General features: G+C 60.2%; 50 protein-coding genes, 1 other RNA gene and 1 pseudogene (2 of these 52 only partly in view). 32 read left to right on the top strand and 20 right to left on the bottom strand.

Features of this window, described 5'->3' with window-relative positions:
* Positions 1–324: the 5' end (the start) of a GlxA family transcriptional regulator gene (locus C9422_RS15150; RefSeq protein WP_178082425.1), read on the bottom strand. It extends 597 nt beyond the left edge of the window; 324 of the gene's 921 nt are visible here — the first part of the coding sequence; the start codon lies at positions 322–324; its stop codon lies beyond the left edge, outside the window.
* Between the two features lie 221 nt (positions 325–545).
* Between C9422_RS15150 and C9422_RS15145 the strand changes: the two genes are divergently transcribed.
* Positions 546–1,682 carry an acyl-CoA dehydrogenase family protein gene (locus C9422_RS15145; protein WP_015096781.1) on the top strand — a complete coding sequence of 379 codons (1,137 nt, stop codon included), beginning with the start codon at positions 546–548 and terminating at the stop codon, positions 1,680–1,682.
* Positions 1,683–1,781: 99 nt separating this feature from the next.
* Here C9422_RS15145 and C9422_RS15140 read toward each other — a convergent pair whose 3' ends face one another.
* Positions 1,782–2,822, bottom strand: a complete 1,041-nt coding sequence (locus C9422_RS15140; RefSeq protein ID WP_007972574.1) for an NADP(H)-dependent aldo-keto reductase — start codon at positions 2,820–2,822, stop codon at positions 1,782–1,784.
* Positions 2,823–3,068: 246 nt separating this feature from the next.
* On the opposite strand from C9422_RS15140, the gene rplM reads away from it, so the two are divergent.
* The 7 genes from rplM to C9422_RS15105 all read left to right on the top strand — a co-directional run bounded on the left by rplM (position 3,069) and on the right by C9422_RS15105 (position 7,956).
* Positions 3,069–3,497, top strand: coding sequence for a 50S ribosomal protein L13 (gene rplM, locus C9422_RS15135; RefSeq protein WP_003228062.1), 429 nt, complete (start codon positions 3,069–3,071; stop codon positions 3,495–3,497).
* A 14-nt stretch (positions 3,498–3,511) separates the two neighbouring features.
* Positions 3,512–3,904, top strand: a complete 393-nt coding sequence (gene rpsI / locus C9422_RS15130; RefSeq protein ID WP_003228056.1) for a 30S ribosomal protein S9 — start codon at positions 3,512–3,514, stop codon at positions 3,902–3,904.
* Between the two features lie 268 nt (positions 3,905–4,172).
* Positions 4,173–4,766 (top strand): ubiquinol-cytochrome c reductase iron-sulfur subunit, encoded by a 594-nt coding sequence (gene petA / locus C9422_RS15125; RefSeq protein WP_007972576.1) that lies wholly within the window; start codon positions 4,173–4,175, stop codon positions 4,764–4,766.
* Complete coding sequence (locus C9422_RS15120; protein ID WP_007972577.1) at positions 4,766–5,977, top strand: cytochrome bc complex cytochrome b subunit; 1,212 nt, start codon at positions 4,766–4,768, stop codon at positions 5,975–5,977. The genes petA and C9422_RS15120 overlap by 1 nt, the downstream gene beginning before the upstream one ends.
* Positions 5,977–6,759, top strand: coding sequence for a cytochrome c1 (locus C9422_RS15115; RefSeq protein WP_116581189.1), 783 nt, complete (start codon positions 5,977–5,979; stop codon positions 6,757–6,759). The genes C9422_RS15120 and C9422_RS15115 overlap by 1 nt, the downstream gene beginning before the upstream one ends.
* A gap of 149 nt (positions 6,760–6,908) precedes the next feature.
* Complete coding sequence (locus tag C9422_RS15110) at positions 6,909–7,526, top strand: glutathione S-transferase N-terminal domain-containing protein (protein WP_007972581.1); 618 nt, start codon at positions 6,909–6,911, stop codon at positions 7,524–7,526.
* Positions 7,527–7,542: 16 nt separating this feature from the next.
* Positions 7,543–7,956 (top strand): ClpXP protease specificity-enhancing factor, encoded by a 414-nt coding sequence (locus C9422_RS15105; protein WP_007972582.1) that lies wholly within the window; start codon positions 7,543–7,545, stop codon positions 7,954–7,956.
* Between the two features lie 151 nt (positions 7,957–8,107).
* Here C9422_RS15105 and C9422_RS15100 read toward each other — a convergent pair whose 3' ends face one another.
* From C9422_RS15100 to C9422_RS15085, 4 genes are all read right to left on the bottom strand, one after another.
* Positions 8,108–8,686 (bottom strand): BON domain-containing protein, encoded by a 579-nt coding sequence (locus tag C9422_RS15100; RefSeq protein WP_102698528.1) that lies wholly within the window; start codon positions 8,684–8,686, stop codon positions 8,108–8,110.
* A complete protein-coding gene (locus tag C9422_RS15095) occupies positions 8,683–9,276 on the bottom strand; it encodes a phosphoheptose isomerase (RefSeq protein ID WP_007972584.1) in 594 nt (197 codons plus the stop codon). Before C9422_RS15095 ends, C9422_RS15100 begins: the two co-directional genes overlap by 4 nt.
* A 104-nt stretch (positions 9,277–9,380) precedes the next feature.
* Complete coding sequence (locus C9422_RS15090; protein WP_095965538.1) at positions 9,381–9,743, bottom strand: YraN family protein; 363 nt, start codon at positions 9,741–9,743, stop codon at positions 9,381–9,383.
* Positions 9,743–11,554 carry a penicillin-binding protein activator gene (locus C9422_RS15085; protein ID WP_116581188.1) on the bottom strand — a complete coding sequence of 604 codons (1,812 nt, stop codon included), beginning with the start codon at positions 11,552–11,554 and terminating at the stop codon, positions 9,743–9,745. The genes C9422_RS15090 and C9422_RS15085 overlap by 1 nt, the downstream gene beginning before the upstream one ends.
* A gap of 177 nt (positions 11,555–11,731) precedes the next feature.
* On the opposite strand from C9422_RS15085, the gene rsmI reads away from it, so the two are divergent.
* From rsmI to lpxC, 18 genes are all read left to right on the top strand, one after another.
* Positions 11,732–12,637, top strand: a complete 906-nt coding sequence (gene rsmI, locus C9422_RS15080; protein WP_165824778.1) for a 16S rRNA (cytidine(1402)-2'-O)-methyltransferase — start codon at positions 11,732–11,734, stop codon at positions 12,635–12,637.
* Between the two features lie 75 nt (positions 12,638–12,712).
* Positions 12,713–13,066, top strand: an RNA gene (gene rnpB / locus C9422_RS15075) — RNase P RNA component class A.
* A gap of 448 nt (positions 13,067–13,514) precedes the next feature.
* A complete protein-coding gene (gene mraZ, locus C9422_RS15070; RefSeq protein ID WP_007917012.1) occupies positions 13,515–13,970 on the top strand; it encodes a division/cell wall cluster transcriptional repressor MraZ in 456 nt (151 codons plus the stop codon).
* Positions 13,967–14,914, top strand: coding sequence for a 16S rRNA (cytosine(1402)-N(4))-methyltransferase RsmH (gene rsmH / locus C9422_RS15065; protein ID WP_008016693.1), 948 nt, complete (start codon positions 13,967–13,969; stop codon positions 14,912–14,914). Before mraZ ends, rsmH begins: the two co-directional genes overlap by 4 nt.
* A complete protein-coding gene (ftsL, locus tag C9422_RS15060; protein WP_007998257.1) occupies positions 14,911–15,204 on the top strand; it encodes a cell division protein FtsL in 294 nt (97 codons plus the stop codon). The genes rsmH and ftsL overlap by 4 nt, the downstream gene beginning before the upstream one ends.
* Complete coding sequence (locus C9422_RS15055; protein ID WP_177323526.1) at positions 15,204–16,943, top strand: penicillin-binding protein 2; 1,740 nt, start codon at positions 15,204–15,206, stop codon at positions 16,941–16,943. The genes ftsL and C9422_RS15055 overlap by 1 nt, the downstream gene beginning before the upstream one ends.
* A complete protein-coding gene (locus C9422_RS15050; RefSeq protein WP_116581186.1) occupies positions 16,943–18,406 on the top strand; it encodes a UDP-N-acetylmuramoyl-L-alanyl-D-glutamate--2,6-diaminopimelate ligase in 1,464 nt (487 codons plus the stop codon). The genes C9422_RS15055 and C9422_RS15050 overlap by 1 nt, the downstream gene beginning before the upstream one ends.
* Positions 18,399–19,766, top strand: a complete 1,368-nt coding sequence (gene murF, locus C9422_RS15045) for a UDP-N-acetylmuramoyl-tripeptide--D-alanyl-D-alanine ligase (protein WP_116581185.1) — start codon at positions 18,399–18,401, stop codon at positions 19,764–19,766. Before C9422_RS15050 ends, murF begins: the two co-directional genes overlap by 8 nt.
* On the top strand, positions 19,766–20,848 hold the full coding sequence (mraY, locus tag C9422_RS15040) for a phospho-N-acetylmuramoyl-pentapeptide-transferase (protein WP_008016698.1): 1,083 nt from the start codon (positions 19,766–19,768) through the stop codon (positions 20,846–20,848). The genes murF and mraY overlap by 1 nt, the downstream gene beginning before the upstream one ends.
* 6 nt (positions 20,849–20,854) lie before the next feature.
* The gene (gene murD / locus C9422_RS15035) at positions 20,855–22,201 is read left to right on the top strand and encodes a UDP-N-acetylmuramoyl-L-alanine--D-glutamate ligase (protein WP_104449359.1); all 1,347 of its coding nucleotides are present in this window, start codon (positions 20,855–20,857) and stop codon (positions 22,199–22,201) included.
* Complete coding sequence (ftsW, locus tag C9422_RS15030) at positions 22,198–23,415, top strand: putative lipid II flippase FtsW (protein WP_007972603.1); 1,218 nt, start codon at positions 22,198–22,200, stop codon at positions 23,413–23,415. The genes murD and ftsW overlap by 4 nt, the downstream gene beginning before the upstream one ends.
* Positions 23,405–24,475, top strand: a complete 1,071-nt coding sequence (gene murG, locus C9422_RS15025; protein ID WP_116581184.1) for an undecaprenyldiphospho-muramoylpentapeptide beta-N-acetylglucosaminyltransferase — start codon at positions 23,405–23,407, stop codon at positions 24,473–24,475. Before ftsW ends, murG begins: the two co-directional genes overlap by 11 nt.
* Positions 24,468–25,928 carry a UDP-N-acetylmuramate--L-alanine ligase gene (gene murC / locus C9422_RS15020; protein WP_057713364.1) on the top strand — a complete coding sequence of 487 codons (1,461 nt, stop codon included), beginning with the start codon at positions 24,468–24,470 and terminating at the stop codon, positions 25,926–25,928. The genes murG and murC overlap by 8 nt, the downstream gene beginning before the upstream one ends.
* A complete protein-coding gene (locus C9422_RS15015) occupies positions 25,925–26,908 on the top strand; it encodes a D-alanine--D-alanine ligase (protein ID WP_116581183.1) in 984 nt (327 codons plus the stop codon). The genes murC and C9422_RS15015 overlap by 4 nt, the downstream gene beginning before the upstream one ends.
* Before the next feature lie 4 nt (positions 26,909–26,912).
* Positions 26,913–27,779: a cell division protein FtsQ/DivIB gene (locus tag C9422_RS15010; protein WP_104449356.1), complete on the top strand. Its 867-nt coding sequence runs from the start codon at positions 26,913–26,915 to the stop codon at positions 27,777–27,779.
* Between the two features lie 15 nt (positions 27,780–27,794).
* Positions 27,795–29,054, top strand: coding sequence for a cell division protein FtsA (gene ftsA, locus C9422_RS15005; RefSeq protein ID WP_007972611.1), 1,260 nt, complete (start codon positions 27,795–27,797; stop codon positions 29,052–29,054).
* A 73-nt stretch (positions 29,055–29,127) separates the two neighbouring features.
* Positions 29,128–30,321 (top strand): cell division protein FtsZ, encoded by a 1,194-nt coding sequence (gene ftsZ / locus C9422_RS15000; protein WP_007972612.1) that lies wholly within the window; start codon positions 29,128–29,130, stop codon positions 30,319–30,321.
* 112 nt (positions 30,322–30,433) lie between these two features.
* Positions 30,434–31,345, top strand: coding sequence for a UDP-3-O-acyl-N-acetylglucosamine deacetylase (lpxC, locus tag C9422_RS14995; RefSeq protein WP_007939852.1), 912 nt, complete (start codon positions 30,434–30,436; stop codon positions 31,343–31,345).
* Positions 31,346–31,518: 173 nt separating this feature from the next.
* On the opposite strand, the gene C9422_RS14990 is transcribed toward lpxC, so the two are convergent.
* The 7 genes from C9422_RS14990 to C9422_RS14960 all read right to left on the bottom strand — a co-directional run bounded on the left by C9422_RS14990 (position 31,519) and on the right by C9422_RS14960 (position 41,223).
* On the bottom strand, positions 31,519–33,021 hold the full coding sequence (locus C9422_RS14990) for a sensor domain-containing diguanylate cyclase (protein WP_116581182.1): 1,503 nt from the start codon (positions 33,019–33,021) through the stop codon (positions 31,519–31,521).
* Between the two features lie 247 nt (positions 33,022–33,268).
* A complete protein-coding gene (locus C9422_RS14985; RefSeq protein WP_116581245.1) occupies positions 33,269–33,493 on the bottom strand; it encodes a hypothetical protein in 225 nt (74 codons plus the stop codon).
* 189 nt (positions 33,494–33,682) lie between these two features.
* Positions 33,683–35,047, bottom strand: a complete 1,365-nt coding sequence (locus C9422_RS14980) for a heavy metal sensor histidine kinase (protein ID WP_116581181.1) — start codon at positions 35,045–35,047, stop codon at positions 33,683–33,685.
* Positions 35,037–35,714, bottom strand: a complete 678-nt coding sequence (locus C9422_RS14975; RefSeq protein WP_116581180.1) for a heavy metal response regulator transcription factor — start codon at positions 35,712–35,714, stop codon at positions 35,037–35,039. Before C9422_RS14975 ends, C9422_RS14980 begins: the two co-directional genes overlap by 11 nt.
* Before the next feature lie 9 nt (positions 35,715–35,723).
* Positions 35,724–38,825 carry a multidrug efflux RND transporter permease subunit gene (locus C9422_RS14970; protein WP_116581179.1) on the bottom strand — a complete coding sequence of 1,034 codons (3,102 nt, stop codon included), beginning with the start codon at positions 38,823–38,825 and terminating at the stop codon, positions 35,724–35,726.
* On the bottom strand, positions 38,822–39,982 hold the full coding sequence (locus tag C9422_RS14965) for an efflux RND transporter periplasmic adaptor subunit (protein ID WP_116581178.1): 1,161 nt from the start codon (positions 39,980–39,982) through the stop codon (positions 38,822–38,824). The genes C9422_RS14970 and C9422_RS14965 overlap by 4 nt, the downstream gene beginning before the upstream one ends.
* A gap of 272 nt (positions 39,983–40,254) precedes the next feature.
* Positions 40,255–41,223, bottom strand: a complete 969-nt coding sequence (locus C9422_RS14960; protein ID WP_102698513.1) for a LysR family transcriptional regulator — start codon at positions 41,221–41,223, stop codon at positions 40,255–40,257.
* Between the two features lie 281 nt (positions 41,224–41,504).
* On the opposite strand from C9422_RS14960, the gene C9422_RS14955 reads away from it, so the two are divergent.
* The 4 genes from C9422_RS14955 to C9422_RS14940 all read left to right on the top strand — a co-directional run bounded on the left by C9422_RS14955 (position 41,505) and on the right by C9422_RS14940 (position 46,413).
* Entirely contained in the window at positions 41,505–43,004 is a 1,500-nt protein-coding gene (locus C9422_RS14955; RefSeq protein WP_116581177.1) for an efflux transporter outer membrane subunit, read from the top strand.
* A gap of 138 nt (positions 43,005–43,142) precedes the next feature.
* Complete coding sequence (locus C9422_RS14950) at positions 43,143–45,335, top strand: FUSC family protein (protein ID WP_116581176.1); 2,193 nt, start codon at positions 43,143–43,145, stop codon at positions 45,333–45,335.
* On the top strand, positions 45,325–45,525 hold the full coding sequence (locus tag C9422_RS14945) for a DUF1656 domain-containing protein (protein WP_116581175.1): 201 nt from the start codon (positions 45,325–45,327) through the stop codon (positions 45,523–45,525). Before C9422_RS14950 ends, C9422_RS14945 begins: the two co-directional genes overlap by 11 nt.
* A 24-nt stretch (positions 45,526–45,549) precedes the next feature.
* A complete protein-coding gene (locus C9422_RS14940) occupies positions 45,550–46,413 on the top strand; it encodes an HlyD family secretion protein (RefSeq protein WP_007972629.1) in 864 nt (287 codons plus the stop codon).
* Between the two features lie 121 nt (positions 46,414–46,534).
* On the opposite strand, the gene C9422_RS14935 is transcribed toward C9422_RS14940, so the two are convergent.
* The 3 genes from C9422_RS14935 to C9422_RS14925 all read right to left on the bottom strand — a co-directional run bounded on the left by C9422_RS14935 (position 46,535) and on the right by C9422_RS14925 (position 48,382).
* Positions 46,535–46,924: a DUF4440 domain-containing protein gene (locus tag C9422_RS14935; RefSeq protein WP_116581174.1), complete on the bottom strand. Its 390-nt coding sequence runs from the start codon at positions 46,922–46,924 to the stop codon at positions 46,535–46,537.
* Between the two features lie 135 nt (positions 46,925–47,059).
* Positions 47,060–47,884 carry an SDR family oxidoreductase gene (locus C9422_RS14930; protein ID WP_116581173.1) on the bottom strand — a complete coding sequence of 275 codons (825 nt, stop codon included), beginning with the start codon at positions 47,882–47,884 and terminating at the stop codon, positions 47,060–47,062.
* A gap of 33 nt (positions 47,885–47,917) precedes the next feature.
* Positions 47,918–48,382 carry a multidrug transporter gene (locus C9422_RS14925; protein ID WP_116581172.1) on the bottom strand — a complete coding sequence of 155 codons (465 nt, stop codon included), beginning with the start codon at positions 48,380–48,382 and terminating at the stop codon, positions 47,918–47,920.
* 174 nt (positions 48,383–48,556) lie between these two features.
* On the opposite strand from C9422_RS14925, the gene C9422_RS14920 reads away from it, so the two are divergent.
* On the top strand, positions 48,557–51,349 hold the full coding sequence (locus C9422_RS14920) for an RHS repeat-associated core domain-containing protein (protein ID WP_256589967.1): 2,793 nt from the start codon (positions 48,557–48,559) through the stop codon (positions 51,347–51,349).
* Between the two features lie 113 nt (positions 51,350–51,462).
* Here the strand turns inward: C9422_RS14920 and C9422_RS14915 are convergent.
* Positions 51,463–51,649 (bottom strand): annotated as a pseudogene (locus C9422_RS14915) (mannose-1-phosphate guanylyltransferase/mannose-6-phosphate isomerase); the annotation flags it as partial.
* 218 nt (positions 51,650–51,867) lie between these two features.
* Between C9422_RS14915 and C9422_RS14910 the strand changes: the two are divergent.
* Positions 51,868–54,576 carry an RHS repeat domain-containing protein gene (locus C9422_RS14910; protein WP_256589966.1) on the top strand — a complete coding sequence of 903 codons (2,709 nt, stop codon included), beginning with the start codon at positions 51,868–51,870 and terminating at the stop codon, positions 54,574–54,576.
* Between the two features lie 96 nt (positions 54,577–54,672).
* On the opposite strand, the gene C9422_RS14905 is transcribed toward C9422_RS14910, so the two are convergent.
* The 3 genes from C9422_RS14905 to C9422_RS14895 all read right to left on the bottom strand — a co-directional run.
* Positions 54,673–56,124, bottom strand: a complete 1,452-nt coding sequence (locus C9422_RS14905) for a mannose-1-phosphate guanylyltransferase/mannose-6-phosphate isomerase (protein ID WP_102698506.1) — start codon at positions 56,122–56,124, stop codon at positions 54,673–54,675.
* 205 nt (positions 56,125–56,329) lie between these two features.
* Complete coding sequence (locus C9422_RS14900) at positions 56,330–56,986, bottom strand: alginate O-acetyltransferase AlgF (protein ID WP_116581171.1); 657 nt, start codon at positions 56,984–56,986, stop codon at positions 56,330–56,332.
* 14 nt (positions 56,987–57,000) lie between these two features.
* Positions 57,001–57,671, bottom strand: partial view of an alginate O-acetyltransferase gene (locus C9422_RS14895; protein ID WP_116581170.1) — the 3' portion only. The gene runs 505 nt beyond the window's last position; the window shows 671 of its 1,176 coding nt (coding positions 506–1,176); its start codon lies off the right edge, out of view; it ends in the stop codon at positions 57,001–57,003.

The raw sequence follows: 57,671 nt of genomic DNA, 5'->3' as shown, positions 1-57,671 counted from the left end.
GTTGAGCAGCCCGGCTTCGGCCAGCCAGAATACACCGGTGGCCTCGCCGCACAGCACGGCGCCGCGCGCATGCTGTTGGCGTAACCAGGGCAGGACTTGCGGGTAGCGTTTGCACAGGCTTTCGAAATCGTCCCAGAACGCGGGAAGAATGATGATGTCGGCGTTTTCCAGCCCGCCGTCCACCGGAATCATCACATCGCTGAAGGTGCTGACCGGTTTGCCATCGGGACTGACCAGGCGGGTTTCGAACGCCGGTGTCAGGCCCTGGCCCAGCTGTTTGCCGTAGCGCAGGCTGGCGAGGTGGAAGAAATCCTTGGCTTGCATGAGGGTGGAAGCGAAAACCCGGTCGATGGCCAGGATGCTGACGCGCCGCAGGGGCGTGGAGGCTTGGTTAGACATAATTCAACTTTATTTTTATAGGGGGAAGTGGTCACCAGACGGCTGGATCGTCTTATTTTTTGTCGGATGTGTCCAGTGTCCTGTATCGGAAGCGAGGCATAGTCTCTGAAGGTCAACTCCTTCTAAAAACAAAGAAAAGGTGCCGCATGATCCCCAGAACCTTGTTCAGTTCCGAGCACGAGCTTTTCCGCGACAGCGTGCGGACGTTTCTCGAAAAGGAGGCGGTGCCCTTCCATGGGCAATGGGAAAAACAAGGCTATATCGACCGCAAGCTCTGGAACAAGGCAGGGGAGGCGGGAATGCTCTGCTCACACCTGCCGGAAGAGTACGGCGGCCTGGGGGCGGACTTTCTCTACAGCGCGGTGGTGATCGAAGAAGTGGGGCGGCTTGGCCTGACCGGCATCGGTTTCTCCCTGCACTCGGACATCGTGGCGCCGTACATCCTGCATTACGGCAGTGAGGCGCTGAAGCAGAAGTACCTGCCGAAACTGGTGTCCGGCGAGATGGTGACCGCGATCGCCATGACCGAACCGGGCGCCGGTTCCGATCTGCAGGGCGTGAAAACCACGGCCGTGCTTGATGGTGACGAGTACGTGATCAACGGCTCCAAGACTTTCATCACCAACGGCTACCTGGCTGATCTGGTGATCGTCGTCGCCAAGACCGATCCGAAGGCCGGCGCGAAGGGCACCAGCCTGTTTCTGGTGGAGGCCGATACGCCGGGCTTCGACAAGGGCAAGCGCCTGGAGAAGGTCGGGATGAAAGCCCAGGACACCTCGGAGCTGTTCTTCCAGGACGTGCGTGTGCCCAAGGAAAACCTGCTGGGCCAGGCCGGGATGGGCTTTGCCTACCTGATGCAGGAGTTGCCTCAGGAGCGCCTCACGGTGGCCGTTGGCGGGCTGGCATCGGCCGAAGCGGCGCTGCAATGGACGCTGGACTACACCCGCGAGCGCAAGGCGTTCGGCAAGTCGATCGCGGACTTCCAGAATACCCGGTTCAAACTGGCGGAGATGGCTACGGAAATCCAGATCGGCCGTGTCTTCGTCGACCGCTGTCTGGAACTGCACCTGCAAGGCAAGCTCGACGTGCCGACGGCGGCGATGGCCAAGTACTGGGGCACCGACCTGCAGTGCAAGGTGCTGGATGAGTGTGTGCAGTTGCACGGTGGCTACGGATTCATGTGGGAATACCCGATCGCGCGGGCATGGGCCGATGCGCGCGTGCAGCGGATCTATGCCGGGACGAACGAGATCATGAAGGAGATCATTGCGCGGTCGCTTTGATTTATTTTTGATGGCTGAAAAGATCGCAGCCTGCGGCAGCTCCTACAGGGTTTACGCCAATCCCATGTAGGAGCTGCCGCAGGCTGCGATCTTTTTAAATTATGGCGCAGGATTCGGATGATCCTTGTGAATCGCCTCGATCCCTTCCAGCACTTCCTCCGACAGCTTCAAGTCGAAACTGGCGATGTTGCTCTCCAGTTGCTCCATGGTGGTCGCGCCAATGATGTTGCTGGTCACGAACGGCTGCTGCGTCACGAACGCCAGGGCCATTTGCGCCGGGTCCAGGCCGTGTTCGCGAGCCAGGGCCACGTACCGGCTGCAGGCCGCTTCCGACTGTGGGTTGAAATAGCGGCTGAAGCGGCTGTAGAGGCTCAGGCGAGCTTTTGGCGGACGGGCGCCACCTTCGTACTTGCCTGACAGGAAACCGAACGCCAGCGGCGAATAGGCGAGCAGGCCGCACTGCTCGCGGATGGCGATTTCCGCCAGGCCGACTTCGAAGCTGCGATTGAGCAGGTTGTACGGGTTCTGGATCGATACGGCGCGCGGCCAGCCACGGGCTTCGGCCAGGGCCAGGAAGCGCATGGTGCCCCACGGCGTCTCGTTGGACAGGCCGATGTGGCGGATCTTGCCGGCGCGGACCTGTTCGTCCAGCGCTTCAAGGGTGTCCTCCAGCGGGGTCAGGTTGGCTTCGGTCTGGTGCTTGTAGCCCAGTTGCCCGAAGAAGTTGGTGCTGCGCTCCGGCCAGTGCAGCTGGTACAGGTCGATATAGTCGGTTTGCAGGCGCTTGAGGCTGGCGTCCACGGCTTCGGTGATGTGCTGCCGATTGTGCCGAAGGTTCTTGTCGCGGATGTAATCGATGGTATTGCCGGGGCCGGCGATCTTGCTGGCCAGGATCCAGTCGGCGCGATCGCCGCGGCTCTTGAAGTAATTGCCGATGTAGCGTTCGGTGGTGGCGTAGGTTTCGGCCTTGGGCGGCACCGGGTACATCTCGGCGGTGTCGATGAAGTTGATCCCGGCGCTCTTGGCTCGTTCAATCTGGGCGAAGGCGTCTGCCTCGCTGTTTTGCTCGCCCCAGGTCATGGTTCCGAGGCAGAGAGCACTCACGTTCAGATTGGTTCGGCCTAGCTGGCGATAGTCCATCGGGATGCTCCTTGGGCAAAACAATCATAAAAGCAGGTTGAATTATTTTTCGCAATCTGCATAATTGCGCACCTCTTTCTGCAGTGGAAGTGATGCGCCGCCGCCGAAGAATCTTGCCGTTGAACGGACGCGCCGACCCGAGCCCCCGAAAGCGTCTGTATCCGGCTGCCTTTGACTTGTCAAAGTACGCACTATTCAGTAAGATCCGCCGTCTAATTTACAGGGCGGCCCCTGAGGCTATAAAGAATGAAAACTTTTACTGCTAAACCGGAAACAGTAAAGCGCGACTGGTTTGTCGTCGACGCTGCTGGTCAGACCCTGGGTCGTCTGGCCACCGAAATCGCGAGCCGTCTGCGTGGCAAGCACAAGCCTGAGTACACTCCTCACGTTGACACCGGCGACTACATCGTCGTAATCAACGCTGAGCAGATCCGTGTTACCGGTGCTAAAACCACTGACAAAATGTACTACTCCCACTCCGGTTTCCCGGGCGGCATCAAGTCGATCAACTTTGAAAAGCTGATCGCCAAGGCCCCTGAGCGCGTGATCGAGACCGCGGTCAAAGGCATGCTGCCTAAGAACCCGCTGGGTCGCGACATGTACCGTAAGCTGAAAGTCTATGCGGGCGCTGCACACCCTCATACTGCTCAGCAGCCCCAAGAACTGAAGATTTAACGGAATAGTTCATTATGTCGGCGACTCAAAATTACGGCACTGGCCGTCGCAAGACCGCAACCGCACGCGTTTTCCTGCGTCCGGGTACTGGTAACATCTCCATCAACAACCGTTCGCTGGATAATTTCTTCGGCCGCGAAACTGCCCGCATGGTAGTTCGTCAGCCGCTGGAATTGACTGAGACTGTCGAGAAGTTCGACATCTACGTCACCGTGATCGGCGGTGGTGTGAGTGGTCAAGCTGGCGCAATCCGCCACGGCATCACCCGCGCTCTGATGGATTACGACGAGACTCTGCGCAGCGCCCTGCGTAAAGCCGGCTTCGTAACCCGCGATGCTCGTGAAGTTGAACGTAAGAAAGTCGGTCTGCGTAAAGCGCGTAAGCGTCCGCAGTACTCGAAGCGTTAATTCGCTTTCACGTTCAAAAAAGAACGCCCAGTTTCCTCACGGAGCTGGGCGTTTTTTTATGCCTGCGATTTATCAAAGAATTGCGCTGTGACAACTTGCCACATCCGTAGACGCCCTATACTCCAAGGCTTGAGGGTGGTGGGCTCCGGTAATTACCTTGTCAGAATTGGGGCTTTTCATTACCATTCGGCAAAATTTTTATAAGTACATAGTTTTACTTAGTAGATGCCTGATTTAACAGGCCACAAAGCTGATGGGAGAGGACTGAATGAGCAATGACGGCGTGAATACAGGCCGGCGTCGCTTCTTGGTAGCAGCCACATCCGTGGTGGGTGCTGCAGGAGCGGTGGGGGCTGCGGTCCCGTTCGTGGGGTCATGGTTTCCCAGTGCCAAGGCGAAAGCCGCTGGTGCACCGGTGAAAGTGAATGTCAGCAAAATCGAGCCAGGTCAGCAGATGATTGCTGAGTGGCGCGGTCAGCCGGTGTTCATCGTCCGCCGTACGCCGGAAATCCTGGGGAATCTGAAAAAGATCGAAGGCGATCTCGCCGATCCTGATTCCAAGCAATCGACGCAACCGGCCTATGTCAACCCGGAAACACGTTCGATCAAGCCAGAAGTTCTGCTGCTGATCGGCATTTGCACACACTTGGGTTGTTCGCCTACTTTCCGTCCGGAAGTGGCACCTGCGGATCTTGGTCCGAAATGGGTAGGTGGATATTTCTGCCCGTGCCACGGCTCCCATTACGATCTGGCTGGCCGCGTCTACAAGTCGCAACCTGCGCCTTTGAACCTGCCAGTTCCCCCGCATTCCTATGAGACCGATGAGATCATTGTCATTGGCGTCGATACGGAGAAAGCGTGATGAGCAAGTTCATGGATTGGGTTGATGCGCGCTTTCCCGCGACCAAGATGTGGGAAGACCATCTCAGCAAGTATTACGCTCCGAAAAACTTCAACTTCTTCTACTTCTTTGGCTCCCTGGCATTGCTCGTTCTGGTCAACCAGATCGTTACCGGTGTCTGGCTGACCATGAGCTACACCCCGTCGGCGGAAGAAGCGTTCGCTTCCGTCGAGTACATCATGCGCGACGTCGAGTACGGTTCGATCCTGCGTCTGCTGCACTCCACCGGCGCTTCGGCGTTCTTCATCGTGGTCTATCTGCACATGTTCCGTGGCCTGCTCTACGGTTCGTACCAGAAGCCGCGCGAACTGGTGTGGGTCTTCGGCATGCTGATCTACCTGGCGCTGATGGCCGAAGCCTTCATGGGTTACCTGCTGCCGTGGGGCCAGATGTCCTACTGGGGTGCCCAGGTGATCATCTCGCTGTTCGGTGCGATCCCGGTCATCGGCAACGACCTGACCCAGTGGATTCGTGGTGACTACCTGATTTCCGGCATTACCCTGAACCGCTTCTTCGCCTTGCACGTGGTTGCCCTGCCGATCGTCATCCTCGGTTTGGTGGTGCTGCACATCCTGGCGTTGCACGAAGTCGGTTCGAACAACCCGGACGGCGTGGACATCAAGAAGCACAAGGACGAAAACGGCATACCGCTGGACGGCATCGCCTTCCATCCGTACTACACCGTGAAAGATATCGTCGGCGTGGTGGTGTTCCTGTTCATCTTCTGCTCGATCGTGTTCTTCTTCCCGGAAATGGGTGGCTACTTCCTCGAGAAGCCGAACTTTGAAGTGGCGAACGCCTTCAAGACCCCAGAGCACATCGCTCCGGTCTGGTACTTCACCCCGTTCTACGCCATTTTGCGTGCGGTTCCGGACAAGCTCTTTGGTGTCATCGCCATGGGCGCGGCCATTGCCGTGCTGTTCGTCCTGCCGTGGCTGGACCGCAGCCCGGTCAAGTCGATGCGCTACAAGGGCTGGCTGAGCAAGATCTGGCTCTGGGTGTTCTGCATCTCGTTCGTGATCCTGGGCGTGCTGGGTGTTCTCGCCCCAACCCCTGAGCGTACGTTGCTGTCGCAGGTATGTACCTTCCTGTACTTCGCCTACTTCATTCTGATGCCGTTCTACACCAGGCTCGAGAAGACCAAACCGGTTCCGGAAAGGGTGACTGGCTGATGAAAAAACTATTTGCTGTATTGATGCTTGCTGCGCTGCCGGTTTTTGCTTTCGCAGCCGAACACGGTGGTCCTGAGCTGGAAAAAGTCGACATTGACGTTTCCGACAAGGCAGCCATGCAGGACGGCGCGCGTACGTTCGCCAACTACTGCATGGGTTGCCACAGTGCCAAGTTCCAGCGCTATGAGCGTGTTGCCGACGACCTGGGCATTCCCCATGAGTTGATGCTGGAGAAGCTGGTCTTCACGGGTGCCAAGATCGGCGACCACATGAGCATCGGCATGCAGCCTGCGGATGCCAAGGCCTGGTTTGGTGCCGCACCTCCGGACCTGACCCTGGTTGCCCGTGTTCGCGGCACCGACTGGCTCTACAGTTACCTGAAGTCGTTCTACGAGGATCCTGCGCGCCCATGGGGTGTGAACAACAAGGTCTTCCCGAACGTGGGCATGCCTAACGTCCTGGCCGGCCTGCAAGGTCGCCAGGTCGTGGGATGCAAACAGGTTCCGACCGTCGAAGGCGGCAAGCGGCAATATGATCCGCTGACCACCAACCCGTTGACTCATGAAGCGTGCGATCAGTTGACCATTGTGCCGAAAAGCGGTGCTCTGACTGAAGAGCAGTTCGATGAGAAGGTCAAGAATCTGGTAACCTTCCTGGCTTACTCGGCTAACCCGGTTAAGCTGCAACATCAGCGCATCGGTACGTACGTATTGTTGTACCTGGCGTTCTTCTTCGTATTCGCTTACCTGCTCAAGCGCGAATACTGGAAAGACGTGCACTGATAAAGCTTCAAGCTATTGCTGTTAATCGCGCGCGCCCAAGGGCGCCTCTGAATAGGTAGCGAACTGGTGATCCAGTCGTTACGGGAGGCGCCCTCTGGGCGCGCTCGTTTTTCCGCTTTCGATAATTTCTACAAGCGAGGAGGATCGCCATGGGCGTGACCAATCGGTTGGCCTGTTACTCCGACCCCGCCGACCACTATTCCCACCGAGTGCGCATCGTACTGGCAGAGAAGGGTGTCAGCGCCGAGATCATTTACGTGGAAGCTGGACGCCAGCCACCTAAACTGATTGAAGTGAACCCTTATGGCAGCTTGCCCACCCTGGTCGATCGCGACCTGGCGTTGTGGGAGTCGACTGTGGTGATGGAATATCTGGATGAGCGTTACCCGCACCCGCCGCTACTGCCGGTTTATCCCGTGGCGCGTGCCAACAGTCGCCTGCTGATACACCGCATTCAGCGAGACTGGTGTGGTCTGGTGGACCTGATTCTGGATTCGCGGACCAAGGAGGCGGCCCGTGCCGTGGCTCGCAAAGAGTTGCGCGAAAGCCTGACGGGTGTGTCGCCACTGTTTGCCGACAAGCCGTTTTTCCTCAGTGAGGAACAAAGCCTGGTCGACTGCTGCCTATTGCCAATACTCTGGCGATTGCCGATTCTGGGTATAGAACTGCCGCGGCCGGCCAAGCCGCTGCTTGATTATATGGAGCGCCAGTTTGCGCGTGAGGCTTTCCAGGCGAGTCTGTCTGGTGTCGAACGCGACATGCGCTAAGGCTTAAGGAGCCGCTATGAACTCCAGTCGACCTTATCTGGTCCGCGCGCTCTATGAGTGGATTGTGGACAACGATTGCACCCCGCATATGCTGGTCAATTCCGAGTATCCGTCGGTGCAGGTGCCTCAAGGCTTTGCCAGTGACGGGCAGATCGTCCTGAACGTATCGCCACAAGCCGTTCGCCACCTGCACATGGATAACGAGGCGGTCAGTTTCGAGGGGCGCTTCGGTGGTGTGCCGCACACCTTGTACGTGCCTATCGCATCGATCCTGGGTATCTACGCCCGGGAGAACGGCCAGGGCATGGTGTTTGATCTGGAATCGCCGATGGGCGAGGACGACGACATCGAACCGGATGACGACCTTCCGCCACCGGACAGCGAGCCACCGCGCCCCAGCGGTCGCCCCAGTTTGAAGGTGGTGAAGTAATAAAAAAGGCGATCCGGATGGATCGCCTTTTTTATTACTTCACCACCTTCAAACGTAGGAGCTGCCGAAGGCTGCGATCTTTTGATCTTGTTTTTTGGAAGATCAAGATCAAAAGATCGCAGCCTTCGGCAGCTCCTACGCCGCGTGCAGGTCAGTCGATGTACTCGAACAGCTTCACAATCTTCTGCACGCCGGAAACGCCTTGCACCAGGTTGGTCGCCTGCGCAGCTTCCTGTTTGGTCAGCAGGCCCAGCAAGTAGACGATGCCGTTTTCAGTGACGACCTTGATGCGCGAACCAGGGATGTTCGCGTCAGCGAGCATCTGGGTCTTGATCTTGGTGGTCAGCCAGGTGTCATTCTGGCGCGCCAGCAGCGAGGAGGGGGCCATGATTTGCAGCTCGTTGTGCACCTGCTTCACGCGCTGGACCGCGGCGGCGGCCTGTTCGGCCTTGGCCTTGAGGTCTGCGCGTGGCGTTTGCCCGGCGAGCAGCACGACGCCGTTGTAGCTGGTGACGACGATGTGCGAGTCCTTGTCCAGGGCCGGGTCGGCCTTGGCGATGTTCACGCCAACCTTGGTGTCGATCAGGGAGTCGTCGATCTTGCTGCCCAGTGTGCGAGTGCCGCGGTCATCTTCAATGGGGGCTTCACGGCTGGCGGTCACCACCGAGGTGCAACCGCTGATGCCGAGGCACAGAGTCAAGGCCAGTAGGCCAAGGCGATTAGGGGTCATTCTTCACTCCCGAACAATTGGCTGTCGATCAAGTCGCAAAGGCAATGGATCGCCAGCAGGTGGACTTCTTGAATACGAGCGGTGACGTTGGCCGGTACGCGAATCTCCACGTCCTCGGGCAACAGCAGCGACGCCATGCCGCCGCCGTCACGTCCCGTCAATGCTACGACAATCATTTCGCGATCATGTGCGGCCTGGATCGCTTGAATTATGTTGGCCGAGTTGCCGCTGGTGGAGATAGCCAGCAACACATCGCCCGGTTGGCCCAGTGCGCGGATCTGCTTGGAGAAGATTTCGTTGTAGCTGTAGTCGTTGGCGATCGAGGTGATCGTCGAGCTGTCGGTCGTCAAGGCAATGGCCGGCAGGCTCGGGCGCTCGCGCTCAAAGCGATTGAGCAGCTCGGACGAAAAGTGCTGGGCGTCGCCGGCGGAGCCGCCGTTGCCGCAGGAAAGCATTTTGCCTTCGTTGAGCAGGGCGTTGACCATGACCTGGCTGGCTTGCTCGATGTGCGGTGCAAGAACTTCCATCGCCTGTTGCTTGGTGTCGATACTGGCCTGAAAAAGCTGGCGAATTCGGGATTGCATGTCCATCTGTGTGACCTTAATTAGCGCGGCTGTTCGGCACGTGAATGTGCAGCCCGCAAAGCAAAGAGCAAAAGTGTTGGGTGGTAGTGTCCGGTTCGTGATGCCGGTGATCAGCCGTCGAAGGCATTCTGTAGCCAGTTCAGCTGATCGAGGTGGCTGTCGATGGCAATCACGTCGAAGCGGCAAGGGGAATTGGCCCAGCGCGACTCGCGCTGAAGAAAATATTGCGCGGCGAAAATCAGCTTTTGCCGTTTGCGCTCATCGATGCTATCGAGCGCGCCACCCCATTGAGTGTCTTTTCGGTAGCGGACTTCAACGAATACTACTGTATCGCCATCTAGCATGACCAGATCAAGCTCGCCGCGTTTGCACAACCAGTTCTGCGCCAGCAGGCGCAGACCCTGTTGTTGAAGATGCTCGAGCGCGTGGCGCTCGGCATCCATACCGCTTTGCTGGCGTGACCTGTCAGGCATCAGCGCGCGGTGTCCGGCAGGCGCTGGATCTGGCCATTGGCGAACTGGGCCCATGGCAACTGGCGCACGACCCGCTGGCTTTGAGTCATGCCGAGGCTGCCCGACTCACCGTCGATGCGGCTGTCCGGCAGAGACTTCAGCTGGCCCAGGCGCGGCGCCAGTCGATAGGCGTCCACGCCCATGGCGTACAGACGTCCCAGGCTACCGGCGGCTTGTGGCCACTGGGCGGTGACCTGGCGGCGCAGTGGGTCGTTGGCGTCCAGCAACCAGGGTGTTTCGCAGAAGCGAATGCCGTTCATGTCGTTGTACTGGTTGACGTCGCCGCTGGCGCTGAACACGTGAGAGGTGGCGTAGACCGGTACATCGCCTGCGTACTGGAAGTTCAGGGTCGGTTTGATCTGTTGGGCCTGTTGCGGCGTTGCGGCGAGGAAGATGAACTCGATGTCCTGGCGACGCGACGGCTGGGCCGCTACTTGCGAGCCGACAGTGCTTTGCAGGCTCTTGGCGCGACCTTCGCTCTGGCGCAACTGGAACATGTCGGCAATCTGCTGGGCCAGCTGGACCGGTTGGTCGACGCGTTCGGTGGCGACGATGGTGCCGCCATTGGCTTGCCAGTCCTGGCTGAACGCCTTGAGCACGCGGTCGCCCCATTCGCCTTTCGGCACCATGATGGCTGCGCGATGCAGGCCGTCGGCACGAGCGCGGCGCGACACTTCGCGGGCTTCGTCTTCAGCTGCAAGGCCGAACTGGAACAACTGCGCCGGGCCTTGATCGCCTTCGCTGTAGTTCAGCGCCAGGGTGGTGATCGGGAGTTGCGGGCGAGTGCTCAGCTGTTTGACCAGCGGCTTCTCCAGCGGGCCGACGACCAGTTGCACGCCATCGGCCTGGGCCTTGCGGTAGAACTCATCCATGGACGTCAGGCGCGAGCTGTCATAAAACTCGATGGCGGGTGGTTTCTGTCCGGCCTGTTGTGCCTGGTAGTGGGCAGCCATGAAACCGTCGCGCAATGCTTTGCCAACCGAGGCCAACTGGCCATCCTGAGGCAGCAGCAGGGCAATCTTGTTCAGGGGCTGGCTGGCCAGTTCCTTGAGTTGGGTCAGTGGCTGCGGCAATTGAAGGGCAGCCGGGTGTTTCGGGTTCTGCGCGCGCCAGTTGTCGATGGCGGCCTGTTGCTGCTCCAGGGTGCCGGCAGATTTCACGGCCAGGGCCAGGGCCATCCAGCCGCCGAGATCGTCGTTGGAGCTCGGCTGCAACTGCTCGGTCGGCAGCGAGGCGATCAGGGTCCAGATCGCTTCGTGGTTTTTGCTCGCGGCTTCACCTTTAAGCATCGGGGCAATGAAGATGCGCTCGCGAGCGGCGGCGAGGGTCTGGCCATCGGCTTCCAGGGCACGGGCGTGAACAGTTCCGGTGCGGACCTGTTGCTCGACGGGCAGCTCGCTCAGGTATTGCATGCTTGGGTGGCTCAGGGCAGTCAGTGCTGCCTTGGGCTGATTGCGGGTCATGGCCAGTTCAGCCGCCAGGGTGTTGGCGAAAATCTGTGGCCCTGGCTTGAGCTGCTCGACCGGGACCTGTTGCAGGATTTGCGCGGACTGGCCGGCATTGCCCTGACGATAGGCCAGGTCGGCAGCGCTCAAGCGCAGCAGGGCGGCATCTTCCGGTGATTTGCTTTGGGCGGCCTTCTCAAGCAACTGCTCGATACTGGCGTCCGGTGTCCGTGGAAGTTCGCCAAGGCTGGACGAGGGCGAGCTGGCGCAAGCCGCCAGCAAGGCAGCGAGGCAGAGGGCAGATAACAGCCGCAGGCAAGCGATCATGTAAGCGTTCCTGATACTCGATCAAATTAGCGTGGAATTGTACCCAAGCACTGGCCGGGGCGCGATGTTACTGGCGTGAATCGATCAATTTAGCTGGTGTAAATGTTGCGCCAGCGCACAAACAGTCGCCGATACCTCGTTTGCTTGTGGGTATCGTGAGTCTCGCTACGCGCTACAATGGCGACTTTTACCGATCATGAGGTGTGCGCTTTGACTGCTCCAGGTCCTTTGAATTCCGCTGCTGGCTCGCTTTATGTGGTGGCGACGCCCATCGGCAACCTGGATGACATCAGTGCGCGGGCGCTGAAGATTCTGCGTGAAGTGGCCTTGATCGCCGCGGAAGACACCCGTCATTCCCAGCGCCTGATGCAACACTTCGGCATTTCGACGCCACTGGCCGCCTGCCATGAGCACAACGAACGGGATGAAGGTAGTCGCTTTATTACGCGTCTGCTGGCCGGTGACAACGTGGCATTGATCTCTGACGCCGGGACGCCGCTGATTTCCGATCCGGGTTATCACCTGGTGCGACAGGCTCGCGCGGCAGGCATCAATGTGGTGCCGGTTCCGGGTGCCTGCGCCTTGATTGCGGCGTTGTCGGCGGCGGGGCTGCCATCCGATCGTTTCATTTTCGAGGGGTTTCTGCCGGCCAAGGCAGTGGGGCGGCGAGCGCGCCTCGAGCAGGTAAAGGAAGAGCCTCGCACATTGATCTTCTATGAGGCCCCGCATCGCATACTCGAATGCCTGCAAGACATGGAACTGGTGTTCGGCCCCGAGCGCCTGGCACTGCTTGCCCGTGAGCTGACCAAGACCTTTGAAACCCTCAAGGGGCTGCCTCTGGCCGAGCTGCGCGAGTTCGTCGAGTCGGACAGCAATCAGCAGCGTGGCGAGTGCGTCGTGTTGGTGGCGGGCTGGTCTGCCCCCGAGGAGGAGGGCGCGGTCAGCAGCGAGGCGATGCGCATCCTCAATCTGTTGCTCGAAGAAATGCCGCTCAAGCGTGCGGCGGCGTTGGCAGCGCAAATCACTGGCGAACGAAAGAATGTGCTGTATCAGATCGCGCTGGATAAGCAGAAGGACGAGTAAAACCCGACGCGCAGGCGTGCGCACCGGCGCTTAACGCTTGTTCTTCGGGCGCTCTGCCGGTAACCTTCGCGGCGGAGAGTCGATCGGACAGTCGCTGCCCTCTATGAAAATTAGGGGGGGGAGGAAAGTCCGGGCTCCATAGGGCGAAGTGCCAGGTAATGCCTGGGAGGCGTGAGCCTACGGAAAGTGCCACAGAAAATAACCGCCTAAGCGCTTCGGCGCCGGTAAGGGTGAAAAGGTGCGGTAAGAGCGCACCGCACGTCTGGCAACAGTTCGTGGCTAGGTAAACCCCACTTGGAGCAAGACCAAATAGGGTCCCAAGGCGTGGCCCGCGCTGGGACCGGGTAGGTTGCTAAAGATGTCCAGTGATGGCCATCGTAGACGAATGACTGTTCAAGACAGAACCCGGCTTACAGATCGACTCTCCACCTTTTTCTCCCCTCTGCTTAAATCATTGAGCAAGGGGGATGGTGATAGCAATTTCCCTCCTTGCACAAACGTTGGGAGAAGCGGTTTTGTGATATCGATTAGCCCGCGCTTGTAGGAATCGCATAAACTCCACGCAGCACCGGTTTCCCTCCTTGCACATTCATCCGCAGAACCTCTTTTGTAATACCAAAAAAATCTTACTCTTAATAAATTACATTAACTTCCGAACGCAGCCTCCTGTGCTGATTCAAGTTATCGGGCAGTTTCATGTGCCGGATTCTCGTTGCCCCTCCGTTAATGCTCCTAAATCTCAGTTCTGTAAGGGTTTTCCTTTACTCCGCGCCTTGACGGTGTGGTGGGCGCATTCCTATAGTGTGCGCAAGTGGCGGAAAGTGGCATGAAGTGGGTTTTTTGAGCTCAAAACGCTAGAATTTGGAGAAACGCTGACGTGTTTCGCGGAGCCAACGCTATCAGTCTCGATGCAAAGGGCCGTCTCGCCATGCCGAGCCGGTACCGTGACGAGCTCGATTCGCGTAGTTCCGGTCAATTGATCGTAACAATTGATGCCGTTGATCCTTGTTTGTGTGTTTACCCCCTCGATGAGTGGGAAATTATTGAAACCAAACTGCGCGCACTGCCTTCGCTTCGCGAAGAGAACCGCCGCCTGCAACGTTTACTGATTGGTAATGCCGTCGATCTCGAGCTCGATGGCAGTGGTCGTTTTCTGGTTCCACCGCGTCTTCGTGAATATGCCAAGTTGGATAAGCGCGCGATGTTGGTAGGCCAATTGAACAAGTTCCAATTGTGGGACGAGGATGCCTGGAACGCGGTTTCTGCCGCTGACCTGGCTGCTATTCAACAACCGGGCGCGATGCCTGATGAACTGCGTGATTTGATCCTGTGACTATTGATAGCGGCTTTAACCACATCACCGTACTGCTTGACGAAGCCGTCGAGGCTCTCGCCGTACGTCCTGATGGCTGCTATCTGGACGGTACGTTCGGGCGCGGCGGGCACAGCCGGTTGATCCTCAGCCAGCTCGGTCCCGATGGTCGCTTGCTCGGATTCGACAAGGATCCACAAGCGATTGCCACCGGGCAGACGCTAGCGGCCGAAGACGGCCGCTTTGTCGTTGTACAGCGCAGCTTTGCCGAGCTGGGTTCGGAAGTCGCCGAACGCGGTCTGGCCGGCAAGGTCAGCGGCGTCCTGCTGGATCTGGGCGTGTCTTCGCCACAGCTTGACGACCCTGAACGCGGTTTCAGCTTCCTCAACGACGGCCCGCTGGACATGCGCATGGATCCGTCCCGTGGCATCAGCGCTGCCGAATTCGTCAACACCGCGCCCGTGGAAGAAATCGCCCGGGTGTTCAAGGAATACGGCGAAGAGCGTTTCTCCGGCCGCATGGCCCGTGCCGTGGTCGAGCGCCGCGACATCAAGCCATTCGAGCGCACCGGTGACCTGGCAGAAGTCCTGAAGGTCGCCAACCCGGCATGGGAAAAGGGCAAGAACCCCGCCACCCGTGCATTCCAGGGCCTGCGCATTCACGTCAACAACGAACTGGGTGATCTGGAAACCGGCCTCGAAGCCGCGCTGGAGTGCCTGGAAGTGGGCGGTCGCCTGGTGGTGATCAGCTTCCACTCGCTGGAAGACCGTATCGTCAAACTGTTCATGCGCAAGCTGGTGAAAGGCGAAGCCGACAACCTGCCGCGCAACCTGCCGGTTCGGCATGTCGCCTTCGAACCGAAAATCAAAGTCCATGGCAAAGCGCAGACGGCCTCCGACGCCGAACTCAAGGCCAACCCACGTTCGCGAAGCGCTGTCATGCGTGTGGCGGAGAAGCTGCGGTGAGCAAGCTTTTCGCCAAGCCATTGCCCGGCGGAAGCTTTTTCATGCTGCTGCTGTTTGTCGGCGTGCTCGTTTCGGCCATCGGCGTGTCCTACAGCGCGCACTGGAACCGTCAGCTATTGAATTCGCTGTACAACGAATTGAGCGTGCGCGACAAGGCGCAGGCGGAGTGGGGGCGGTTGATTCTGGAGCAGAGTACCTGGACCGCCCACAGCCGTATCGAAGTGCTGGCCACCGAACAATTGAAAATGCACATCCCCGGTGCCGCTGACGTGAAGATGGTGGCGCCATGATGAAACTCGAAGGTGCACTCTTTCCTTGGCGGTTCCGCGTGGTGCTGGGTTTGCTCGGCATCATGGTGGCTGCGATTGCCTGGCGCATCATCGATTTGCAAGTGGTCGACCGTGCCTTCCTTAAAGGTCAGGGCGATGCCCGCAGTGTTCGTCATATTCCGATTCCGGCTCACCGTGGCCTGATCACCGACCGTAACGGCGAGCCTTTGGCCGTGAGTACTCCGGTCACCACCCTTTGGGCCAATGCCAAGGAAATGCAAACGGCCAAAGAAAAGTGGCCGGCGCTGGCGGCTGCCTTGGGGCAGGACCCGAAAGCCCTGGCCGAGCGACTCGAAGCCCAGGCCAACAAGGAATTCATTTATCTGGTGCGCGGGCTGACCCCGGAGCAGGGCCAGGCTGTGCTCGATCTGAAAGTGCCGGGTGTTTATGGCATCGAAGAGTTCCGGCGCTTTTATCCTGCCGGCGAAGTCACCGCCCATATGGTCGGGTTTACCGATATCGACGATCACGGTCGTGAAGGCGTCGAACTGGCCTACGACGAATGGCTGGCCGGGGTTCCCGGCAAGCGTCAGGTGATCAAGGACCGGCGCGGCCGGCTGATCAAGGATGTCCAGGTCACCAAAAACGCCAAGGCCGGCAAGCCCTTGGCGTTGTCCATTGACCTGCGCCTGCAATACCTGGCCAACCGCGAATTGCGCAACGCGATCATCGAGAACGGCGCCAAGGCCGGCAGCCTGGTGATCATGGATGTGAAGACCGGCGAGATTCTCGCGATGGTCAACCAGCCAACTTACAACCCGAACAACCGTCGCAACCTGCAACCGGCGATGATGCGTAACCGCGCGATGATCGACGTGTTCGAGCCGGGTTCGACCATGAAAGCGATCTCGATGAGCGCCGCCATCGAAACCGGTCGCTGGAAACCGAGCGACACCGTCGAGGTGTATCCGGGCTCCTTGCAGATTGGCAAATACACCATCAAGGACGTCTCCAAGACTGAAGGCCCGGTGCTCGACCTGACCGGCATCCTGATCAACTCCAGTAACGTCGGCATGAGCAAGGTCGCGTTCGATATCGGCGGCGAAACCATTTTCCGTCTGGCGCAGAAAGTCGGCCTCGGCCAGGACACCGGCCTGGGCTTCCCGGGTGAGCGCGTCGGCAACCTGCCGAACTACCGCGAGTGGCGCAAGGCGGAAACCGCCACGCTGTCCTATGGCTACGGTATTTCCGTGACCGCGATCCAGTTGGTTCACGCCTTTTCGGCCCTGGCCAACAACGGCCGCCTCGCGCCGCTGACCCTGATCAAGACCGACAAGGCACCGCAAACCACCCAGGTGCTGCCGGAGGCCGTGGCGAAAACCATGCAAGGCATGCTGCAGCAAGTGATCGAGGCCCCGCGCGGTGTGTTCCGTGCGCAGGTGCCGGCGTATCACGTGGGCGGCAAGTCCGGTACTGCGCGTAAAACCTCGGTCGGCACCAAGGGTTACGCCGAGAACTCCTACCGTTCGCTGTTCGCCGGTTTCGGCCCGATGAGCGATCCACGCTACGCCATCGTGGTCGTCATCGATGAACCGACCAAGGCCGGCTACTTCGGTGGCCTGGTATCCGCGCCGGTGTTCAGCCGTGTGATGTCGGGCACCCTGCGCCTGATGAACATCACGCCGGACAACCTGCCACCTACTCAACAAGCGAACGCAACACCGGTCGTTCCGCTGAAAGCCAATGGAGGGCGCGGCTGATGTCTCTGAGCCTGAACAAGATTTTCCCTCACGCCGGCCACGATCTACTGATTCGCGAGCTCGCCCTGGACAGCCGCAACGTGCGCGCGGGCGATCTGTTCCTCGCCGTGCCGGGCGGGAAGTTCGATGGGCGTGCGCACATTGCCGACGCCTTGCAACGCGGCGCGGCTGCGGTGGCCTATGAAGTGGAAGGCGCCACTGTGCTGCCAATCACCGAGGTTCCATTGATTCCGGTCAAAGGGCTGGCCGCTCAGTTGTCGGACATCGCCGGACGTTTTTATGGCGAGCCAAGCCATCATCTGAACCTGATCGGCGTGACCGGCACCAACGGCAAGACCAGTGTCACTCAACTGGTCGCCCAGGCGCTGGATCTGCTTGGCCAGCACTGCGGCATCGTCGGCACCCTCGGTTGCGGTTTCTACGGTGCATTGGAAAGCGGCCTGCACACCACGCCGAACCCGATTGCCATGCAGGCAACGTTGGGCGACCTGAAAAAGGCCGGTGCCAAAGCCGTGGCGATGGAGGTTTCTTCCCATGGTCTGGACCAGGGCCGCGTGACGGCACTGGCCTTCGACGTGGCGGTGATGACCAACCTGTCTCGCGATCATCTGGATTACCACGGCACCATGCAGGCCTACGGTGAAGCCAAGGCCAGGCTGTTCGCCTGGAACGATCTGAAATGCCGGGTGGTTAACCTCGACGACGACTTTGGTCGGCAACTGGCTGCTGAAAAACGTGAATCGCGGTTGATCACCTACAGCCTGCTCGACAGCAGTGCCTACCTCTATTGCCGTGAAGCGCAGTTCGACGACGAAGGCGTGCGTGCCACGCTGGTCACGCCGCAGGGTGAACACCATTTGCGCAGCACCTTGCTCGGCCGTTTCAACCTGAGCAATGTGCTCGCAGCGGTTGGCGCCTTGCTTGGCCTGGATTACGCACTGGACGAAATTCTCAAGGTACTGCCGAAACTCGAAGGCCCGGCCGGTCGCATGCAGCGCCTCGGTGGCGGCACTCAACCGTTGGTGGTGGTCGATTACGCCCACACCCCGGATGCCCTGGAAAAAGTCCTGACGGCCCTGCGCCCACACGCCAGGGGCCGATTGCTCTGCCTGTTCGGCTGTGGCGGTGACCGCGATCGCGGCAAGCGCCCGTTGATGGCCGAAGTGGTCGAGCGCCTGGCCGATGGCGTGCTGGTGACCGACGACAACCCGCGCACTGAAGATCCATCGGTGATTTTCGATGACATCCGCGCCGGTTTCACGGCTGTGGATAAAGTGGAGTTCGTTGCCGGTCGCGGTCAGGCGATTGCCCGGCTGATCGCCAGTGCTTCGGTGGATGACGTGATTGTCCTGGCCGGTAAAGGTCACGAGGACTATCAGGAAATCAATGGCGAGCGTCATGCCTTTTCCGATCTGGTCGAGGCCGATCACGCCTTGACCGCATGGGAGGTGGCCCATGCTTAAGGCCTTGCAACTGAGCGAACTGACCGGCGCGCTGAATGCTCGCCTGGTGTCGACCGATGCCGGTTTCGACGGCGTCAGCATCGACAGCCGCGCCATCAAGCCGGGTCAGCTGTTTATTGCCCTGACCGGTCCGCGCTTCGATGGTCATGATTATCTGAATGAAGTCGCTGCCAAGGGTGCCGTGGCCGCGTTGGTCGAGCGCGAAGTCGCCGACAGCACGCTCCCGCAGTTACTGGTCAGCGATACTCGCCAGGCCCTCGGGCAGTTGGGTGCGCTCAATCGCGCCGCCTACACCCATCCGGTCGCGGCTGTCACCGGCTCGAGCGGCAAGACCACGGTCAAGGAAATGCTGGCGAGCATCCTGCGCACCCGTGGCCCGGTACTGGCGACCCGTGGCAACCTGAACAACGATCTCGGTGTGCCGCTGACCTTGCTCGAACTGGCGCCGGAGCATACGGCGGCAGTGATCGAGCTCGGTGCATCGCGCCTCGGTGAAATTGCCTACACCGTTGGCCTGACCAAGCCGCACGTGGCCATTCTCAACAATGCCGGGACCGCCCATGTAGGCGAGTTCGGTGGCCCGGAAAAAATCGTCGAAGCCAAAGGCGAGATCATCGAAGGGCTGGAGGCCGATGGCGTCGCAGTGCTCAATCTCGACGACAAGGCATTCGGTATCTGGAAGACGCGTGCCGGTGCTCGCAAAGTGCTGACGTTTGCATTGAGCAACACCAGTGCCGATTTCTACGCCAGTGACCTGACCACCGATGCCCGTGGCTGTCCGGCGTTCAATCTGCACAGCCCTGAAGGTGTAGAGCGCGTTCAACTGAACCTGCTCGGCACCCATAACGTCGCCAATGCCATGGCCGCCGCCGCTGCCGCCCATGCCCTGGGTGTGTCGCTGTTCGGTATTGCCACCGGCCTTGGCGCGGTGCAACCGGTCAAGGGTCGCACCGTCGCGCAATTGGCCAGCAATGGCATGCGCGTGATCGATGACACTTACAACGCCAACCCCACCTCCATGTGCGCTGCCGTTGATATACTGGCCGGCTTTTCCGGTCGCACCGTCCTGGTGCTCGGGGATATCGGCGAGTTGGGCGAATGGGCGGAGCAGGGGCACCGCGACGTGGGCGAGTACGCCCGTGGCAAGGTTTCTGCGCTGTACGCCGTCGGGCCAATGATGGCTCACGCCGTGAACGCATTCGGTCCAGAGGCTTTTCACTTCAGCACGCAGGCTGAACTGATCAACGCCCTGGGCGCCGAGCAAGACACAAACACCACCATTTTGATCAAGGGGTCGCGCAGCGCTGCGATGGAAAACGTCGTCGCCGCCTTGTGCGGGTCCAGTCTGGAGAAACATTAATGCTGCTGCTGCTAGCGGAGTATCTGCAACAGTTCTACAAAGGCTTCGCGGTCTTCCAGTACCTGACCCTGCGCGGGATTCTCGGTGTACTGACCGCGCTGGTCTTGTCGCTGTGCTATGGCCCGTGGATGATCCGCACTTTGCAGAACCGTCAGATCGGTCAATCCGTTCGCAATGACGGCCCGCAGTCGCACCTGTCCAAGTCGGGTACACCGACCATGGGCGGCGCGCTGATCCTGTCGTCCATCGGTGTCAGTACCCTGCTTTGGGCTGACCTGACCAACCGTTACGTCTGGGTCGTACTGCTGGTGACCTTACTGTTCGGCGCCATCGGCTGGGTCGACGACTACCGCAAGGTGATCGAGAAAAACTCCCGTGGCCTGCCGAGCCGCTGGAAATACTTCTGGCAGTCGGTGTTCGGCCTGGGCGCGGCGATCTTCCTTTATATGACTGCCGCCACGCCGGTGGAAACCACGCTGATCCTGCCGATGCTCAAGGACTACAGCATTCCGCTGGGCGCAGGCTTCATCGTCCTGACCTATTTCGTGATCGTCGGTTCGAGCAACGCGGTCAACCTGACCGACGGCCTCGACGGCCTGGCGATCATGCCGACGGTGATGGTGGGCGGTGGCCTGGGCATTTTCTGCTACCTGTCGGGTAACGTGAAATTCGCCGAATACCTGCTGATTCCTTATGTACCGGGCGCGGGCGAACTGATCGTGTTCTGCGGCGCACTGATCGGCGCCGGCCTGGGCTTCCTCTGGTTCAACACCTATCCGGCACAAGTTTTCATGGGCGACGTCGGCGCACTGGCGCTGGGCGCGGCCCTGGGCACCATCGCGGTGATCGTCCGTCAGGAAATCGTCCTGTTCATCATGGGCGGCGTGTTCGTGATGGAAACCCTGTCAGTGGTCATTCAGGTTGCCTCCTTTAAGCTGACCGGTCGCCGCGTATTCCGCATGGCGCCGATTCACCACCACTTTGAACTCAAGGGTTGGCCCGAGCCGCGTGTGATCGTCCGTTTCTGGATCATCACCGTGATTCTCGTGCTGATCGGCCTTGCCACTCTGAAGCTGAGGTAGAAACTCGTGTCTCTGATCGCTTCTGACCACTTCCGCATCGTTGTCGGCCTCGGCAAGAGCGGCATGTCCCTGGTTCGCTTCCTGGCGAACCGGGGCGTGGCGTTTGCCGTGGCCGATACGCGGGAAAACCCACCGGAACTGGCCACGCTCAAGCGTGACTATCCGCACGTGGAAGTGCGTTGTGGCGAGCTGGACGTCGAATTCCTGTGCCGCGCCGACGAGCTCTACGTGAGCCCCGGCCTGGCGCTGGCGACCCCGGCCCTGCAGGCCGCCGCCGCACGTGGCGTGAAATTGTCCGGTGACATCGAGCTGTTCGCGCGTAACGCGAAGGCGCCGATCGTGGCCATCAGCGGTTCCAACGCGAAAAGCACCGTCACCACCCTGGTCGGCGAAATGGCGGCGGCGGCGGGCAAGCGTGTGGCCGTCGGCGGCAACCTCGGTACACCGGCGCTGGACCTGCTGCGCGACGACGTCGAGCTGTACGTGATGGAATTGTCGAGTTTCCAGCTGGAAACCACCGATCAACTCAACGCCGAAGTGGCGACCGTGCTCAACGTCAGCGAAGACCACATGGACCGTTACAGCGGTCTGCCGGCCTATCACCTGGCCAAGCACCGGATCTTCCGTGGTGCCCGGCAGTTCGTGGTCAATCGCCAGGATGCCCTGAGCCGTCCGTTGATCGGCGAGGGCCAGCCGTGCTGGACCTTCGGCCTGAGCAAACCGGATTTCAAAGCCTTCGGCATCCGTGAAGAAGACGGCGAGAAATACCTGGCCTTCGAATTCCAGAACCTGATGCCGGTGCGCGAATTGAAGATTCGTGGTGCCCACAACCAGTCCAACGCCCTGGCGGCCCTGGCCCTGGGCCATGCGGTCGGCTTGCCGTTCGATGCGATGTTGTCGAGCTTGCGCACCTTCGCCGGTCTCGAGCATCGCTGCCAATGGGTCCGCGACCTCGACGGCGTGGGCTACTACAACGATTCCAAGGCCACCAACGTCGGTGCTGCACTGGCGGCCATCGAAGGCCTGGGCGCGGACATCGACGGCAAGGTCGTGCTGATCGCCGGCGGTGACGGCAAGGGTGCCGAGTTCAAGGACCTGCGCGATCCGGTGGCGGCCAACTGCCGCGCCGTGGTGCTGATGGGCCGAGACTCCGACAAGATCGGCGAGGCCATTGGCGACGCCGTTCCGCTGATCCGCGTCGCTTCCCTGGTCGAAGCCGTCGAGCAATGTCGCGCCGCCGCCCAGCCGGGCGACGTGGTGCTGCTGTCGCCAGCCTGCGCCAGCTTCGACATGTTCAAGAACTACGAAGACCGTGGTCACCAGTTCGTCCAAGCCGTGGAGGATCTGGCATGAGCCTCAAAGGCATCATCAAGCCGTATCCATCGCCGCTCATCACCGGCCGCGGTATCGACCTCGACTTCCCGATGCTCGCCGGTTGCCTGACGCTGCTCGGCCTGGGACTGATCATGATTGCCTCGGCATCGACCGAAGTGGCGGCCGTGCAGTCGGGCAGCGCGCTGTATTACATGATCCGCCACCTTATTTATGTGGTGCTGGGCCTGGGTGCCTGCATCGTTACCATGATGATCCCGATTGCTACTTGGCAACGCCTCGGCTGGCTGATGCTGCTGGGGGCGTTCGGCTTGCTGGTGATGGTGATCATTCCAGGGATCGGCCGTGAGGTTAACGGCTCGATGCGCTGGATCGGCTTCAGTTTCTTCAACGTCCAGCCTTCCGAGATCGCCAAGGTGTTCGTGGTGATCTACCTCGCCGGTTACCTAGTGCGCCGCCAGAAAGAAGTGCGCGAAAGCTGGATGGGCTTCTTCAAGCCGTTCATCGTACTGCTGCCGATGGCGGGCCTGCTGCTGATGGAGCCGGACTTCGGTGCCACCGTCGTGATGATGGGCGCTGCGGCGGCGATGTTGTTCCTTGGCGGCGTGGGGCTGTTCCGTTTTTCCCTGATGGTGGTGCTGGCCGTCGGCGCGGTGGTGCTGTTGATTCAAATGCAGCCCTATCGAATGGCGCGTCTGACCAACTTCGCCGATCCGTGGGCCGACCAGTTCGGTGCCGGTTATCAGTTGTCCCAGGCATTGATCGCTTTCGGTCGCGGCGAATGGCTGGGCGTTGGCCTGGGCAACAGCGTGCAGAAACAGTTCTACCTGCCGGAAGCCCACACTGACTTCGTGTTCTCGGTCCTGGCCGAAGAGCTGGGCGCAGTGGGCTCGTTGTGCACCGTGGCACTGTTCGTCTTCGTGTGTATTCGCGGTATGTACATCGGATTGTGGGCCGAGAAGGCCAAGCAGTTCTTCGCCGCCTATGTTGCCTACGGTCTGTCGTTCCTGTGGATCGGCCAGTTCCTGATCAACATCGGTGTGAACGTCGGCCTGTTGCCGACCAAGGGCCTGACCCTGCCATTCCTCAGTTACGGCGGCAGTTCGTTGGTGATCTGCTGCGCCTGTCTCGGCTTGTTGCTGCGCATCGAGTGGGAGAGTCGTACCCACCTGGGCAGCGAGGAGATGGAGTTCCATGAGAGCGACTTCGCCGAGGAGCCGCACCATGGGCGCTAACGTGATGATCATGGCCGGCGGCACCGGTGGCCACGTGTTCCCGGCGCTGGCCTGTGCCCGCGAATTCCAGGCGCGCGGCTATACCGTGCACTGGCTTGGCACCCCGCGTGGCATCGAGAACGATCTGGTGCCGGCCGCCGGTATCGAGCTGCACCGGATCAACGCCAGCGGTCTGCGGGGCAAGGGCAAGCTGTCGCTGCTCAAGGCACCGTTCATGTTGTTCAAGTCGGTCTGGCAGGCACGGGCGATCATTCGCCGTCTGCAACCGGTCTGCGTCGTGGGCTTTGGTGGCTTTGTGACCGGCCCTGGTGGTGTCGCAGCCAAACTGGCCGGCGTGCCGGTGATCGTTCATGAACAGAACGCCGTGGCCGGTACCGCCAATCGGTTGCTGGTGCCGTTGGCCGCCCGAGTCTGTGAAGCGTTCCCCGACACCTTTACCCTGTCGAACAGCCGCCGGACCACCGGTAACCCGGTGCGCACCGAGCTGTTCCTCGAGACATCGCGACCTGCCCTGGCCGGTCGCAAGGCGCGTTTGCTGATCCTGGGCGGAAGCCTGGGCGCAGAACCGTTGAACAAGTTGCTGCCTGAAGCCCTGTCGCAAGTCGCTGCCGATTTGCGCCCGGAAGTGTTCCATCAGGCCGGCAAAAACCACGATGAAGTGACTGCAGAGCGCTATCGCGCGGCTGGCGTCGAGGCGCAGGTGCAGCCCTTCATCAAAGACATGGCCCAAGCCTACAGCTGGGCCGACCTGGTGGTCTGTCGCGCAGGCGCGCTGACCATCAGTGAACTGGCCGCCGCCGGTCTGCCCTCGATGCTGGTGCCTTTGCCCCACGCCATCGACGATCACCAGACCCGCAACGCCGAATATTTGGCCCGTGAAGGCGCAGCCTTCCTGATGCCACAAAGAACGACTGGCGCAGCGGATCTTGCCGCACGCCTGACAGAGGTCCTGATGCAACCACAACGACTCAACGAAATGGCTACCGCGGCACGCCGCCTCGCCAAACCCGATGCCACCCGTAACGTCGTCGATAGCTGCCTGGAGGTGGCCCATGGTTGAGAGTCAGAAAGCCATGCCACAACCGGAAATGCGCCGCATCCGTCGCATCCACTTCGTCGGTATCGGCGGTGTGGGCATGTGCGGGATCGCCGAAGTGTTGCTGAACCTGGGATATGCCGTATCCGGTTCAGACCTGAAGGCTTCGCCGGTCACCGAACGCCTGGAGTCCTTCGGCGCGCAGATCTTCATCGGCCACCGTGCCGAGAACGCCGCTGCCGCCGACGTGCTGGTGGTGTCGAGTGCCGTGAACACCTCCAACCCGGAAGTCGCGACCGCACTGGAACGCCGAATTCCGGTGGTGCCGCGTGCCGAGATGCTGGCCGAGCTGATGCGTTATCGCCACGGTATCGCCGTTGCCGGTACCCACGGCAAAACCACCACCACCAGCCTGATCGCCTCGGTGTTCGCCGCCGGTGGCCTGGACCCGACGTTCGTCATCGGTGGCCGCCTGAATGCTGCGGGCACCAATGCCCAGCTTGGCACCAGCCGCTACCTGATCGCCGAGGCCGACGAAAGCGACGCCAGCTTCCTGCACTTGCAGCCGCTGGTGGCCGTGGTCACCAACATCGACGCCGATCACATGGCGACCTACGACGGTGACTTCAACAAGCTGAAGAAAACCTTCGTCGAGTTCCTGCACAACCTGCCGTTCTACGGTCTGGCAGTGGTGTGCCTGGACGATCCAGTGGTGCGTGAAATCCTCCCGCAGGTCAAGCGTCCGACCGTGACCTACGGCTTCGGCGAAGACTGCGACGTGCGCGCCATCAATGTGCGCCAGCAGGGCATGCAGACTTTCTTCACCGTGCTGCGCCCTGACCGCGAGCCGCTGGATGTGTCGGTAAACATGCCGGGCAACCACAACGTATTGAACTCGCTGGCAACCATCTGCATCGCTACCGACGAAGGCGTCAGCGATGAAGCCATCGTCCAGGGCCTGTCCGGCTTCCAGGGTGTCGGCCGACGCTTCCAGGTCTACGGCGAACTGCCGGTGGACGGCGGCAACGTGATGCTGGTCGATGACTACGGTCACCATCCGACCGAAGTCGCGGCCGTGATCAAGGCCGTACGCGGTGGCTGGCCGGAGCGCCGCCTGGTGATGGTCTACCAGCCGCACCGTTACAGCCGCACCCGTGACCTGTACGACGATTTCGTCAATGTGCTGGCCGACGCCAACGTACTGCTGCTGATGGAAGTCTATCCGGCCGGCGAAGAGCCGATTCCGGGAGCCGACAGCCGCAAACTGTGCAACAGCATCCGTCAGCGTGGCCAGCTCGACCCGATCTACATCGAGCGTGGTGTCGACCTCGCGCCAGTGGTCAAGCCGCTGCTGCGTGCCGGCGACATCCTGCTGTGCCAGGGCGCCGGTGATATTGGCGGTCTTGCACCGAAACTGTTGAAAAGCGAGTTGTTCGCCGGTGCCGTTGCCGCACCGGAGAAGGGGAAGTTGAAATGACTGCTGCCTACGCCAACCTGGTCTCCACGATCGCACCGAAAGACTTCGGCCGCGTCGCCGTGCTGTTCGGCGGCAAGAGTGCCGAACGCGAGGTGTCCCTGAAGTCGGGCAATGCGGTTCTCGACGCGCTGCTAAGCGCCGGTGTCGACGCGTTCGGCCTCGACGTGGGCGATGACCTGCTGCAGCGTCTGCAGAGCGAAAAGATCGACCGTGCCTTCATCATCCTCCACGGTCGTGGCGGTGAAGACGGCAGCATGCAGGGCTTGCTCGAATGCCTGGGCATTCCGTACACCGGCAGCGGCATCCTGGCGTCGGCCCTGGCCATGGACAAACTGCGCACCAAGCAGGTCTGGCACAGCCTGGGCATTCCGACGCCACGTCACGCAGTCCTTTGCAGCGAGGCCGATTGTATTTCGGCAGCGACGGAACTGGGCTTCCCTTTGATCGTCAAACCGGCCCATGAAGGTTCAAGTATCGGTATGGCCAAAGTGAGTTCCGCGTCCGAATTGATCGACGCATGGAAAGCGGCCAGTACCTACGATTCGCAAGTGTTGGTCGAGCAATGGATTCACGGTCCGGAGTTCACCATCGCCACCCTGCGTGACCAGGTGTTGCCTCCGATTGCCCTGGGCACGACGCACAGCTTCTACGACTACGACGCCAAGTACATCGCCAACGATACCCAGTACCGCATTCCGTGCGGTCTGGACCGCGTGAAGGAACAGGAACTCATGGACCTCACGGCGAAAGCCTGTGAAGCGCTGGGTATCGCCGGTTGGGGCAGGGCAGACGTGATGCAGGACGCCGAAGGGCAGTTCTGGTTCCTGGAAGTCAACACCGCACCGGGCATGACCGATCACAGCCTGGTGCCGATGGCGGCCCGTGCCGCCGGTCTGGATTTCCAGCAACTGGTCCTGGCCATTCTGGCCGAGAGCGTTGCCGGCAATGCTGCCGGTCACCAAGAGTCGACGAGAGGTTAAGGCCATGCAAGGCGCTCAGCTCAGACATCAGCCTCCCGCACCCGGCCGCAAGCCGGTGCCACGGGGTGCCAGCCGAATGGTGGCCAAAGAGCCGATGTCCGCGCGCCTGCCGAAAGCCAACTTCGGTTTTCTCAAAGCGTTGTTCTGGCCGGTGCTGCTGGTGGCCTTGGGGTTCGGTACTTACGAAGGCGCGACACGCTTGTTGCCGTATGCCGACCGGCCGATCACCAAGATCAACGTGCAGGGCGACCTGAGTTACATCAGCCAGCAAGCGGTGCAGCAGCGGATCGCCCCGTACGTGGCGTCGAGCTTCTTCACCATCGACCTGGAGAGCATGCGCACCGAGCTTGAAACGATGCCATGGATTGCCCATGCCGAAGTGCGTCGGGTGTGGCCGGATCAAGTGGTGATCCGCCTGGAAGAACAACTGCCGGTGGCCCGTTGGGGCGACGAGTCGCTGTTGAACAACCAGGGCCAGGCCTTCACCCCGCGCGAGCTGGCGAACTACGAACACTTGCCTCAACTGTTCGGCCCACAGCGGGCCCAGCAGCAGGTGATGCAGCAGTACCAGGTGTTGAGTCAGATGCTCCGGCCTCTGGGCTTCTCGATTGCGCGCCTGGAGTTGCGTGAACGCGGCAGCTGGTTCCTGACCACCGGACCCGGCAGTGCCGGCCCGGGGATCGAACTGCTGCTCGGACGCGGCAACCTGGTGGAAAAGATGCGCCGCTTCATCGCCATCTATGACAAGACGCTCAAAGAACAGATTACGAACATTGCGCGCATCGATCTGCGCTACGCCAACGGCCTCGCTGTTGGCTGGCGGGAACCTGTAGCGCCCACGGCAGCCCAACCCGCTGTCGCGAAGAATTAAGAAGAGGCAGGACCCATGGCAAACGTGCAAAGCGGCAAAATGATCGTCGGTCTCGATATCGGCACCTCCAAGGTGGTGGCGCTGGTAGGCGAGGTCGCGGACGACGGCACGCTGGAAATCGTCGGGATCGGTACCCATCCGTCCCGTGGCCTGAAAAAAGGCGTGGTGGTGAATATCGAATCCACCGTGCAATCGATCCAGCGCGCCATCGAAGAAGCGCAGCTGATGGCCGGTTGCCGCATTCACTCGGCATTCGTCGGCGTGGCCGGCAATCACATCCGCAGCCTGAACTCCCACGGCATCGTGGCGATTCGTGATCGCGAAGTCAGCTCGGCCGACCTCGAGCGCGTGCTTGACGCTGCCCAGGCCGTGGCGATCCCGGCTGACCAGCGTGTGCTGCACACCTTGCCGCAAGACTACGTGATCGATAACCAGGAAGGCGTCCGCGAGCCGCTGGGCATGTCCGGCGTGCGTCTGGAAGCCAAGGTCCACGTGGTCACCTGCGCCGTCAATGCCGCACAGAACATTGAAAAATGCGTGCGTCGCTGCGGCCTGGAAATCGACGACATCATTCTCGAGCAACTGGCTTCCGCGTATTCGGTACTGACCGATGACGAGAAAGAGCTGGGCGTGTGCCTGGTGGACATCGGTGGCGGTACCACCGACATCGCGATCTTCACCGAAGGTGCGATCCGTCACACCGCGGTCATCCCGATTGCCGGCGACCAGGTGACCAACGACATCGCCATGGCGTTGCGCACTCCGACCCAGTACGCCGAAGAAATCAAGATTCGCTACGCCTGCGCCCTGGCCAAGCTGGCCGGTGCCGGTGAAACCATCAAGGTGCCAAGCGTTGGCGACCGTCCGCCACGCGAACTGTCCCGCCAGGCCCTGGCCGAAGTGGTTGAGCCGCGCTACGACGAACTGTTCACGCTGATCCAGGCCGAACTGCGCCGCAGCGGCTACGAAGACCTGATCCCGGCCGGCATCGTGCTGACCGGCGGTACCGCGAAGATGGAAGGTGCCACTGAACTGGCCGAGGAGATCTTCCACATGCCGGTGCGCCTGGGCGTGCCGCATGGCGTGAAAGGTCTGGATGACGTGGTCCGCAATCCGATCTATTCCACCGGCGTCGGCCTGTTGATGTACGGCCTGCAGAAGCAGTCCGATGGCATCTCGTTCTCGGGCATCGGCAGCCGCGACAGCTACAGCAACGAAGAGCCACAGGCTCCGCTGCTGGACCGCCTGAAGAAGTGGGTCCAGGGCAATTTCTGAAGATTTACCGCAACACCGTTACACCGAAGCACGCAGTAGGCGAAAAAACTAGAGAATGTAAAGGAGAGGGAAAATGTTCGAACTCGTAGACAACATCCCCGCAAGCCCGGTAATCAAAGTTATCGGTGTCGGCGGTGGCGGCGGCAACGCTGTCAACCACATGGTCAAGAGCAACATCGAAGGCGTCGAGTTCATCTGCGCCAACACCGATGCTCAAGCGCTGAAAAACATCGGCGCGCGTACCATCCTGCAACTGGGCACCGGTGTGACCAAGGGCCTGGGCGCTGGCGCCAACCCTGAAGTCGGCCGTCAAGCCGCTCTGGAAGACCGTGAGCGCATTGCCGAAGTCCTGCAGGGCACCAACATGGTGTTCATCACCACTGGCATGGGCGGCGGTACCGGTACCGGTGCTGCGCCGATCATCGCCGAAGTGGCCAAGGAAATGGGCATCCTCACCGTTGCGGTGGTGACCCGTCCGTTCCCGTTCGAAGGCCGCAAGCGTATGCAGATCGCCGACGAAGGCATCCGCATGCTCTCCGAAAGCGTCGACTCGTTGATCACCATTCCCAACGAGAAGCTGCTGACCATCCTCGGTAAAGACGCCAGCCTGCTGTCGGCTTTCGCCAAGGCTGACGATGTATTGGCCGGTGCCGTTCGCGGTATCTCCGACATCATCAAGCGTCCGGGCATGATCAACGTCGACTTCGCCGACGTGCGTACCGTGATGAGCGAAATGGGCATGGCGATGATGGGCACTGGCTGCGCCAGCGGTCCGAACCGTGCACGCGAGGCCACCGAAGCGGCCATTCGCAACCCGCTGCTGGAAGACGTGAACCTGCAAGGCGCTCGCGGAATCCTGGTAAACATCACCGCCGGTCCGGATCTGTCCCTCGGCGAATACTCCGACGTGGGTAGCATCATCGAGGCGTTTGCTTCCGAGCACGCGATGGTCAAGGTCGGTACCGTTATCGATCCGGACATGCGCGACGAGCTGCACGTGACTGTCGTTGCAACCGGCCTGGGCGCTAAAATCGAGAAGCCTGTGAAGGTCATCGACAATACCGTTCACACTTCGATGGCTGCACAGCCACAACAACAGGCCCCTGTTCGTCAGGAAGCTCCAGCGGTGAACTACCGTGACCTGGACCGTCCGACCGTCATGCGCAACCAGGCCCAGGCCGGTGCTGCGACTGCTGCGAAGATGAATCCGCAAGATGACCTGGACTACCTGGACATCCCGGCTTTCCTGCGTCGTCAGGCCGATTGATGAAATGTATCAGGGCTATGAAGGTGATTGGTGTTCAGCAAAGGCGTGGTCTGCTATCATCGCCAGCCTTTGTTGATACCAGTTCGCAATTTGCGCTGAAGCGGCCCATGCCATGATTAAACAACGCACCCTGAAGAATATTATCCGTGCCACAGGTGTCGGCCTGCACTCCGGGGAGAAGGTCTATCTGACCCTCAAGCCAGCGCCTGTCGACACCGGCATTGTGTTTTGTCGCGCCGACCTCGATCCCGTGGTGCAGATTCCTGCCCGCGCGGAAAACGTCGGTGAAACCACTATGTCGACCACGCTCGTTAACGGTGACGTCAAAGTGGACACGGTAGAGCACTTGCTCTCGGCCATGGCAGGCCTGGGCATCGATAACGCCTACGTCGAGCTCTCCGCGTCCGAAGTCCCGATCATGGATGGTAGCGCCGGACCTTTCGTATTCCTGATTCAATCGGCTGGCCTGGAAGAACAGGACGCCGCCAAGAAGTTCATCCGCATCCTGCGTGAAGTGACAGTGGAAGATGGCGACAAGCGCGCTACTTTCGTCCCTTTCGAAGGGTTCAAAGTGAGCTTCGAGATCGATTTCGATCACCCGGTTTTCCGTGACCGCACCCAAAGTGCAAGCGTGGATTTTTCCAGCACTTCGTTCGTAAAAGAAGTCAGCCGCGCCCGTACCTTTGGTTTCATGAGTGACATCGAGTACCTGCGCAAGCACAACCTCGCACTCGGCGGCAGTGTTGAAAACGCTATTGTGGTCGACGCCGATGGCGTACTGAACGAAGACGGTCTTCGTTATGAAGACGAATTCGTGAAGCACAAGATCCTCGATGCAATTGGTGACCTCTACCTGCTGGGCAATAGCCTGATTGGTGAGTTCAAGGGCTTCAAGTCCGGCCACGCACTGAACAACCAGCTGCTGCGCAAGTTGATTGAGCAGACAGATGCCTGGGAAGTCGTGACGTTCGAAGACGCCAGCACTGCACCGATCTCTTACATGCGCCCGGTTGCGGCCGTGTAAGCAAAAAACCTCTCTAGTTTTTTAAAGGCTACCTTCGGGTGGCCTTTTTTTATGTCCGAAGTTTGTAGTGCCTGGGCTGGCCTCATCGCGAGCAAGCTCGCTCCCACAGTTGATTGCATTCCCCTGTGGGAGCGAGCTTGCTCGCGATGGCGTCCTCCCATCCAATGAAAATCCTATTCGGCACAAACCACCCGGTTACGCCCCCTCTCCTTGGCCTGATACAGCGCCTTGTCCGCACTGAACAGCAACTGTTCCAGGGTGATTTCGCTGGCCGCCGTCCAGGTGGCAATACCGATGCTCACGCTCATCGGTTGCTCACCGGCATCGACCAGTGGCAGTTTTTGCACAGCCTCACGAATATGTTCGGCAATCTGCCGTGCACCGTCACTGCCTGTTTCGGCCAGGATCACCGAAAACTCTTCGCCCCCGTAGCGCGCCACCAGGTCTGTGGGGCGGTGGACATTGGCATTGATGACCTCGGCCAATGCCCGTAACGCTTCGTCGCCGGCCTGATGCCCGTGCCGGTCATTGAAGGCCTTGAAGTGATCGGCATCGATCATCAGCAACGACAACGGCTTGCCACTGCGCTGCGCGCGAAACCATTCATGGCGCAGGGTCTGATCAAGGGAGCGGCGGTTGGCCACGCCGGTCAAGGCATCGGTGGCTGCCAGTTGCGACAATTCCTGCTCGGCACTCTGGCGCAGGCGCAACTCGCGGCAGAGCAGCCAGGTCAACCACAGCAAACCGATGCACAAAACCCCGGTAGCACCGCTGATCACATAGGCCGTACGGTTCCAGGTGGCGAACACCTCATCCACAGAAAGCGCCACGATGACAGTCAGCGGCAGGTTGCCGACCCGGGTAAAGGTGTACAAGCGCCGTTGATGGTCGACGCTCGACACGCTTTCGAAGGTGCCATTGCGCTCCTGCAGCATGCGTACGACGTTGGGGCGGCTGGAGAAGCTTTTGCCGATGGAGTTCGGTTCCCGGTACGGCTTCTGCGCCAGGAGGATCCCGTCATTGTCGATGATGCCCAAGGTGCTGCCGGTGCCGATGTCGAGGCTGTTGAACAACTGGTCGAAGTAGCTCATGCGCATCGAGGCGACCGCGACCCCCAGAAACTCACCCGTGGGCGAGGAAATGCGCCGGCTGAAACTGATGCGCCATTGGTCGCTGTCATCGCAGTCGCAGCGCGGCTTGAACGGTCGGCTGATAAACATGCCGGTGTCACGATTGAAGACATGGGCCAGGAAATAATCGCGGTCAGCGAAGTTACCCGGTTTCGGTTCGATCAACGATGAGTCGGCGAGCACGTCGCCGTGCTTGTCCAGCAGCAGGATGTCGCCCTTGTAGCGCGCGGTGGTGGAGCGGTCGAACAGCGCCAGATGACGAATCTGCGGCGAAACCTGTTTCAGGTCGTCCCGTTGGGCGGCGGCGATCAGGCCCTGCAAGGTCAGATCATAGAGCTCGACCGTACGCAGGACATCGGCATCGATCAGTTGCGCAATGGTGGTCGCGCTGCGTGTGGCGGTCTGCTGGGCGTTGGCGTGTTCGCGGATCAGCAGAAAAGTGACGATGCACAGGATCGAGATGACCGTCAGGGTGCTGCCAAAGATCACCATGATCTCGGGTCGCCCGGACGGGCCTTGAAAATGTGGGGTTCGGCTTGCGGTCATAGGGCTGACGTCTGCTAAAGGGACGCTGTAAGCGTAGTTGCATTAGCGTCGCAGCCGGGGGAATCGTGCTTGTTGCTCTAACGATTGATCAATGATGTGGGCGTCAGCGTTTGTCGTTGCGAAAATCGCAATGAAAGTTGACTCGCCGCGATAAAAAAAGCCGCTGAAAGCAGCGGCTTTGCAGACAACTTTTCAAAGGGAAGAGCCGATGAAAAGTGTCGTGGGAAGCAGGAGTAAGCGGTGCAGATCAGCTGTCCTTCTCGACCTGTGGCAGGGCCTGTGTGGTCGAGGCTTGCGGGGCTTGGGTGTCTTGCGCAGCCTTGGCCGTCATCTCGATCTGATGCTCTTGGAACGCTGCAGCGCGTGCGGCGTTATGTGCGACGAAAGTCTGCGATTCTTCCGCCATCGCTAATGGCGACAGGAACAAAGAGGACAAAACGAAAGCGCTGGCAATACCCATACTGTTGGACATCTTTAAAACCTTCTTGCTTGGCAAGTGCTGTTTGGTGCGGGCAAAGATAAGGATCTTGGGCGAGGGGAAAAAGAGCGGATTCATGAAAGGACTGTTACAGCAAGAGCAAAGATCCCAGCCTGCGGCAGCTCCTACAGGGGGAATGCATTCCAATGTAGGAGCTGCCGCAGGCTGCGATCTTTTTGTTCTTCAGACAGGAAGGTGTATGCCAAAGGTATTCATCCCGTGGTCACTGCGCACGAACACATCGCCGCCATGCATCAACGCAATCGCCTTGACGATGGCCAGCCCAAGGCCATGGTTGTGGCCGCTGTTGCTGCGCGAGGCATCTACCCGGTAGAAACGCTCGAACAGTCGTGGCAGGTGTTCACGGGCAATCGGTGAGCCGGGGTTGGCGACGCCGATGCTGACCTGATGTTCTGCGACCTCAATGTGCACTTCAATCACCTGACCGGGCGCAGTGTGCTGCACCGCGTTGTTCAGCAGATTGATCAACGCCCGGCGCAGATGGGCGATCTCGATGCTCACCTGCGCGTCACCACTGACCTCTACCTGGACCTGGGCGTCCTCGAGAATGAAGTCCAGGTATTCCAGGGTCGTGGCCACCTCATCGGCCAGCGACGTGGACGTCAGTCTGGTTGCCTTGCTGCCCTGATCGGCACTGGCCAGGAACAGCATGTCGTTGATGATCGAACGTAGCCGCTCAAGCTCTTCGAGATTCGATTGCAGCACTTCGAAGTAATGCTCGGCGGAGCGTCCGCGGGTCAAGGCGACCTGGGTCTGGCCGATCAGGTTGGTCAGTGGCGAGCGCAGTTCATGGGCGACGTCGGCATTGAACGATTCAAGCCGTGAGTAAGCCTGCTCGACCCGTTCCAGAGTCGAGTTGAACGAGCTGACGAACTGATCGAGTTCCGGCGGCAACGGTGACAATCGCAAGCGCCCCGAGCGCAACGGCGGGGCCAGCCGCTGGGCTTCCTGGGACAGTTTGATCAGCGGCTTGAGGCCGATCCGCGCCACCCAGTAACCCAGTGCCGAGGCCAGCAGCACGCCGACAATCGCCAGGCTGATCAGCGCAATCAACAGTTGATGCTGGGTCTGGAAAAACGTCTCGGTGTCGATGGCGATCATGAAGCGCAGCGGTGGGCGCTGGTCCTTGGCCGGGAATTCGCTGAGCAGCACTTTCAGTGGATAGGGGTGATCCGGCAGATGCATGTCGCGCATGCCCAGTGGCCCTTGGGCAAAGGTGCGGATCTGCGGGGTCAGGTTACCGTATTCGTAATGGGGATCGCCGCTGATGATCCAGAAGCTGATGCGCTTGTCTTCTTCGCTCAGCAGGTTGAGCTTGTTGTTGATCTTCACCCAATGCTCAGGCGTGCCGTAACGGCCGACCGTGGATTCGAGCACGCTGTAGCGCGCGTCCAGCTCGGCTTCGGGCAACAGGCCCAGGCCTTTGTCGACCTGCTGGTACAACGCCCAGCCGATCAACAGGAACACCAGCAGCGCCACCAGCGTGAACATCCCGCTCAGGCGCAAGGCGATGCTGTTACTGGACACCGCGGCTCTCCAGCACATAACCCATGCCGCGAATGGTGTGCAGCAGTTTCTCTTCGAACGGGCCGTCGAGCTTGGCCCGCAGGCGTTTGATCGCGACTTCGACGACGTTGGCGTCGCTGTCGAAATTGATGTCCCAGACCATCTCGGCAATGGCGGTTTTCGAGAGGATTTCACCCTGGCGCCGGGCCAATACGCTGAGCAGCGCGAACTCCTTGGCGGTCAGGTCCAGCCGTGTGCCGGCGCGGGTCGCCTTGCGGCTGATCAAATCTATCCACAGGTCGGCAATGCTCACTTGCACCGGTTCGTGACCGCCGCTGCGTCGGGTCAGCGCTTGCAGGCGCGCCACCAGCTCAAGGAAGGAAAAGGGTTTACCCAGGTAATCATCGGCGCCGTCGCGCAGGCCCCTGATGCGATCTTCCACACGCTCGCGGGCGGTGAGCATGATCACCGGGGTCTGCTTGCGTGCACGCAACGCGCGCAACACGCCAAAGCCATCGAGGCCCGGCAACATCACGTCGAGGACGATCACCGCGTAGTCGCTCTCCAGCGCCAGATGCAGGCCTTCGACCCCATCCCGTGCCAGGTCCACGGTGTAACCCTGTTCCGTCAGGCCGCGGTGCAGATAGTCCGCGGTTTTTTCTTCGTCTTCGATAATCAGGACGCGCATGACCCCGCCTCAGTCTATGGTCGCCAGCGCCGGTACTGGCGAAGGTTTGGGTCTATGAAATAACCGCTCCAGCCACAAGTATATGACCGGCGTGGTGAACAGCGTCAGCGCCTGGCTCACCAGCAAGCCGCCGACTACCGCGATCCCCAGGGGTTGGCGCAGCTCGGCGCCGGTGCCATAGCCGAGCATCAGCGGCAGGGCGCCGAGCAGGGCGGCGAGGGTGGTCATGATGATCGGCCGGAACCGCGTGATGCAGGCCTTGAAGATCGCTTCCTCAGGCGACAGTCCGCCATTGCGCTGCGCTTCGAGGGCGAAGTCGATCATCAGGATGCCGTTTTTCTTGACGATACCGATCAGCAGCACCAGGCCGATCAAGGCCATGATCGAAAAGTCCTGACCGCAGATCCACAGCATGATCACTGCGCCGAGGCCCGCCGAAGGCAAGGTCGAAATGATCGTCAGCGGGTGCACGAAGCTCTCGTAGAGCACGCCGAGAATGATGTACACCGCTACCAGCGCCGCCAGGATCAGCCACGGCTGGCTGGCCAGCGAACTCTGGAACGCCTGGGCCGCGCCCTGGAAATTACCGCTGATGGCGGTTGGCATGCCGATGTCGGCCTTGGCCTGGTCGAGCATGATCACCGCATCGCCCAACGCTACGCCGGGCGCCAGGTTGAACGACAGGTTGGCGGCCGGGAACATGCCGTCATGGGCGATGGACAGTGGGCCGATGGTGGGCGCATCGAACCTGGCCAGGGCCGACAGCGGTACCATTTCCCCGCTCAGGGGCGAGCGCAGGTAGAAATAGTTGAGGCTTTCGGCCTTGCCGCGTTGCTGGGTGTCCAGCTCCAGGATCACGTTGTACTGGTTGACCTGGGTCTGGAATTCATTGATCTGGCGCTGGCCGAAGGCATCGTACAGGGCTTCGTCGACGTCGCTGGCGGTCAGGCCGAAACGCGCCGCGGCGCTGCGATCGATACTGATGTGGGTGATGCTGCCGCCCAGTTGCAAATCGTTGGAAATATCGCGGAAGGCCGGGTTGGCGCGCAGTTTTTCCGTCAGGCGCTGGGTCCAGGTGCTCAGGGTCGGACCATCGTTGCTCTTGAGCACATATTGATACTGGGCACGGCTCGGGCCGGAACTGAGGTTGATGTCCTGGCCGGCGCGCAGGTAGAGGACGATGCCCGGCACTTTCATCAGTTGCGGACGAATCCGGTCAATGAACTGACTGGCCGAAACATCGCGGTCGCTGCGTTTTTTCAGGGTGATCCAGAACCGGCCGTTGGCGATGGTCTGGTTGCTGCCGGAGACACCGACCGAGTGCGAGAACGTTTCCACGGCAGGGTCGGCGGCGACGATTTCCGCCATGGCGAGGTGTTTTTTCACCATGTCGCCGTAGGAAATGTCAGCAGCGGCTTCGGTGGTGCCGAGGACGAAGCCGGTGTCCTGGATCGGGAAGAAGCCTTTAGGAATGAAGATGTAACCGGCGACGGCCAGACCCAGCGACAAAGCGAACACGCCGATCATCGTTTTCTGATGGGCGAGGGCGCGGCGCAGGCCTTTTTCGTACCAGGCCAACAGACGCTCACCAAAGCCCGGCTTGTCGTGGGCATGATGCACCGGCGCGCGCATGAACAGCGCGGCCAGGGTTGGCGCCAGGGTCAGCGACACCACCACCGAAATCAAGATGGTCGAGGTGGCGGTCAGGGCGAACTCCTTGAACAGTCGCCCGACCACGCCCCCCATGAACAGCAACGGAATGAACGCTGCCACCAGCGAAAAGCTGATCGAGACCACGGTGAAACCAATCTCGCCCGCGCCCTTGATCGCCGCTTCGCGCATGCTGTCGCCGGCCTCCAGGTGCCGGTGAATGTTTTCCACCACCACGATCGCATCGTCGACCACAAAGCCCACGGCCACCACGATCGCCACCAGCGTCAGGTTATTCAGGCTGAAGCCCATGACGTACATCAGCGCAAAACTGGCGACCAGCGAAACCCCCAGCACCGCCGACACGATCAGGGTCGCCGACAACTGGCGCAGGAACAGGGCCATCACTGCCACCACCAGCATGATCGCGATCAGCAGGGTGATTTCCACTTCATGCAGGGACGCGCGAATGGTCTGGGTCCGGTCGATCAGCACCTTGACCTGCACCGAGGCCGGGAGCATCGCTTCCAGCGCCGGCAAGGCGGCCTGGATGCGGTCCACGGTTTCGACGATGTTGGCCCCCGGTTGGCGGAAGATCACCAGGTTCACCCCCGGTTGCGAGCCCGCCCAGGCCTGGACGTAGGCATCTTCCGAACCGTTGACGACTTTGGCGACATCGCGCAGATGAACCGGCGCGCCGTCCTTGTAGGAAACAATCAGCTGGCTGTAGTCCTCCGGGTGAAACAACTGGTCGTTGGTGGACAGGGTCGAGATGTTCGACTCCCCGTACAGCGCACCCTTGGCCAGGTTGAGGCTGGTCTGCTGGATCGCCAGGCGGATGTCGGCGAGGGTCAGGCCGATGGCGGCGAGTTTGTCTGCCGAAACCTGGACGCGGATCGCCGGACGCTGCTGACCGGTGATGGCGACCTGGCCTACACCGTCGACCTGACTCAGCTGACGGGACAACAGGGTTTCCGTCAGGTCGCTGAGCTCCGGACCGGGCATTAGCGAGGAGTTGACGCTGAGGATCAGTACCGGGCTGTCGGCCGGGTTGACCTTGCGCCAGGTCGGCAGGTTCGGCATGTCCTTGGGCAGCTTGCCCGCGGCCGTATTGATCGCCGCCTGCACTTCCTGGGCGGCGGTGTCGATGCTCTTGTCGAGGGTGAATTGCAGGGTCAGGTTGGTCGAGCCCAGTGCACTGCTCGAGGTCATCTGGGTCACGCCGGGAATGGCACTGAATTGCACTTCAAGGGGCGTGGCCACCGAGGACGCCATGGTTTCCGGGCTGGCGCCGGGCAATTGCGCGGCCACCTGGATGGTCGGGAATTCTGCCTCCGGCAACGGCGCTACCGGCAGGCGCGGAAACGCGATGACGCCCAGCAGCACCAGGGCGAACGTCAGCAGGACCGTGGCCACCGGGTGGCCGATGCACCAGGCGGATACCGAACCGTGACCCTTCATTGTGCCGCCTCCGATTGCACCACTTGCGGCGGCTCGGTCATCACCTGCACCGTCGACCCCGGTTTGAGCCGCGACTGACCATCGCTGACCAGTACATCCCCCGGTTTCACACCCTTGATGATGTCCTGGCCGCTGCCTTGATAGACCATTTGCACCTGCACGGCTTCGACCTTGTCGCCATTGACCCGGTACACGAAGTGTTGGTCGAGGCCGCGTTGTACGACCGTCGGCGGCACCACTAGCGCATCTTTATCCAGGGCTGTCTGAATCTTTACCGTCACCAGCAGACCCGGCCACAGCTTCTGCCCCGGATTGTCGAACTCGGCCTTGGCGCGGATGGTGCCAGTGTTGGCATTGATCTGGTTGTCGATCAGGGTCAGGTGACCTTCGCCGAGCAGGTTGCCGGTTTCGCCGTCGGTGTCAGCTCCGATGTAGGCCTTGACCCGGGCGTGCTGTGGGTCGTTGATCAGGCCCTGCAAGGTCGGCAGCATTTGCTGCGGCAGTGAGAACTCCACGGCGATCGGGTCGATCTGGGTCACGGTGAACAGGCCTTGGGTGTCGGTCATGCGCAGGAAGTTGCCTTCATCCACGGTGCGAATGCCGACGCGACCGGTCACTGGGGAGCGAATCTGTGTGTAGGAAAGTTGTACCTGAGCTGCGTCGATTGATGCCTGATTGCCTTGGGCAGTGGCTTTGAGTTGGTTCACCAGCGCCTGTTGCTGGTCGTAGGTCTGCTTGGAAACGCCATCGTCAACGCTCAGCAGTTTGTAGCGTTTAAGGTTGACCAGTGCCACTTGCAGCTGCGCCTGGCTTTCGCCCAGCTGTGCCCGGGCCTGGTCGAGGTTGGCGCGGATCGAGCGGTCGTCGATGGTGGCCAGCAGGTCGTCTTTTTTCACCAGTTGGCCTTCCTTGACCATGATTTTGGTGAGGATGCCGTCGATTTGCGGGCGGACCACGACGCTGTGCAGGGACAGCACCGAACCGATGCCGCTGACGTAGCGTGGCACGTCTTTTTCGGCGACGGCGACCACGCGCACCGGGATGGCGGTGGGGGTGGCGAGTTTGGTCTTGACCGGTTGGGTGGCGTACCACAGGCCCAGCGCTGCCAGGACGATCAGAAGGGCGACGAGCAGGGCGGGTTTTTTCTGGGTTCGCATGCGAGTGGGGCGCCGGGGCTGGTTTTTTGGTCGAAGGGTAGTTTCCTTTATAAACCTGTTTGGCGGTCAGGAGGGTGACGGCTAACTGACGGCGCTGTCAGTTTGGCTTGGTCTTGGTGGCCTCTGGGCCGATCTGGCTTTGGGGTGAAACAGGTGTAAACCTAAACGCACTCCCTCTGTAGGAGCTGCCGCAGGCTGCGATCTTTTGATCTAGAAAAGTCAAAGTCAAAAGATCGCAGCCTGCGGCAGCTCCTACAGGGTAGGGATTTGGCTTAATTCGCCAGCCGAACTCCGCCCAGACTCCCGCTCAATTCATAAGCCGCCAGTTCCGCTTGATGCGCTGCCAGCAACTCCGGCAACGATCCGCGCAAATACTCGACCCAGGTCTTGATCTTCGCATCCAGGTACTGGCGCGAAGGGTAGATCGCATACAGGTTCAGCTCCTGCGAGCGGTATTTGGGCATCACCCGCACCAGCGTGCCGTTGCGCAGGCCTTCAATGGCGGCGTACAGCGGCAGGACGCCAACGCCCATGCCGCTGATGATCGCGGATTTCATCGCGTCGGCGGAGTTCACCAGAAACGGCGAGCTGTTGATGGTGACCATTTCCTGGCCGTCAGGACCGTCGAAGGCCCATTTTTCCAGCGGGATCACCGGGCTGACCAGGCGCAGGCAGGCGTGGTTGAGCAGGTCGCTGGGTTTCTGTGCGCAGCCGTTGGCTTTGACGTAGGCCGGCGAGGCGCAAACGATGCTGTAGGTGATGCCCAGGCGCTGGGAGACGAAACCCGAATCCGGCAGTTCGCGGGCGAGGACGATGGACACGTCGTAACCCTCGTCGAGCAGGTCCGGCACGCGGTTGGCCATGGTCAGGTCGAAGGTTACGTCCGGGTGGGTCTTGCGGTAGCGGGCAATGGCGTCGATCACGAAATGCTGGCCGATGCCGGTCATGGTGTGCACTTTCAGTTGCCCGGCCGGGCGTGCGTGGGCGTCGCTGGCCTCGGCTTCGGCTTCTTCGACGTAGGCCAGGATCTGTTCGCAGCGCAACAGGTAACGCTTGCCGGCTTCGGTCAGGGCGATGCGGCGGGTCGTTCGGTTGAGCAGGCGGGTTTGCAGGTGGGCTTCCAGGTTGGAGACCGCGCGCGAGACGTTGGCCGTGGTGGTGTCCAGTTGCACGGCGGCGGCGGTGAAGCTGCCGGCTTCGGCCACGTAACTGAAGGCGCGCATGTTTTGCAAAGTGTCCATGGGGTGCTCTCTCGTCGAATGACAAATTGTGACACGAAGTTTCTGTTTATTTACAGGCGACTAAAGATCGACTTACGGATTATCTCGTTAACGGTAACAAAGATTCACAAGAAACCCAGCTTATCGCCATTCAGGCCGCCCCATAGAATTGCGCCCACCTCTGTAGGAGCTGCCGAAGGCTGCGATCTTTTGATGTTTGTTTTTAAGAGCAAGATCAAAAGATCGCAGCCTTCGGCAGCTCCTACGCACAGAACATCTCTCCATCTCAGGAAATCGCAGCAGTGCCGCGTCGCATCAGCAGAGCGCTTAAGCCGCTCAGTGTTTTGGCTTTAACCCTGGCAATCAGCGGCTGCATCGGAACCGGAGGTATTGCCCCGCAGGGCAAGGCGCTGGAGGCCAATTCATTGGCCACCGACGCAGCAATCCAGAGCGCCGCACAAGATGCGAATTGGCCCACCGCGCAATGGTGGCAAGCCTATGGCGACCCGCAACTGAACCGCTGGATCGACCTCGCCCTGCAAGGCAGCCCGAGCCTGGCGATGGCCGCCGCCCGGGTACGTCAGGCCAGGTCCATGGCTGGTGTGGCCGAAGCAGCCGAGTCGCTGCAGATCAATGGCGAGTCCACCCTCAAGCGCCACAACTGGCCTACCGACCAGTTCTATGGCCCCGGCGAGCTGGCCAACAGCACCACCTGGGACAACAACGCCGCGCTGGGTTTCAGTTATGCCCTCGACCTCTGGGGCCGTGAAAGCAATGCCACCGAGCGCGCCGTGGACATGGCGCACATGACCGTCGCCGAAGCGCGACAGGCCGAGCTCGAGTTGCAGGACAACATCGTACGCGTCTACATCGAACTCTCGCTGCATTACGCGCAACGGGACATCGTTGATGCGACCTTGAGGCAGCAACAGCAGATCCTTGAGCTGGCGCAGAAGCGTTTGAAGGGCGGCATCGGCACCCATTTCGAAGTCAGCCAGGCCGAGACGCCGTTGCCGGAAACCCATCGCCAGCTCGATGCCCTCGACGAAGAAATCGCCTTGAGTCGCAACCAGCTCGCCGCCCTCGCCGGCAAGGGGCCGGGTGACGGCGCGCAGCTGCAGCGGCCAACGCTGTCGCTGGGGGCGCCACTGAAATTGCCGTCGTCGCTGCCGGCGCAATTGCTCGGCCAGCGCCCGGACGTGGTCGCCAGTCGCTGGCAAGTGGCAGCGCAGGCGCGGGGCATCGATGTCGCCCATGCCGGGTTTTATCCCAACGTCGACCTGGTCGGCAGCCTCGGCTATATGGCCACCGGCGGCGGGGCCCTGGAGTTCCTGACCGGCAAGAAGCTCAACTACAGCGTGGGTCCGGCGATTTCGTTGCCGATTTTCGATGGCGGGCGTTTGCGTGCCGAGTTGGGCGAAGCTTCGGCCGGGTATGACATGGCCGTGGCCAAGTACAACCAGACCCTGGTCAATGCCCTGAAGAACATCTCCGACCAGTTGATCCGCCGCGAGTCCATGGACAAGCAGCAGGCGTTCGCCGCCGAGTCGGTGGCCACCGCGCAGAAGACCTACGACATCGCGATGATCGCCTACCAGCGTGGCCTGACCGACTACCTCAACGTGCTCAACGCCCAGACTCTGCTGTTCAAGCAGCAGCAAGTGCAGCAGCAGGTCCAGGCGGCGCGATTGAGTGCCCATGCCGAATTGGTGACGGCGTTGGGCGGTGGTTTGGGTGCCGGCAACGACGTGCCGAACGCTGAACAGACCCAGGCGCCTAAAACCCCGAGCCTTTTGCGTTGAACACAAAACCTGTGGGAGCGAGCTTGCTCGCGATGAGGGCGTGTCAGTCAGCAATCATGTCGCCTGACACACCGCTATCGCGAGCAAGCTCGCTCCCACAGGTTCCGGTTTTCACTGGAATATATTGAGCAGGATTTCATGACTCCCTTGCCCGCACCCTTGCGCTGGCTGTACTCCCTTGAATGGCGCCGGGGTTTCTTCGACTGGGCACGCAGCGACGGCGTGACCTGGGTCTACATCTTCAAGGTGCTGTTCGCGGCATTCCTGACGCTTTGGCTGGCCATGCGCCTGGAACTGCCGCAACCGCGCACGGCGATGATCACCGTGTTCATCGTCATGCAGCCGCAGAGCGGTCAGGTGTTCGCCAAGAGTTTCTATCGGTTTCTCGGCACCCTCGCCGGGTCGGCGGTGATGGTCGCGCTGATCGCCCTGTTTGCGCAGAACACTGAGCTGTTCCTCGGTTCGCTGGCGATCTGGGTCGGTATCTGCACGGCCGGTGCCGCGCGCTGCCGCAACTTCCGCGCCTATGGATTTGTCCTCGCCGGGTACACCGCCGCGATGGTCGGCTTGCCCGCGCTGGCCCATCCGGATGGCGCGTTCATGGCGGCGGTCTGGCGAGTGCTGGAGATCTCGTTGGGCATTCTCTGTTCGACCCTGGTCAGTGCGGCGATCCTGCCGCAATCGGCCAGCGCGGCGATGCGCAATGCCTTGTACCAGCGCTTCGGCGTATTCGCCCTGTTCGTCACCGACGGCTTGCGCGGTCGCAGTCAGCGCGAGGCGTTCGAGGCTGGCAACGTGCGTTTCATCGCCGAAGCCGTGGGTCTGGAAGGCTTGCGTAGCGTCACTGTTTTCGAAGACCCGCACATGCGTCGACGCAATGGCCGGCTCAGTCGCCTGAACAGCGAATTCATGGGCATTACCACGCGCTTCAACGCCTTGCACCAGTTGCTCGAACGCCTGCGCAGCAGCGCGGCGGACCAGGTGGTGGAGGCGATCAAACCCGGCTTGCAGGACCTCGCCGAGCTGCTCGACGGATTCAGCGGTCGCGCCCTGACCAGCGCCGATGCAGCGCGCCTGGTCACGGTGCTGAGCGTCTACAAGGAAGGTTTACCGGCGCGGGTGCGCAGCTTGCGGGCGACGTTCCAGCAGAGCAATCCAAGCGATGCCGGGCAACTGGATTTCCACACCGCCTACGAACTGCTCTATCGCTTTGTCGACGACTTGCACAGTTATGCCCAGACCCACGCGTCACTGGCTGATCACAGTCACGAACGAGAGCGTTGGGACGAGCCGTTCACCCCGCAAACCAACTGGATGGCAGCGGCAGCATCGGGGATACGCGCGGCGTTCATTCTGGTGGTATTGGGCAGCTATTGGGTGGCAACCGCCTGGCCGAGCGGCGCGACCATGACCCTGATTGCCGCCGCGACCGTGGGCCTGTCCGCCGCTACCCCGAACCCCAAGCGCATGGCCTTTCAGATGGCGTGCGGGACATTGCTCGGGGCATTGATCGGCTTCGTCGAGATGTTTTTCATTTTCCCGTGGATCGATGGATTTCCGTTGCTGTGCGTGATGCTCGCGCCAGTGATCGTACTCGGCTCGTTCCTGACCTCGCGGCCGCAATTCGTCGGCGTCGGCCTGGGCTTGCTGATCTTCTTCAGCACCGGTTCAGTGCCGGACAACCTCACGGTCTACAACCCCTACACCTTCATCAACGACTACATCGCCATGGTGCTTGGCATGCTGGTGTGCGCAGCGGCCGGGGCGATCATTCTGCCGCCCAACAGCCGCTGGTTGTGGCGTCGCCTGGAGCAGGACCTGCGTGGTCAGGTGGTGTACGCCATCAGCGGCAAGCTCAAGGGCCTGGCGTCGAGTTTCGAAAGCCGCACCCGCGACCTGGTGCATCAGGCCTACGGCTTCGCAGCGGGCCAACCGCAGGTGCAGCGGGACTTGTTGCGCTGGATGTTCGTGGTGCTGGAAGTCGGCCACGCGATCATCGAGTTGCGCAAGGAGCAGGCGATTCTACCGGTGCATCCGGCCTATGCCGAATCCCAGCCGTGGCGCCAGGCGATCCGGGTGATGGGGCGTGCACTGGTGCGGCTGTTCTTGCAACCGAACAACAGCAACCTCGAACGCGCGCTGATCGCGGTCGATCACGCGATCAGCCGTGTGCAGTCAACCGACGAACCTTTCGCACCGCATTTCGATACCTCGGCGTTGCGCCGGGTGAAGAGCTACCTGCACTTCATCCGCACCTCGCTGCTCGATCCGCAATCACCGCTCGCGGCCTTCACAAGCAGCCAGCCAAAAGGACTAGAACATGCATCGTGAAATCGCTTTCCACGGCGTGTACATGCCGACCATGACCCTGATGTTTTTCATCGCGGCGGCCCTGGCCTGGGCGCTGGACCGGTTCCTGTCCGGGTTCGACCTGTACCGCTTCTTCTGGCACCCGGCGCTGCTGCGCCTGAGTCTGTTTACCTGTCTGTTCGGCGCCATGGCGCTGACTGTCTACCGTTGACTCTCTATTACTGAGAATGCCCCGATGAAAAAGTTTTTCAGCCTGCTCGCGACCCTGCTGGTGCTGGCCCTCGCGCTGTGGATCGGCCGCTCCCTGTGGGAGCACTACATGAACACGCCGTGGACCCGCGACGGCCGCGTGCGCGCCGATATCATCAACGTCGCCGCCGACGTCACCGGCGAAGTGGTGGACGTGCCGGTGCGCGACAACCAGCTGGTGAAAAAAGGCGATTTGCTGATGCAGATCGACCCCGAGCACTACCGCCTGGCGGTCAAGCAAGCGCAGAGTCTGGTGGCATCGCGCAAGGCGACCTGGGAGATGCGCAAGGTCAACGCCCATCGTCGCGCCGATATGGACAACCTGGTGATCTCCCGGGAAAACCGCGACGACGCCAGTAACCTCGCCGACTCGGCCCTGGCTGATTACCAGCAGGCCCAGGCGCAACTGGAAGCCGCCGAACTCAACCTCAAGCGCACCGAAGTGCGCGCCGCGGTAGACGGCTATGTGACCAACCTCAACGTGCATCGCGGCGACTACGCGCGCATTGGCGAGGCGAAAATGGCCGTGGTCGACATGAACTCGTTCTGGGTCTACGGCTTCTTCGAAGAAACCAAGCTGCCCCACGTACGCGTCGGTGATAAGGCCGACATGCAACTGATGAGCGGCGAAGTGCTCAAGGGCCACGTGGAAAGCATCTCGCGCGGCATCTACGACCGCGACAACCCGGAGAGCCGCGAACTGATCGCCGACGTCAACCCGACCTTCAACTGGGTACGCCTGGCGCAACGAGTACCGGTGCGCATTCACATTGATGAAGTGCCGGAGGGGGTGGTGTTGGCGGCGGGGATTACTTGTACGGTGGTGGTGAAGCAAGGCGAGGGTGCTTAAACCTTGTAGGAGCGAGCCTGCTCGCGATGAACCAGAGCGCGCCGCGTGTATTCAGAATGCGCGCGTTATCGTTGACGTCCATCGCGAGCAGGCTCGCTCCTACAGTTGATCGTCGTCGTGTTCAGCAGAAAGTTTCCTGTAGATGTCGCCAAAGAATCCTGTCATCTACCTTCTCGAACACAACCGTGGAACGACGATCCGAGTGCAGCCCGGTCGCATCGGTCTGTTGCTCGCGGTAGCTCACGGTGGCGCCACCCTCGTATAACGCAATGCCACGCAACTCGCTGAGCTCGATCCTGAACCCGAGTTTTTTGCCGCCCGCCAGCGTGAATAGGTCATTCAGCGCGTCAAAATCCAGCACCCGACCCAGCGGCGAGACCATGGAAAACTGCGCCGAAAAACGCGTCAGCAGTTTTTCGAGATCGGACGTGTCGCGCTCCTCGGCCAGCCATTGTTCGATGGCCACGTGGGCCTGGATCACTTCGTCGAAGTATTCGGTGTAGTCGGTCATGTTGCTTCCTGAAATTCTGTGGTGTCTGTTCTGACGCCTTCGCGGGAAAGCCCGCTCCCACAGGTCATACGCAGATTCTGAAATAGCGCTAATCCTGTGGGAGCGGGCTTGCCCGCGAAGAACGATGACGCGGTGTCAGAGCTGCCCACGCAACCCGAACCGCTTCATCAGCCCGGATTCGAGCAAACCCTTGGGCAACAAACTGGCCATCAGCGGCAACGCGCGGCTGCCATTGCCCAGGCGGATCAGCCGTGGCGGTTTGGCTTGCTGCACGGCCTTGAGCAATCCGGCGGCAAACTCACTGGCCGGGGTCGGCCTGTCCTGGGAAGCCCTGGCCCGGGCGCGTATGCCTTCACGCAGCGGAAACCACGGCGATTGTTCACTGATCAGTTGCTCGGCTTCATGCCCGGCATTCTTGGCGAAGCTGGAAGCGATGGCCCCCGGCTGGACCTCCATGACCCGCACGCCGAACGGCGCCAGTTCCATGCGCAAGGCATCACTCAAGGCATGCACGGCAGCTTTCGAAGCGCAGTAGGCGCCGGCGAATGGCGTGACCAGTACACCGGACACGCTACCGATATTCACCACCAGCCCCTTGGCCCGACGCAGCACCGGGAACAAGGCGCGGGTAACGCCGACGATGGCGAACACATTGGTCTCGAACTGGCGCTGCATGGCCGGTACGCCGCCATCGAGCAACGGCCCCATGGCGCCATAACCCGCATTGTTGATCAGCACATCGAGGCCGCCGGTTTGCTGGTTGATTCGCTCGCTCAAGGTTTCGAGTGCCACGGCATCGTTGACATCCAGTTGCACGGCGGTGAAACCCGCAGCGGTGAGTGCCGCGACATCTTCGGCCCTGCGGGCACTGGCCCAGACTTCATAGCCGGCGACCTTGAACGCATCGGCAAGGGCACGGCCAATGCCGCTGGAGCAACCGGTAATCAACGCAACGGGCATGGCGCATTCCTTGTGCAAAAAATGGGGGAGGGATCAGTCGGAAAAACTACCCTGCAATCGTTCGGCGCGAAACTCCAGGGTTTCCGGCCGGTAGCCAGGGCGCAACGGCGGCAGCGGCAAGCAATCTTCCCAGTTGCCACCAGCCTGCAATTCGCCGGGGCCGCGATAACGCGGGGCGGTGTATTGGTTGTCGGCCAGGTTCACCGTATCGCCCGGAGCATAGGCCGCAACCCGCCAGCGCAGTTCCGTCAGCGGCACGTCATTGCCATTGTTCATCGTCAATTGCAGTGGCCGGTCGGCGGGACACTGCTGCGGCGCGTAACTGATGCGCAACTCCAGGCGTTGCAATTGCTTGAGTTCGCGGTGGTCCATCCAGATGACCCAGGTCGCGACGATCCCCAGCCCCACGGCGGCGGCCACGGATACGGGCAAGGCCTTGGCCGGATAGCGCAGCAACAGGATCAGCCAGGTGATGACCAGCAGGACGCCGATGAACATGACGTAAATCTCGGGAATAGAGAGGAGCATCCTACCTAAGCGCGAGTGGGGTTGGCGATGGGCAGGGCGTGGCGAAGGTGTTTGAGGCCGTCGGTCTGAACTGTAATTTCTGACAGTAGCCGGGCTCTTGATAGACAGGCTTATATCAGGGGGAGTGATTCCGGAGCGCATACTGTGCCAGCAACCGCTTCAATCCACCGCCACACCCCGAGCCTGACCGCGATTGACCCTCGGGGGCTGACGGTGCGTGCTGTGGGTTACTGGCGTGACATCGACGGCGTCCCCCCTCAGACACGGGTCAATCGCACGGTCCATGATTGGGCAGGGCGAGCGATTGCGCAGTGGGACCCGCGGCTGTTTCCGGACGCTTCGGCACCGGCGAATCTGGTCAGCATTTATACTTTGTCCGACACAGTGTTGGCCACCAGCAGCGTGGATGCGGGCCTGCGCGTCGGGCTGTTTGGCGAGGCAGGTCAAGTGGTTCACAGCTGGGATGGCCGGGGCTTTCAGCGGTGGATGGAGTACGACACACAGTTGCGCCCGTTATCGGTGTTCGAGCAGCCGCAGGACGGCGAAGCGATTTGCGCGGAGCGCTTGAGTTACGGCGCGAGTGATCAAGCGTTCGCCGATCACAACCAATGTGGGCAACTGATTCGTCATGATGATCCGGCGGGCTCGCAGGTATTCGCCGAGTTTGGGCTGCTCGGTGGGGAGCTGCAGCAGGTTCGGCATTTTCTCAACGATCTTGCGATGCCCGACTGGCCTGAGCAATTAGCGGATTGCGCACGATTGTTGGAACCGGGTGAGGGGGCAACCTTGCGCTCACACTTTAACGCACTGGGCGAATCGATCCACCAGACCGACGCCAAAGGTCATCGCCAGTTGTTCAGCCAAACCCTCGATGGCCAGTTGCGTGAGGTTCGCCTGCAACTCAATGGCGAGCTGATGCCGCAAACCTTGATCAACGGCATCGACTACAACGCCTATGGGCAAACCGAACGGGAAATCGCCGGCAATGGTGCGATCACCTCGCTGGAATACGATACGCAGAATGGCCGGTTGACTCGTCTGAATGCCAAGCGCGGCAACGAATCCCTGCAAGATCTGCACTACGGATACGACCCGGTGGGCAATGTCCTGAGCATCAACGACGCCGCCCTGCCGATTCGCTACTTCGCCAACCAGCGCATCGAACCGATCAGCCACTATTGCTACGACAGCTTTTATCAACTGGTCGAAGCCACCGGTTGGGAGGCGGGTAGCGTCAACCGCGGCCCGCAGTTTTCGCCCTTCGACGACCCCGCGCCTTGCGCCAATTACCGCCAGCAATATCGCTACGATCCAGGCGGCAATCTGCTGGAGCTGATCCACAATGGTCCGCAAAGCCATGGTCATCGACTGGTCGCGGCGGCGCACAACAACCGCTGTCTGCCGGTAATTGAAGGCGTGGAACCGGGCGAAGAGGATTTTCACCGGGGTTTTGACGGCAACGGCAATTTGCTGAGCCTGCAAGCGGGGCAGGCGTTGAGTTGGGACCTGCGCAATCAATTGCGCGAAGTGCGGCCGGTGCAACGTGAAATCGGTGAAGATGATTGCGAGTGCTACATCTACGGTGCCGACGGCATGCGGGTACGCAAGGTTCGTTCGATGCAAACCAATGCACGAACGCTGATTTGCGAAGTGCGCTACCTGTCCAACCTGGAACTACGCCGCCACAGCGGCACGGGCGAAGTGTTGCAGGTGATCAGCGTGCAGGCCGGGCGCAGCAGTGTGCGGGTGTTGCATTGGGAGTCGGAACCGCCGAAGGACAGCGCCAATGATCAATACCGTTACAGCCTGAACGATCACCTGGGGTCCTGCGCTCTGGAGCTCGATGGTGCGGGCGAGGTGATCAGCCAGGAGCGCTATCACCCGTATGGCACCACGGCATGGTTTGCTGGCAGGGGAGAGGTTGAAGCCAGTTATAAAACGGTGCGTTATTCGGGGAAGGAGCGGGATGTAACGGGCCTTTACTACTATGGATTCCGGTACTACGTGTCGTGGTGGCAGCGGTGGGTGAATCCGGACCCTGCCGGTAACGTTGATGGATTAAATATTTATTCCATGGTCCGAAATAATCCAATCAACCTTAAGGATGCCGATGGAAGACAAAGTGACTTCAATAGATTTTTCAAGCCTGAGCAGGGTGATCTGATTTTTGGGATGTACAAGATAGTTGAAAATCGTTATTTGAGCTGGTACGCAAAACTGACTGATCGTGGTGATGTATTAGCGATGCACTTCACCAGAAAGGACACTGAAGAGTTGATCGGTGGTTTGCATAAAATACGCGGTGATTATACCAAGGCTGAGTTCTATATGAAATTAACCGACCCGGAAGGCACGGAGTGGTTGAGGCATACTCTTTCAGTTATAAATGAGGATCAGCATGCGTTAGTGGCCTCTCGTATAAGCAAGGGGTATGGTTTTTGGTTGGGGAATTATGTAAAGGCAAAAGGAAAAGTCGCCGAGGTTGAAAATAAGTTTTATGAAAAAATTAAATCAAGTCATGCTACATTTTTTTCGAGAGAAGTTTATAGAGGGTTTTCTGAAAGGTTTGCGGCAGAGCTTGCCGGAGGTAAATATTCTGTGTCTTCGACGTTTCAGAGGTACGTTGATGATGAAAATGGGGAGTTGAGATTTGATTTGAATAGTCGCGCAAGTAAGGCGGGATTGTCGACGATGCTGAAATCAGAGGATTCAGCCGTTGTGCATTTTATGCTTGATGGTCTGGATATGAATAGTGTTGTGACGAAAAGCCAACAGTCCATAACGTCATCAGAGTTGCGTTATTTATATCGTAATCGTGAAAAATTAGCAGATAAAGTACTATTTTATCAAGAGGGAAAGCTTGTGGATGCCCCTTGGCGTACAGACCGGATAGGTTGGAGTCGATACAAGCCAAGAAGCGCGTCAGTTGGAGTTTAGTTTTTCCGTTGAAAACCGTGGCTCAGAAGGCATTCAATTTGGAAAAAACCCAATCCACCCCACTGCGGATAGGAAACGCAGTGGACTGAATGGGGGCTATTTTTACCAATCGCTTACTGCGCGATAGTCTTCACCGCAACCCTGCGCTCAACCGGCGTAGACCGCCCGTAGATATCTTCAATCCGCTCGATATCGTCCTCACCCAGATAACTCCCCCGACTGCACCTCAATGATCTCCAGCGGGATCTCCCCAAGGCTACGAAGGTGAAGCACCGAAGCAATGGGTAATTTTGGTGGTTGTAAGCAAAACTCGTTTTTTTGGTGATGCACCCATAACCCGGTTTTGCATTTGCAGCCTCGTGACCGTCCATCTGTCCTGTAATTTCTGACAGTAGCCGGACCCTTGATCAACAGGCTTAGATGAGGGGAGTGATTCCGGAGCGCATATTGTGTCATCAACCCCTTCAATCCACCGCCACACCCCGAGCCTGAGCGCGATAGACCCTCGGGGGCTGGCAGTGCGTGCCGCGGATTACTGGCGTGACAACGACGGCGTGCTCCCTCAGACACGGGTCAACCGCACGGTCCATGATGGGGCGGGGCGAGCGATTGCGCAGTGGGACCCGCGGCTGTTTCTGGACGCTTCGGCTCCGGCCAATCTGCAAACGACTCATGCCCTGTCCGGCGCAGTATTGAGTACGAGCAGCGTTGATGCCGGGTGGCGGGTGGCGCTGTTGGGTGAGGCGGGGCAACCGATCCACCACTGGGATGGCCGGGGCTCTCAGCGCTGGATGCAATACGACGCTCAGCTGCGCCCGGAATCGGTGTTCGAGCAAGCCGTGGACGGCGAAGCGCTTTGCACGGAACGCTTGTGTTACGGCGCGAACGATCAGGCTGCTGCCGAGCGCAACCAATGCGGCCAACTGATCCGCCACGATGACCCGGCGGGCTCGCAGCGATATACCGAGTTCGGACTGCACGGCACGGCGCTGGAGCAGACGCGGCATTTTCTGAACGACCTGACGTTGCCGGATTGGCCCGGGTCGGTAGCGGATCGTGAATTGCTGCTGGAACCGGGCGAGGGCGCCACCACCCGTTCACAGATCAATGCATTGGGCGAGGTTTCCCATCAAACCGATGCCAAGGGGCACCGTCAGTTGTTCAGCCAGACCCTCGATGGCCAGTTGCGCGAGGTTCGCTTGCAACTCAACGGCACACCCACCCCGAAAACGCTGGTCAGCGCCATCACCTACAACGCCCACGGCCAGACCGAACGGGAAGTCGCCGGCAACGGCGTAATCACCACGCTGGAATACGACGCGCAAAATGGCCGATTGACTCGCCTCAGTGCCCAGCGCGGCAACGAAGCCCTGCAAGACCTGAACTACGCCTACGACCCGGTGGGCAATGTGCTGAGCATCGAGGATGCCGCGCTGCCGATTCGCTACTTCGCCAACCAACGGATCGAACCGCTCAATTGCTACTTCTACGACAGCCTGTCGCAACTGATCGAAGCCCTCGGCTGGGAAGCGGGCGGCGCCAATAAAGGCCCACAGTTTTCGACGTTCGATGATCCCGCCCCCCGAGCGAACTATCGCCAGACCTATCACTACAACTTGGGTGGCAGTCTGCTGGAACTGACCCACAAAGGTCCGCAAAACCATGCTCATCGGCTGGTGTCGGCGACGCACAGCAATCGCTGTTTGCCGGTGCTGGAGGGCGTGGAACCGGGCGAGGAGGACTTCCGCCGAGGCTTCGACGGCAACGGTAACTTGCTCAAGTTACAACCGGGGCAGGTATTGGCCTGGGACCTGCGCAACCAGTTGGGCGAAGTGCGGCCGGTGGTGCGCGATTCGGGTGTCGATGACCGCGAACGTTATGTCTACGGTGCCGACGGGATGCGCCTGCGCAAAGTCCGCGAGACCCTGGCCCATGCCCGGACATTGATCGCTGAAACCCGCTATCTGCCAAACCTGGAACTGCGCAAATACAGCGGCACGGGCGAAGTGTTGCAGGTGATCAACGTCGAGGCCGGGCGCAGCAGTGTGCGGGTGTTGCATTGGGAGTCCGCGCCGCCGAAAGACATGGACAATGACCAATACCGCTACAGCTTGAGCGATCATTTGGGTTCATCCACAGTGGAGTTGGATCAGGACGCCAAGGTCATCAGCCAGGAACGCTACTACCCGTTCGGCGGCACGGCGTGGGCAGATGGCGAGGCGGTGCAGGTCAGTTATAAAACCGTGCGCTACTCGGGGAAAGAACGGGATGCGACGGGGCTTTATTACTATGGGTTCAGGTATTACGTGGCGGAGTGGCAGCGGTGGTTGAATCCGGATCCTGCGGGGCCTGTCGATGGGCTTAATCTGTATAGCATGGTTAGAAATAACCCGATCAGTTACAGAGATGCAGATGGTCTGGAGCTGCTGCCGTCTAAAGCCGCAGGCAAAGTTAAGTCGGGGGCTCTTAAAACGCTGGAAATAGAGGTTAATACTTTTAATTTGTTTTTCTTTAAGACTCAGCTTCCAAAAAAGACGGTAAAAGTCCTGGATGGGGCGTCAGGCTTATATAAGGGGAGAGACGATTTTGAAGTTGTAGAAATAGGGGTGGGTACCAGAGAGGATCAGCGCAGGCGAAAAGAGCCTGGCGTCATGGATACAGACGAAATGAAGGATGTACTGGGGAGTTACAGGGAAAAATATGCTGCTCTGGCTAATTCCCCCATCGTTACGAAAGCCAAGGACGCTGGGAAACAGAAATGGAATTTCAAGGCTGGCGAGTATATTTCAGGGGAGCTGTCAGACTCGCTGGCGCGGGAAGGGATAATGCGAGTTATGGATTTGATGTCGGGGAAAAAACCACACACACGGCTGTTTGCGCTCATTAATAAATCGGACCGTGATAAGGAACCTGCGCAACGAAAGGTATATGGCTTCACGATGATGACCCTGACATTTCCTTTAGAAAACGAGGACGCAGAATTGACGGTTGATTATACCGTGATTGATCCGGGCTCTCAGCTGAGTGGAGAGCAATTGCGTCGCGCCATCGACGAAGAAGGGATAGCGAAAGATACCTTGAGCCTTCGTGGTGCCGGAACTTACTTGACGATGAATGCGTTGAATCAAATCGAAGAAACTGTAAATCTAAAAAAAATCAGGACACAGGCGATAAACCCTCGCTCGCAAGCTATGGCCCTTGGATGGGGAGATGCGCGGCCTCTGTAAAAGGCTGCCTGTCGAGACAATAAGTAAGCCCCGCCCAACCCGCTGCGGATAGGGGCCGCAGCGGACTGGACGGGGGCTTCTGGTGCTACTGAACGCTTACTGCGCGATCGTCTTCACCGCAACCCCACGCTCAACCGGCGTAGACCGCCCGTAGATATCCTCAAACCGCTCGATATCATCCTCACCCAGATAACTCCCCGATTGCACCTCAATGATCTCCAACGGAATCTTCCCCGGATTACGCAGGCGATGCACCGAAGCAATCGGAATATAGGTCGACTGGTTCTCGGTCAGCAGGAACACATTCTCGTCACAGGTCACTTCCGCCGTGCCACTGACCACGATCCAGTGTTCAGCACGGTGGTGGTGCATCTGCAGCGACAGGCACGCGCCCGGTTTGACCGAGATGTGCTTGACCTGGAAGCGGCCGCCCATGTCCACCGAGTCGTAGGAGCCCCACGGACGGTAGACTTCGCAGTGGTTCTGGGTTTCGCTGCGGCCCTGTTCGTTGAGGGTGTTGACCATCTGTTTCACGCCTTGGACCTTGTCCTTGTGGGCGATCATCATGGCGTCCTTGGTTTCGACCACGACGATGTTTTCCAGGCCGATCACCGACACCAGTTTGCCGTTGCCGTGGATCATGCAGTTTTTGCTGTCCTGGATCACCACGTCGCCTTTGGTGACGTTGCCGTTGGCGTCTTTTGCATTCACTTCCCACAACGACGACCAGCAACCGACATCGCTCCAGCCGGCGGTCAGCGGCACGACGCAGGCGCGTTGGGTTTTTTCCATCACCGAGTAGTCGATGGAATTGTCCGGGCAGCAGGCGAAGGTGGCTTCGTCGAAGGTGATGGTGTCGGCGTCCTGTTGGCTGCGTTCCAGGGTCAGCAGGCAGGTGTCGTAGATGTCCGGATCGTGCTTTTTCAGCTCTTCCAGGAAGCGGCTGGCGCGGAACAGGAACATGCCGCTGTTCCAGAAGTAACCGCCGGACTGGACGAACTCGGTGGCGCGCTTCACGTCGGGTTTTTCCACGAAGTGCGAAACGCGGCTGACGCCTTCGGGCAGCAGCGAGTCGTTGGTCGACTTGATGTAGCCATAACCGGTTTCCGGCTTGGTGGCCGGCACGCCGAACAGCACCATTTCACCGTTTTCGGCGGCGACTGTGGCCAGGGCCAGGGCGCGTTGCAGGGCTTTCTGGTCTTCCAGGACGTGGTCGGCCGGCAATACCAGCATCAGTTCGTCGCGACCTTCATTGACCAGCATCATCGCGGTCAGGGCCACGGCCGGTGCGGTGTTGCGACCGAACGGCTCCATCAGGATGCGCTGGGATTCGAGTTTGCGCGCCGCTAATTGCTCGTTGACGATGAAGCGGTGGTCCTTGTTGCAGACCACGATGGGCGTGTCCATGCCTTCGAACACCAGGCGTTCCAGGGTTTGCTGGAACAGGGTGTGTTCGCCGGTCAGGGCCAGGAACTGTTTAGGGAATTGTTTGCGGGAAAGCGGCCAAAGACGTGAGCCACTACCACCTGACAAGATCACCGGAATCATGTTGTTACTCCTTGAATATCGATTGGTTAGAGCTACTGCGTTCTGTCGTTTCACTCTTGTTTTTGTTCCGTGCCCGGAGGTGACGCTGCCTGTGTAGGAGCTGCCGCAGGCTGCGATCTTTTGATCTTGATCTTTGAAGCAAATCAAAAGATCGCAGCCTGCGGCAGCTCCTACAGAGGTTGGCGTTACCTCTGTGGCGAATTCATTAGCGCGTCGATACCGGGCGTTTCACCCAGACCGGCGACAGGCTGCTGCCGCTGCCGGTGACGTACAGCACCGCGGCTTCACCGCGTTCCAGGGCGACCGGTTTCACGTCGCCGACTTTGGTGCTGCCGTCATAGAGCGCCAGGCTGACTTTCACCGGGTTGATTTCACGCTCGCCGCGACCCTTGGGTGCAACGTTCGGGACCACGTCGGTCTTGCCATCGGCGGTTTTCAGGGTCAGCGCCTTGTCGCTGAGGTTCTGTACGCGGACCAGGGACTTCTGCTTGTTCTTGAACGGCGGTTCTTCGATCAGTTGCGGTGCGCCGCTGGCGTTGTTGACCAGGGTGTAATAGTGGTCGCCGGCCAGTTTCACCGGCAGGCTCTGGCTACCGACCTTGGCGCTGTAGTCGCCGCCCGGCATGAAGCTGAAGTCACTGCTCGACAGTGGCGCGACATCGCTCAGGTTGGTGCTGCCGACGGTGGCGCTGACTTCGGCGTTGCTGGCGTTGTAGATACGCACGAAGGTCGAGCCTTTCGGCGCGGTCGGGCCGTACAGGGCGGCGTCGCCAGCGGCGAAAGCCTGTACCGACAGCACGCTGAGGCCGGCAACCAGGGCAAGGCGTTTGGCGAGACGACGAGGAGTAGTAGTGAAAGTCATGGTGTACCTCTCTTTCAGTTTTGCGCCCGGTCGGGCGTCTCGGATTTAGTGTTTGCAGCTACGTTTTGTTGGCGGGCGCCGGCTTGTTTAAGCTCTGCGACCCACTGCGGGTCGGCGTCGCCGATTTCGTTGTTCACAGGCAGATATCGTTCAGGGAACTCCCAGATCAGCACCTGTGGCGGGCTGTTCTTGAAGGCATCGCTTTTCAGGTAGCTGAGCATCGGCAGAATCGGGCCGTGACCGTCTTCGGCGTAATTGACCACGTCGCTGTGCAACGCCTGCTTGAGTGCTCCCACAAAATTCCAGTTGGGGTTGGCGCTGTAGCTGGTGCCGATCAGGGCCACCGGTACTTCGGTGTTGGCGAACAGGGCGTCGTCGCCGGCGGGCTGATCTTCAGCGGCGACCGTATTGCGCTTGTGCAAGGTTTCTTGCTTGGGCATCAGGTTTTCGAACAGCGGATCCAGTGGCAGGAACAGACGCAGGTCGCCCTTGTGGGTGACGGTTTCGGCCGGTTGGGTGACGAAGCGCTGCGGTTCACCGCTCAGCGGGTACTTGTCGGCGATGGTCCTGGCCAAACGATTGGCCGCGATCTCGGCGCCTTCCGGGGTCCAGTGGGTGTCGGTGCGCAGGAACACTTGCTGGCCGTTCTGCTTGGCCTGTTGCAGCGGGCCGAGCAGGTCGGGGG

The sequence above is a fragment of the Pseudomonas sp. B1(2018) genome (genome assembly GCF_003097365.1).
Lineage (GTDB): Bacteria > Pseudomonadota > Gammaproteobacteria > Pseudomonadales > Pseudomonadaceae > Aquipseudomonas > Aquipseudomonas laurylsulfatiphila.
Note: the sequence above shows the minus strand (reverse complement) of the source record. Positions and strands in the feature narration are given on the sequence as shown.

Bases quoted from the DNA above. Each gene is read 5' to 3' on its own strand.
- C9422_RS15145 (WP_015096781.1), top strand. From the start codon at position 546: ATGATCCCCAGAACCTTGTTCAGTTCCGAGCACGAGCTTTTCCGCGAC.
- C9422_RS15140 (WP_007972574.1), bottom strand. From the start codon at position 2,822: ATGGACTATCGCCAGCTAGGCCGAACCAATCTGAACGTGAGTGCTCTC.
- rplM (WP_003228062.1), top strand. From the start codon at position 3,069: ATGAAAACTTTTACTGCTAAACCGGAAACAGTAAAGCGCGACTGGTTT.
- rpsI (WP_003228056.1), top strand. From the start codon at position 3,512: ATGTCGGCGACTCAAAATTACGGCACTGGCCGTCGCAAGACCGCAACC.
- petA (WP_007972576.1), top strand. From the start codon at position 4,173: ATGAGCAATGACGGCGTGAATACAGGCCGGCGTCGCTTCTTGGTAGCA.
- C9422_RS15120 (WP_007972577.1), top strand. From the start codon at position 4,766: ATGAGCAAGTTCATGGATTGGGTTGATGCGCGCTTTCCCGCGACCAAG.
- C9422_RS15115 (WP_116581189.1), top strand. From the start codon at position 5,977: ATGAAAAAACTATTTGCTGTATTGATGCTTGCTGCGCTGCCGGTTTTT.
- C9422_RS15110 (WP_007972581.1), top strand. From the start codon at position 6,909: ATGGGCGTGACCAATCGGTTGGCCTGTTACTCCGACCCCGCCGACCAC.
- C9422_RS15105 (WP_007972582.1), top strand. From the start codon at position 7,543: ATGAACTCCAGTCGACCTTATCTGGTCCGCGCGCTCTATGAGTGGATT.
- C9422_RS15100 (WP_102698528.1), bottom strand. From the start codon at position 8,686: ATGACCCCTAATCGCCTTGGCCTACTGGCCTTGACTCTGTGCCTCGGC.
- C9422_RS15095 (WP_007972584.1), bottom strand. From the start codon at position 9,276: ATGGACATGCAATCCCGAATTCGCCAGCTTTTTCAGGCCAGTATCGAC.
- C9422_RS15090 (WP_095965538.1), bottom strand. From the start codon at position 9,743: ATGCCTGACAGGTCACGCCAGCAAAGCGGTATGGATGCCGAGCGCCAC.
- C9422_RS15085 (WP_116581188.1), bottom strand. From the start codon at position 11,554: ATGATCGCTTGCCTGCGGCTGTTATCTGCCCTCTGCCTCGCTGCCTTG.
- rsmI (WP_165824778.1), top strand. From the start codon at position 11,732: ATGGCGACTTTTACCGATCATGAGGTGTGCGCTTTGACTGCTCCAGGT.
- C9422_RS15055 (WP_177323526.1), top strand. From the start codon at position 15,204: ATGAAACTCGAAGGTGCACTCTTTCCTTGGCGGTTCCGCGTGGTGCTG.
- C9422_RS15050 (WP_116581186.1), top strand. From the start codon at position 16,943: ATGTCTCTGAGCCTGAACAAGATTTTCCCTCACGCCGGCCACGATCTA.
- murF (WP_116581185.1), top strand. From the start codon at position 18,399: ATGCTTAAGGCCTTGCAACTGAGCGAACTGACCGGCGCGCTGAATGCT.
- mraY (WP_008016698.1), top strand. From the start codon at position 19,766: ATGCTGCTGCTGCTAGCGGAGTATCTGCAACAGTTCTACAAAGGCTTC.
- ftsW (WP_007972603.1), top strand. From the start codon at position 22,198: ATGAGCCTCAAAGGCATCATCAAGCCGTATCCATCGCCGCTCATCACC.
- murG (WP_116581184.1), top strand. From the start codon at position 23,405: ATGGGCGCTAACGTGATGATCATGGCCGGCGGCACCGGTGGCCACGTG.
- murC (WP_057713364.1), top strand. From the start codon at position 24,468: ATGGTTGAGAGTCAGAAAGCCATGCCACAACCGGAAATGCGCCGCATC.
- C9422_RS15015 (WP_116581183.1), top strand. From the start codon at position 25,925: ATGACTGCTGCCTACGCCAACCTGGTCTCCACGATCGCACCGAAAGAC.
- C9422_RS15010 (WP_104449356.1), top strand. From the start codon at position 26,913: ATGCAAGGCGCTCAGCTCAGACATCAGCCTCCCGCACCCGGCCGCAAG.
- ftsA (WP_007972611.1), top strand. From the start codon at position 27,795: ATGGCAAACGTGCAAAGCGGCAAAATGATCGTCGGTCTCGATATCGGC.
- ftsZ (WP_007972612.1), top strand. From the start codon at position 29,128: ATGTTCGAACTCGTAGACAACATCCCCGCAAGCCCGGTAATCAAAGTT.
- lpxC (WP_007939852.1), top strand. From the start codon at position 30,434: ATGATTAAACAACGCACCCTGAAGAATATTATCCGTGCCACAGGTGTC.
- C9422_RS14990 (WP_116581182.1), bottom strand. From the start codon at position 33,021: ATGACCGCAAGCCGAACCCCACATTTTCAAGGCCCGTCCGGGCGACCC.
- C9422_RS14985 (WP_116581245.1), bottom strand. From the start codon at position 33,493: ATGTCCAACAGTATGGGTATTGCCAGCGCTTTCGTTTTGTCCTCTTTG.
- C9422_RS14975 (WP_116581180.1), bottom strand. From the start codon at position 35,714: ATGCGCGTCCTGATTATCGAAGACGAAGAAAAAACCGCGGACTATCTG.
- C9422_RS14970 (WP_116581179.1), bottom strand. From the start codon at position 38,825: ATGAAGGGTCACGGTTCGGTATCCGCCTGGTGCATCGGCCACCCGGTG.
- C9422_RS14965 (WP_116581178.1), bottom strand. From the start codon at position 39,982: ATGCGAACCCAGAAAAAACCCGCCCTGCTCGTCGCCCTTCTGATCGTC.
- C9422_RS14960 (WP_102698513.1), bottom strand. From the start codon at position 41,223: ATGGACACTTTGCAAAACATGCGCGCCTTCAGTTACGTGGCCGAAGCC.
- C9422_RS14950 (WP_116581176.1), top strand. From the start codon at position 43,143: ATGACTCCCTTGCCCGCACCCTTGCGCTGGCTGTACTCCCTTGAATGG.
- C9422_RS14945 (WP_116581175.1), top strand. From the start codon at position 45,325: ATGCATCGTGAAATCGCTTTCCACGGCGTGTACATGCCGACCATGACC.
- C9422_RS14940 (WP_007972629.1), top strand. From the start codon at position 45,550: ATGAAAAAGTTTTTCAGCCTGCTCGCGACCCTGCTGGTGCTGGCCCTC.
- C9422_RS14935 (WP_116581174.1), bottom strand. From the start codon at position 46,924: ATGACCGACTACACCGAATACTTCGACGAAGTGATCCAGGCCCACGTG.
- C9422_RS14930 (WP_116581173.1), bottom strand. From the start codon at position 47,884: ATGCCCGTTGCGTTGATTACCGGTTGCTCCAGCGGCATTGGCCGTGCC.
- C9422_RS14925 (WP_116581172.1), bottom strand. From the start codon at position 48,382: ATGTTCATCGGCGTCCTGCTGGTCATCACCTGGCTGATCCTGTTGCTG.
- C9422_RS14905 (WP_102698506.1), bottom strand. From the start codon at position 56,124: ATGATTCCGGTGATCTTGTCAGGTGGTAGTGGCTCACGTCTTTGGCCG.
- C9422_RS14900 (WP_116581171.1), bottom strand. From the start codon at position 56,986: ATGACTTTCACTACTACTCCTCGTCGTCTCGCCAAACGCCTTGCCCTG.